The following is a 54,887-nucleotide window of genomic DNA, read 5'->3' as shown; positions in this document are numbered from 1 at the left end:
AGGCTGACCGGCTCATAGACCACGCGCTTCGCCTCTTCCGAGTAGCGCAGCTCGACATAGCCCGTCAGCGGGAAGTCCTTGCGCTGCGGATGCCCGACGAAACCATAGTCGGTCAGGATGCGGCGCAGGTCGGTGTTGCCCGAGAAGAGCACGCCGTACATGTCGTACACTTCGCGCTCGAGCCAGCCCGCGACCGGCCAGACGCCGGTGACGCTGGGGACCGGCTTTTCCTCGTCGGTGGTCACCTTCACCTTGATGCGGTGGTTCCGCGTCAGGCTGAGCAGGCAATAGACCACTTCGAACCGCTCCTCGCGGTCGAGATAGTCGACGCCGGCGATCTCCATGAGCTGCTGGTACTCGAGGCCCGGCGTATCGCGCAGGAGCTTGAGCCCCTCGACGACGCGGGCACGGTCGAGCACCAGGTTCACTTCGCCGACGCTGTCCTCGGAGAACAGCAGGATGTCGCCGAGCGCAGCCTTGGCCGCGTCGATCACACCCTCGTTCGACGCAAAGCGAGGAGCAGAGGTCTTCACCGCGCTCATCGTTCGATCGTCCCGACGCGGCGGATCTTACGCTGGAGCTGCATCACGCCGTAGAGCAGCGCCTCGGCGGTCGGCGGGCACCCGGGGACATAGATGTCCACCGGCACGATCCGGTCGCAGCCGCGCACGACGCTGTAGCTATAGTGGTAATAGCCGCCGCCATTGGCGCAGCTGCCCATCGAGATGACGTACTTCGGCTCCGACATCTGGTCATAGACCTTGCGGAGCGCCGGAGCCATCTTGTTGCACAGCGTACCGGCGACGATCATCACGTCCGACTGGCGCGGCGATGCGCGCGGCGCGGCGCCGAAGCGCTCCATGTCGTAACGCGGCATGTTGACGTGGATCATCTCGACCGCGCAGCACGCCAGGCCGAAGGTCATCCACCACAGCGAGCCGGTGCGGGCCCACTGGAACAGCTCCTCGGTCGAGGTGACCAGGAAACCCTTGTCGCCGATCTCGGCATTGATGTCGTTCAGGAAACCGACGTCGGGCAAGGTTCCCGGCGGCGGCGCACCGATCAGGCCGCTGCCCGGCAGGGGCGACGACTGGGTGAGTTCTACTCCCATTCGAGTGCTCCCTTCTTCCAGGCGTAAACAAGGCCGAGCAGGAGCTCGCCGATAAAGACCATCATCGAAATCCAGGCGGTCCAGCTGGCGGCGACGGTGCCCATTTTGAACACCGACACAGCCCATGGGTACAGGAACGCGGCTTCGAGATCGAAGATGATGAACAGGATCGCGACGAGGTAGAAACGCACGTCGAACTGGCTGCGCGAATCCTCGAACGCGGGGAAGCCGCACTCATATTCGCTGAGCTTGGCTTCCGTCGGCTTGTGCGAGCCCGTCAGCCGGCTGACCAGCATGGGCAGGAACACGAAGGCGCTGGAAAGCGCGAGAGCGACCCCGAGGAACAACAGGATCGGCAGATATTGTGACAGGTCGACCAATGGCCTTCTCTTCTCGCGACTGCGGAATCTGACGGGGGCTTTAGGACGATGAGCCGAGTGCGGCAAGGGTTCTAACCCCTGAGAATCACTCGCAATAAGTCCGCGCAGGGCCCAAACGGAAAAACCCGGCAACATGGCCGGGTAAATCCTTTGAAATGCATTGTTTTATAGGGGCAGCGCTCAGCGCAACGAGTTCGCTACCAGCTTGTGCAGCTTGGAGTGCAGCACGTCATTGGCCGCGAGATACTGGTTGCGCTCGCGCGCCAGGTCCTGGCCGCGGTAGTCGGTCACGAAGCCGCCCGCTTCCTTCACCAGCAGCATGCCGGCGGCGACGTCCCAGGGCTTCAGGTCCGATTCCCAGAAGCCGTCGAAGCGGCCCGCGGCGACCCAGGCCAGATCGAGCGCAGCCGCGCCCAGCCGGCGGATACCCGCCACTTCCGGCGCGACGGCACCGAAGATGCGGCTCCACTCGGCGAAATTGCCATGGCCGAGGAACGGGATGCCCGTCGCGATCAGCGCCTCGTCGAGGTGACGGCGCGCCGAGACGCGCAGGCGCTGGTCCTGCAGCCAGGCGCCGCGGCCCTTTTCCGACCAGAAGCTCTCGTCGGTGATCGGCTGGTAGATATAGGCGTGCGTCACCTCGGGCTTGCCCTGGGCGCCGCGCGGATCCTCGACGGCGATCGAGATGCAGAAATGCGGGATGCCGTGGAGGAAGTTGCTGGTACCGTCGAGCGGATCGATGATCCAGCGCGGCTTGTCCGGATCGCCGGCGATCTCGCCGCGCTCCTCGACCAGGAAGCCCCAGTCCGGACGCGCCTTCTGCAGTTCCTCGATCAGCGTGTCCTCGGCACGCTTGTCGGCGATGCTGACGAAGTCCGCCGGGCCCTTCCGGCTGACCTGGAGGTGCTGGACCTCGTTGAAGTCGCGACGCAGGCGCGGACCGGCCTTGCGGCAGGCGCGCTCCATGACGGTGATGAGGCCGGAATGCGAAACCAAGGCAATGCTCCACGCAAACACCTCTCCCGCCTTTGCGGGAGAGGGAGGGGCCCATCGCTTTAGCGATGGGAGGGTGAGGGCCTTCTTCTTCCGCGCGATCGGCGCTTGCTCAAGGGAAGAAGAAGGCCCTCACCCAACCCTCTCCCGCGAAAGCGGGAGAGGGCCAGGAAAGTTCAATCAGTCCGCGCGGCGAACGTAGGTCTGCTCGTACACGTCGACGACGATACGGGTACCCGAAGCGATGTGCGGCGGCACCAGGATGCGCACGCCATTGTCGAGCACGGCCGGCTTGTACGACGACGAGGCCGTCTGGCCCTTCACCACCGCATCGGCCTCGACGATCGTCGCTTCGATCGTGTCGGGCAGCTGCACGCTGATCGGCTCTTCGTCATAGAGCTCCATCACCACATCCATGCCGTCCTGCAGGAAGGCAGCCGCGTCGCCGAGCAGGTCGCGCGGCAGCGTGGTCTGGTCGTAGGTTTCCTTGTCCATGAAGGTGAGCACGTCACCCTCGGCGAACAGGAACTGGAAGTCCTTGGTGTCGAGGCGCACGCGCTCGACCGTCTCCGCCGAGCGGAAACGGACGTTGTTCTTGCGGCCGTCGCGCAGGTTCTTGAGCTCGACCTGCATGTACGCACCGCCCTTGCCGGGCTGCGTGTGCTGGATCTTCACGGCACGCCAGATGCCGTTTTCATATTCGATGATGTTGCCGGGACGGATGTCCACGCCGCTGATCTTCATGGTCGAGACCTATGGAACTGAGAAAGAGCTGAGCGGGCGCCTTTAGCCGCGCGCAGCGTCTTCGGCAAGTCATCTGCAGCGGTGAAAGCCGGGGTCTCGTGCCGCACGCTGTCCCTTTGCGGTGCGAGATCCCGGCTTCCTCGACAATGACGGATCACTGCGCGATGTTCCGCAGTAGCGGATAAGGGTTTATATTCTGCCCCTGCCACCAGCCCTCGCCCGGCTGCATGAGCTTGATCTCGAAATGCAGGTGCGGCGCGGCGCCCGACGCGCTGCCCGTATTGCCGACGGTGGCGATCTGCTCGCCCTGGCGCACCGCGGCCTTCTCGGCCACCAGCCAGGCGTCGAGATGCGCGTAATAATGGATCGTGGTCCCGTCGCGGGTACGAACATAGAGCGTATGCCCGCCGTTCACGCTCTCGAAGACCTTCTCGACCGTGCCCGATGCGGCGGCGAGAACCGGGGTACCACGAGGGGCCATGATGTCGATCGCATGATGCTCGCGCGTGCCATTGCCCCTGCTCTGCCCCCATGTGTCGCTGAGCTGGCGCGCGGCGACACCCTCCACCGGGATGATCAGCGCCGCCGGATCCTCGCCGCCCGCCGCCGGCACGGACTGTCCCGCGCCCAAAACCGGCCGGGCGAGCGGCGTGGCCGGCTGCACCGTGATCCGCACCAGCGACAGGAACCCCGCTGCCAGCAGTACCAGCAGCACGCCCAGTCCCCAGCCGATTCGCTTCGCCCAGACGAGCATCTGCCCTACTCCTGGAACACCGCCTTGGTGCCCGGCTTGACCATCAGCGCCAGCCGCGCCGCGTCCCAGTTGGTCAGGCGGATACAGCCATGGCTCTCGGTCCGCCCGATCGTCTGCGGCTCGGGCGTGCCATGGATGCCGTAATGCTCCTTGGAGAGATCGAGCCACACCACCCCCACCGGGCCGTTCGGCCCCGGCGGCAGCATCGCCGGGTCACTGCCCTTCTTCGCGTCCCAGAACAGCTTGGGGTTGTAGTGGAACTTCGGGTTGGTGTCCGCCCCGTTGATCTTCCAGGTGCCGATCGGCAGCGGATCGTGCTCGCTGCCCATCGTCGCGCTGAACTGGGCGACGAGCCGGTCCTGCTTGTCGAGCACCTTGAGCACCTTCTCGCTCTTGTCGACGACGATGTGATCCGCCTCGGGCACTTTGGCCTCGACGTTCAGGTCGTTCAGCGTCCGGCGCCATTCGGGCTTGATGTCGGCCGGATAGTCGCGCGAGGCGGGCAGCGCGTTGGGGAAGACGAACTCGGCGCCCGGCCGGATCGCCCCACCGCCCGGATTGAGCTCCACCAGCACCTCGGGCGTGGTGTGGAACATCTCGGCCAGCTTCTCGAGCGGCCTTGTATAGGCGAGCGAGGGCAGCTTCGCCTGCTTCTCCGGGTCCCTGGGGATCGGATTGACGTACGGCCCCTTCAGCGTGTCCGCGTCGAGGGTAAGCTTGCGCACCGGGCGCAGCGAGGCATAGGGCGCCAGCGCACGCAGCGTGGCGGGATCGAGCTTGCCACTGGCCGGCATCCCCCGCGAAGCCTGGAAGCCCTTGAGCGCCGCGGTCAGCGACTGCCCCTCGCGCCCGTCGAGAATGCCCGGCGAGAAGCCGAGATGATCGAGGATCACCTGGGCATGCAGGACAGAATAGTCGATCGGCGGCCTGCTGGAAGTTCCCGCCTGCCCGCTGGCTGCGGGACCGAGCGAGGCACAGGCGAGACAAGCCGCAAATCCAAGAATTTTCCGCACCGAATCAAGCTCCTGCAGATCATGTTCCGCAAGAACAACGGGTGGAACTCGGGGTTTGTTTCCGTTCGCCCACTCCCGTCATCCCGGCGAAAGCCGGGATCTCAGGCGAAGGCGCCATACGGCACGAGATCCCGACTTTCGTCGGGATGACGATTGGGAGTTAGTTCAGCAGCTCCGCGAACGCCTTCACCGCGGCTTCCTCGTCCCCGCCCCACACGGCATTGGACACGGCAAGGAAGTCCGCCCCTGCCTTGACCAGCGGCGCGGCATTGTCGGGCGTGATCCCGCCGATCGCGACGCAGGGCAGCTCGAACAGCGCCGACCACCAGCTGAGGATCACCGGTTCGGGGCGGTGGCGGGTTTCCTTGGTCGCCGTCGGATAGAAAGCGCCGAACGCGACATAATCGGCCCCCGCCTCACCCGCTTCCATCGCCAGATGGCGGCTGTCGTGGCAGGTCACGCCGATCTGAACCTGCGGACCCAGCTCCGAACGCGCCTCGCGCGGATCGCCGTCCTCCTGGCCCAGATGCACGCCATCGGCGCCCAGGCGCTTGGTGAGGCTGACATCGTCGTTGACGATGAAGGCCACGTCCGCATCGGCGCAGATCTTCTGCAGCGGCTCGGCCAGGCGCGCCGCCTCGTGCTGGTCCACGCCCTTCACGCGGAACTGGAAGGCAGCCACCGGCCCGGCGCCGAGCGCGCGCTTCAGTCTTTCGGGGAAAGCCCCGGTCACGTCGAGCGGCGAGATCAGGTAGAGCTGGCACCGCGGCCGGCGCATGTCGCGCACGAACTGGTCGGCGAAATTCGGGTCGAGCGGCGGCAGGCCGTCTTCATCAAGGTCGGTCATCCTGGCCGCCTTAGCCCAAGCCTCAGCCGCGCACCACTGCCAGCAGAAACCCGTCCCACCCCTTGCTGCCCACCGTCTGGATCGCCGTCGCGTCGAGGCGCGGCTCGGCGGCGACCGCGTCGAACAGCGCCTGGGTGCCGACCACGCTCGGATCGGTGCTGGCGCTGTCGAGGATTCTGCCCTCGCGGATCACATTGTCGACCACGATCAGACTGCCGGGCCGGGTCAGAATCAGCGCTGCCTGGAGATAGGCGACATTGCTCGGCTTGTCGGCATCGATGAACACCAGGTCGAACGGGCCTTCGTCCCCCGCGATCATCGCGCCCAGGCTGTCCACCGCCGGCCCGACGCGCACTTCGCAGCGATCGGCGAGACCGGCCCGGGCGAGGTTGGCCCGCGCCACCTCGGCATGATGTGGCTCGAGCTCGAGCGTCACCAATTGCCCGTCCGCCGGCAGCGCGCCGCCGAGCCAGATCGTCGAGTAGCCGCCGAGCGTGCCCACCTCGAGTATCCGCCGCGCCCCGATCATCCGCGCATAGAGCCGGAGCAGCTTTCCCTGCGCCGGCGAGACGTCGATCGGCGGCAACCCCTCCGCCTCGTTATGGTCGAGCGCCGCGGCGAGCGCATCATCCTCGGCGATCAGATGCGCGTCGACATAGGCATCGACGACTGCCCAGGCCGCGCTCAACCGCGGATCCCCACGCCCGCCACCGGCCGCGTCTCGACATGCGTCTCGAACCCCGCGATCAGCGGCCGTCCCTTGGCGATCGCCGCCTGCACCGCCGGCAGCTTGAGCGAGTCGGCATGATATTGCCGACTCTTCCAGATCTCGGTGATCCAGATGCCCTCGGCATCCTTCAGGTCCTCGCCGATCAGATAGGCGACGCAGCCCGGCATGTCGCCGGTGCCGCCGGAAAGCAGCGCGATCAGCTCGGCGCGCTTGCCCGGCTGGGCCTTGATCTTGCCGATCAGGCCATAGGGTTCGACTTCTTCCATCCACTCTCCCCGTGCCAGCGCAGGCCCGCCCAGCATCGCCAGAGCGAGCCCTGCCAGCACGGGTCGGCGATCGATCATTCCTCGTTCTTGTAGATGCGCACCAGCTTGTCGAGCATCGCCAGCGCCTCGTCGCGCGGGCGCTGGAAGGTGTTGCGGCCGATGATCGAGCCGTTGCCGCCGCCGTCACGGATGTCGCGCGCGTCCTGATAGACTGCGTCGGCGCCCTTGGCCGCGCCGCCGGAGAAGACGACGACGCGACGGCCGTTGAAGCAGCTCTTCACGACATGGCCGACCCGGGTCGACTGGGCCGACCAGTCGGTGCCCGCATAGGCCTTCTTGGCGTCTTCCTGCTCGATATGGTCGCTCGGCAGCTTCACCTTGATGATGTGCGCGCCGAGCAGCGCCGCCATGTGCGCGGCATAGGCGCCGACGTCGAGCGCCAGTTCGCCCGACTTGGGCAGCTTGCCGCCGCGCGGGTACGACCAGAGCACCGTGGCGATGCCGACCGACTTGGCCTCGGCCGACAGCTCCTTGATCTCCTCCATCATCTCGAACACGTCGTCCGAGCCCGGATAGATGGTGAAGCCGATCGCGGCGCAGCCCAGGCGCAGCGCATCGTCCACGCCCGCGGTCACTGCCTGGTTGGCGCTGGTCGCCCAGCTGTTCGAGCTGTTGCACTTCAGGATCGTCGGGATCTGGCCGGCAAAAGTGTCGGCACCCGCCTCGAGCATGCCGAGCGGCGCGGCATAGGCGCTCAGGCCCGCGTCGATCGCCAGCTGATAATGGTAGTGGGGATCATAGGCGTCCGGGTTCACCGCGAAGCTGCGCGCCGGGCCATGCTCGAAGCCCTGGTCGACCGGAAGGATGATCAGCTTGCCCGTGCCGCCCAGCTTGCCCTGCATCAGAATGCGGGCGAGGTTGGCCTTCACGCCGGGATTGTCGGACTCGTAGTTCGCGAGAATGGCTTTGACGGCCGGCGTGATCGACATCTTTGTCCCCTTGAATATGTATCGCTGGGGAGGCCCTATCGCCCGGATTTGCGGGCGAAAAGCCTGACAACGCTGCCACGGGAGTCGCTTTTCTTCGCGCGGCGACGAGCGGTTCCGATCCTGCGCTTGACGGCTGGTCCAAGCAGGGACAGCATCGCTGCCGCCAAGGGGGAAAGCCATGGGGATTTCTGCGCTTCATCGGCGGCTTGCGCTTGCCGCGCTGCCGCTTTCGCTGCTCGGGGCCGCGCCGGCGCCTGCGCCGATGCTCGCCCAGGTCAAGGTCGGCCAGCCCGCGCCGCCCTTCGTGTTGCGCCTGATCAAAGGCGGCAAGATCTCGCTCGACGAGCTGCGCGGCCAGGTCGTCGTCCTGAACTTCTGGGCGACCTGGTGCGTGCCGTGCCGCAGGGAGCTGCCAACGCTCGACGCCTATTATGTGGCGCGCAAGGATGCGGGACTGCGTGTGTTCGCCGTCACCACCGAGGATTCGCTCCAGCCCTTCCAGCTCAAGAGGCTGTTCGACGTGATGCACATCGATCCGGTCCGTTCGATCAAGGGGCCGTATGACGTGCTCGACGGCGGCGTGCCGACCAACATCGTGATCGATCGCAGTGGCGTGGTGCGCTACGCCAAGGCCGGCGCCTTCGACGACCGGAAGCTCGACGAGCTGCTCGTGCCGCTGCTCAACGAAAAGGCGAAATAGCCAAGGGCGGGGGCGCCGCGCGGCACCCCCGGAGACCGGATCAGCGTGCCAGCGCCGCGACGCCCGGCAGTTCCTTGCCTTCCATCCACTCCAGGAACGCGCCGCCTGCGGTCGATACGAAGGTGAAGTCGCCCGAGACGCCAGCCTGGTTGAGCGCCGCCACGGTGTCGCCACCACCGGCGACCGAGACGAGCTGGCCTTCCTTGGTCAGCGCCGCGGCGGTCTTCGCCAGCGACACGGTCGCGGTGTCGAACGGCGGGGTCTCGAACGCGCCGAGCGGACCGTTCCACACCAGGGTGCGACAGGTCTTGAGCACGTCGGCCAGCGCTTCCGTCGCCGCCGGGCCGACATCGAGGATCATCTCGTCCGCCGCGACTTCGTGGACGTTGACGGTGCGCAGGCTCGGCGGGTTGGGCGCGAATTCCTTCGAGACCACCACATCGTACGGCAAGTGCACGGTGCAGTTTGCCTTGTCGGCCGCGTCGAGGATCTCCTCGGCGGTGCCGGTCAGGTCATGCTCGCACAGGCTCTTGCCCACGTCCACGCCGCGCGCGGCGAGGAAGGTGTTGGCCATGCCGCCGCCGATGATCAGGTGGTCGACCTTCTCGACCAGGTGGCGCAGCACGTCGAGCTTGGACGAGACCTTCGCGCCGCCGACCACCGCGGCGACCGGATGCTCGGGATTGCCCAGCGCCTTGTCCAGCGCGTCGAGCTCGGCTTCCATCTGGCGGCCGGCGAATGCGGGCAGCTTGTGGGCCAGGCCCTCGGTCGAGGCATGCGCACGGTGCGCGGCCGAGAAGGCATCGTTGACGTAGAGATCACCCAGCGCGGCGAGCGCATCGATCGTCTCCGGCGCGTTCTTCTCCTCGCCGGCATCGAAACGGGTGTTCTCGAGCAGCGCGATGTCGCCATTGCCCATTGCCGCGATTGCTTCCGCCGCGCCGTCCGTGTCGACGAAGCGCACTTCCCGGCCCAATACATGGCTGAACGGCCGGGTGACGAGCGACAGGCTCATCTCGGGGTTGCGCTGTCCCTTGGGGCGGCCGAAATGCGCGAGGACCACGACCTTGGCGCCCTTGTCCGCCAGCTCGGCAACGGTCTGCACCGCGGCGCGCAGCCGGGTGTCGTCGGTCACCTGGCCATCGGCCATGGGCACGTTCAGGTCCTCACGGACCAGCACGCGCTTGCCGGCGATGTCGCCCATGTCGTCGAGCGTCTTGAAGTTGCGCGCCATTTCGTCCCTCACAAATCGAGCGCTCGCCCCTTCTCCGTCATCCCGGCGAAAGCCGGGATCTCAGGAGATGGAGCGAGCAGAGTGCCTCACGAGATCCCGACTTTCGTCGGGATGACGGCTCAGGCCGTCAGCTTCGCCATCGCGCCGGCGGTGTCCACCATGCGGTTCGAGAAGCCCCACTCATTGTCGTACCAGCTGACGACGCGCACCAGCTTGCCGTCGATCACTGCGGTCTCGAGGCTGTCGACGGTCGACGAGGCCGAGGTGTGGACGATGTCGATCGAGACCAGCGGCTCGTCCGAATACCAGAGGATGCCCTTGAGCGGACCATTCTCCGAAGCTGCCTTGAGCACGGCGTTCACTTCCTCGACGGTCGTGTCCCGCTTCGGCGTGAAGGTCAGGTCGACCAGCGAGCCATCCGGAACCGGAACGCGGATCGCCGAGCCGTCCAGCTTGCCCTTAAGCTCCGGCAGCACCTCGGCCACGGCGCGGGCGGCGCCGGTGGTGGTCGGGATGATCGACATCGCGGCGGCACGCGCGCGACGCAGGTCCGGGTGGATCTGGTCGAGGATCTTCTGGTCGTTGGTATAGGCGTGGACCGTGGTCATCAGTCCGCGCTCGATGCCGATCGCGTCGTTGAGGACCTTGGCGACCGGCGCCAGGCAGTTGGTGGTGCACGATGCGTTCGAGACGATCGTGTGGCCGGCCTCGAGCTTGTCGTGGTTCACGCCGAACACGACGGTCAGGTCGACATTCTTGCCCGGGGCCGAGATCAGCACCTTCTTGGCGCCGGCATCGATGTGCTTCTGGGCCGAAGCGCGGTCGGTGAAGAAGCCGGTGCACTCCAGCACCAGCTCCACGCCGTTCTCGGCGTGCGGCAGGTTGGCGGGATCGCGCTCCTTGGTCACCTTGATGCGCTTGCCGTCGATCACCAGGTCGTCGCCCTCGGCGGTGACGGTGCCCGGATACTTGCCGTGCACGCTGTCGCGCGAGAACAGCCAGGCGTTCGACTTGGCATCGGCGAGATCGTTGATCGTGACCAGCTCGAGCCCGCTATCCGGACGCTCCAGGATCGCACGCGCGACCAGTCGACCGATACGCCCGAACCCGTTGATCGCAACCTTCGTCATGCCTGTTCTCCGTTCAACTTCTCGATGATCTGCGGAACGATGGCTCCCGCAGTGAGCCCGAAATGCTCGTAGAGCTTCAGATAGGGACCCGAGGCGCCAAATCCATCGACGCCGAAGTTTAGCCCATCCAAGCCAGTGTATCGCTCCCAGCCCAGCGTGGTGCCGGCCTCGATCGAGACCTTGAGCGCATGTGCCGGCAGCAGGTCGCGCTTGTACTGCGCGTCCTGCGCGTCGAAGCGCTCCCAGCACGGCATCGAGACGACGTCGGCGCCGATGCCCTGGGCTTCCAGCTCGTCGCGCACCGCAACCGCGATCTCGACTTCCGAGCCGCTGGCGAGCAGCACCACCTGGCGCGGCGCCTCGGCCTCGCGAATGGCGTAAGCACCACGCGCCGAGCGGTTCGCGCCGGCCTCGAGGCGCAGCTGCGGCAGGTTCTGGCGGCTGAGCGCGAGCAGGCCCGGGCCGTCGGCACGCTGCAGCGCCAGTTCCCAGCACTCTGCGGTCTCGACCACGTCGCACGGGCGATAGACGTCCAGGTTCGGGATCAGGCGCAGGCTGGTCAAATGCTCCACCGGCTGGTGGGTCGGGCCGTCCTCGCCCAGACCGATCGAGTCGTGCGTCATCACATAGACCACGCGCGCCTGCTGCAGCGCCGACAGGCGGATCGCCGCGCGGGCATAGTCGGCAAAGACCAGGAAGGTGCCGCCATAGGGAATCACGCCGCCGTGCAGCGCCATGCCGTTCATCGCCGCCGACATGCCGAACTCGCGGATGCCGTAATAGACGTAGCGGCTGCCGTAATTCTCCGCCGAGAAGGCACCCAGGCCCTTGGTCAGCGTGTTGTTCGAGCCGGTCAGGTCGGCCGAGCCGCCGACGGTGTCGGGCAGCTGCGCGTTGATCGCCTCGAGCGCCATCTCGCTCGCCTTGCGGGTCGCGACCTTCTGCGGCGCATCGATCAGGCCCTGGATGTGATCCGAGAGCGAGAACCACGCCGGCAGCTCGCCGCGCATGCGGCGCTCGAACTCGGCGCGATCCTCATGCGCCTCCAGGCGCTTCTTCCATTCGGCGTGCGGCGCGGCGCCGCGCTTGCCGGCTTCCAGCCAGGTCTCGCGGATGTCGGCCGGAATCTCGAACGCGGGGTGGTTCCAGCCCAGCTCGGCGCGGGCGGCGGCGACTTCGTCGGCACCCAGCGGCGAACCATGGACCTTGGACGAGCCCTGCTTGTTCGGCGCACCCTTGCCGATCACCGTGCGGCACTTGACCAGCGACGGCAGGTCGCTCGCCAGCGCCGCGTCGATCGCACGGGCGATGTCGGCCTGGTCATGGCCGTCGCACTCGACGACCTGCCAGCCCGAGGCGCGGTAGCGCGCGGGGATGTCCTCGCTCGACGAGAGCGAGACCGCGCCGTCGATCGTGATCTTGTTGTCGTCCCACAGCACGATCAGCTTGCCGAGCTTCAGATGCCCGGCCAGGCCGACCGCCTCATGGTTGATGCCTTCCATCAGGCAGCCGTCGCCGGCGATCACCCAGGTGCGGTGATCGACCAGGTCGTCGCCATAGATGGCGTTCAGGTGCCGCTCGGCGGCGGCGAAGCCCACCGCCATCGCGAAGCCCTGGCCGAGCGGGCCGGTGGTGCACTCGACACCTTCCAGCTCGAAATTCTCGGGGTGGCCGGCGCAGGGGCTGCCGATCTGGCGGAAGTCCTGGATGTCCTTCAGGGTCGGGCGGGCATAGCCGGTCAGGTGCAGCAGCGAGTACTGCAGCATCGAGCCATGGCCGGCCGACAGGATGAAGCGATCGCGGTCCGCCCATTTCGGATCGGTCGGATCGAACTTCAGATAGTTCTGGAACAGCACGGTGGCGACGTCGGCCATGCCCATCGGCATGCCGGGGTGCCCCGAATTGGCCGCCTCCACGGCGTCCATCGACAATGCCCGGATGGCATTGGCGCAGTCGGTGAAGCTTGCGGTCACTTGAGAGTCCCCATGATGCTGGCGCGGACGCCTTTGGTGCCCTTGGACGGCTACGTCAACCGGCTCGCGCCCCGGACTCGAACCGGCGCTGCAATGATCCGTCTTGTCGAGCAGCCGTGAAACCGGTGCCATTCTGGGGTTGATAGCTTCGGTGGGGGTGCGTAACGCTTGCGGCATGGCAAGTACGCCCGCCGATCGTATCGAACAGGCCCTCGTCCGCATCGAGAAAGCCGCAGCTGCGCGGGCCTATGCCTGTGAGCGCATCACCCAGCGCCATGCCAAGCTGCGTGCGCGGATCGAGGACGCGGTGTCGTCGCTCGACGCGCTGATCGCACGCGAAGCCACCCCGGGTGAGGAAGACTGATGGCCGATATCGATATCAGCGTCGCGGGCCGCAGCTATTCGGTCGCCGCAAGGGAAGGAGACGAGGCGCATATCCGCCATCTCGAATCCATCCTCCAGCGCCACGCCGACACCGCCCTGCGCGCCTCGGGCGGCCTCAATGCCGAGCGCACGCTTGTCTATCTGTCGCTGATCCTGGCGGACCTGCTCGACGAAACCGAGCGCAACCCGCCCGAGGGCGTGTCGCCGGTGCTGCTCGAGCGGATCGCCGACCGGCTGGAGGCAGTGGCGGCCGCGCTCGAAGAGGATGCGGCTGAGGCCTGACGCTATCCGATAGGTCATTACCCCGTCCAATACCGTCATCCCGAACCCAATCCGTCATCCCGGCGAAAGCCGGGATCTCATGCGGCTCCATCCCCGCCCCCGTTCCCGCGCCTTCGCCTGAGACCCCGGCTTTCGCCGGGGTGACGAGTTGGAAGGCGGAATAACGGATGGGGTTCGGGATGATGGAGTGGTTGCGAACCCCTGCCCCGTCCCCTATATCCATAGGCGGCGGGCACTGCCCGGTACGAGCCTTGCAATTATCCCTGAGGCTATTCATCTTCCATGGGGGCTGTCCCTGTGCGGATCCTGGTCCGCGGCATATGGTCCCCACCTGACGTAACGGGCGTCGGAGGATATTCTGGCAAACGGCCATGGCGGTCCCGCCACCGCTCCCCTACACTGTCGGCATGATCGACAAGCTAGCCCTTAGGGCGCAGCTCCGCGCGGAGCGTGACGCCTTCGCCATCGCAGCGAGCGAGGCGATCCTCGCGCCCGAGCATTTCATCGAGCATCTCAAGCCGGGCATGACCGTCGCCACCTATGTCGCGATCGGCAGCGAGGCGGACCCCACCCAGCTCGCCGCGGCGGCCGCCCAGGCCGGCTGCACGCTCGCCTTGCCCTTCGTCGTCGGCCGCGCCGAGCCGTTGCGCTTCCTCGCCTGGCAGATCGGCGAACCGCTGGTCGAAGGGCCGTTCGGCCTGCGCCAGCCGCATGTGGACAGCCCCGAAATCGCGCCCGACGTGATCCTGACCCCGCTGGTCGGGTTCGACGCGCGCCTCAACCGCCTGGGCCAGGGAGCCGCCCATTACGACCGTGCCTTCGCCCGCTATCCCGATGCCTGGCGCGTCGGGGTCGCCTGGGCGATGCAGCAGGTGCCGGCGATCCCGTCGGATATCTGGGACGTGCCGCTCCACGCAGTGATCACCGAGGAGGGCATGACGTGGCACGCGGGGGCGTAGCGCCGAGCTGGCGCAAGCCGGCGGGCGCGCTCGGCATCGTCGCCTGGATCTTCGTCTGGATCATCCTGGTCACCAGCTTCTCGCACTGGATTGGCCAGCTGCACGTGCTCGCCCAGCTGCCGATCTATGTGGTGACCGGCATCGTCTGGATCCTGCCTCTGGGCGGCGCGCTGCGCTGGATGGAAACCGGCCGCTGGCGCCGCCCGTCCGGCGCTCAATAGGTCATCCCGTAATAGCCGTAGAGGCGCTCGCCATAGGCGCGGTCATAGGTCGGCAGGTCGTCGCCCTCCTCGTCATAGCTGGGCGCGCCTTCGATCTGCTCCTTGGTCAGGTCGACGACATAGCCGCCCTTGCCCGTGTCGTAGCTGAGTTTCTGCCAGGGCAGCGGATAGTGCCGGTTGCCCAGGCCGAACAGGCCGCCGAACGACAGCACCGCATATTCGGCCTGGCCCGATATCTTGTCGACCATGAAGCGGTGGATCGTGCCCAGCCGCTCGCCTTCGCGATTGTAGACCGCCGTGCCTTCGACGCGGTCGGAGGCAATCATGTCGTGCGTTTCGCGTGTTTCGAGTTCCATCGCCATTGCTCCTCGATGCCCCGAAGCACCAACGGGCCGGAGCCGCGCGATGTCCGCCCATTTGCGGCGAAGCGTGGCCGGACGAGGCGAGGCGCGACGGCGCGCTTGCAATGTAGGATTTCGCCTGCTGGGCTCACGCAGCCGGGCGCAGAGCCCGCCGCTCTTTGACCCTGTAGGAAAGATAGGATCCCATCCGCGCAAGGATGTTGCCCAAGCCGCCATATCTACCCGTCGCGGGAATTGCGACGTGCACGACCTTCGCGATCTTTGGCGAGTCGATCGGGATGACGATGCAGGGAATGGCCACGCTATGCGTGGCGCGAGTGACGGGGCTCGAACCCGCGACCTCCGGCGTGACAGGCCGGCGCTCTAACCAACTGAGCTACACCCGCATTACGCGTTTCGAGAAGCGACCAGCCCCGGAGTCCATCCTCCGGTTGGGCCGCCCATGGGGCGCCTTCCCGTGCGATGATCTGGGGAATGGCGCGAGTGACGGGGCTCGAACCCGCGACCTCCGGCGTGACAGGCCGGCGCTCTAACCAACTGAGCTACACCCGCTCTCTCGAAGCGAGGAGGCGGGCACTAGACGCGAGTTTTGGGGGTGTCAACCGGATTGGTCGCGACTTTTTCGCCGGAGCGGTCGATTATCCACAGGATCGTTCACCAAGGTCCCGTGTTCGAACAGGAAACCGGCAATGTCCGGCTTGCCCGCGGCGTTGACCACGGTCTGGATGATGATCAGCAGCGGCACTGCCAGCAGCGCGCCCGTCGTGCCCCAAACCCAGCCCCAGAAGCTCAGCGAGATCAGGATCATGATCGGGCTGATGGTCAGGCGATGCCCGACGATCAGCGGCGTCACCACGTTCGCCTCCACCAGGTGGCAGGCGATCATCACGATCGGCGGCACGAAGGCCCAGCCCAGGTCCGGGAAGGTCATCAGCCCGCCCATGGCGAGCAGCAGCGCGGCGAAGACCGGCCCGAAATAGGGAATGTAGTTGAGCAGGGTGACGATGCCGCCCCACATCAACGGGGTCGGCATGCCGATCGCCCAGAGCACCCCGGCGACGATCAGCCCAAGGGTCAGGTTGATCAGCGTGATCGTGCCCAGATAGGCCGAGGTATCGTCCACCACGTCCTGGATCACCCGCGCGGTCGCCATCGCCCCGCCGAAGCTCGACCGCGAAGTGATCGCGTTGCGGCGCAGGCGGGTCCAGCCCGAGAGGAAGAAGTAGATCACCAGGATGGCGAAGAACATCTCGAGCAGCGCCGACGGCGCAGAGGTGGCGAACAGGTCGATCAGCGAGCGCGGCGGCGTGGCAGCCATCACCTCGGGCTGCTTCATCGGCGCCGAGGCGAAGTTCATCACCGTCTTGTTCACGAAGCTGTCGAGGTTCGAATAGAACTCGATCAGCGGCTTCAGATTCTCCTGGATCTGCGGGATCTTGGCGGGAAGGTCGCGGATCCACTGCCAGGCCGGGACGACGATCGAGGCGAGTGCGACATTCGCTGCGATCAGGAACAGCAGCACGCAGATGAACGCCGCGATCGGTGCCGGCAGCCGGTGGCGCTCCAGCCATTCGAGCAGCGGCACCAGGGCAATGGCGATCACCAGCGCGGTGGTGAGCGGCAGGAAGAACACCGCGCCCGCCTGCAGCGCGAAGGGCAGCGCCAGCAGCAGCCCGATGCCGGCGATCAGCGTCGTCGCCGCCATCAGCCGGTCGCGCTTCTGGCCGTCGCCCAGGCTCTCCTGCGTCGACTGGCCGAGCAAAGGCGCCCGCGCCGGTTCCGAAGGCACGCCGTCGTCCATGGGTTCGCCGCCGATGCTGTCGGGTCGATCGTTCACTTTTGCCCTTCCCTTTCACGTTCGACCCTAGCGCGGATTGCAACGGATGTAATCCCGGCTAGCTTGGGGATTATGGGCGAGAACATCCTGGTCCTCGATGAGGGCACCACCTCCACCCGCGCGATGCTGTTCGCGCCCTCGGGCGAGTGCCTGGCCAGCCACAGCGCCGAGCTGACCCAACACTATCCTGGCCCCGGCCTGGTCGAGCATGACGCGAACGAGATCTGGCGCCGCACGCTCGAATGCGCCCATGCCATGGTCCGCGAGGCCGGCGGGCCCGAGCAGATCGCCGCGATCGGCATCACCAACCAGCGCGAGACGATCGTCTTCTGGGACAAGACCACCGGCGAGCCCCTCGCCCCCGCCATCGTCTGGCAGGACCGGCGCAGCGCGGCACTGTGCCGCGCGTGGCGCGATGCCGGCGAGGAGCCGGGGGTGCAGGCACGCACCGGCCTGCTGCTCGATCCCTATTTCTCGGGCACCAAGATCGCCTGGGCGATGCGCAACTGGCCGCAGCTCAAGGGCGTGGGCGACCGGCTGGCGATCGGCACGATCGAGAGCTGGCTGGTCTGGAAGCTCACCGGCGGCCTCCACGTCACTGACGCAACCAACGCCTCGCGCACCCTGCTGATGGGGCTGGGCTCGGGCGGCTGGAGCGACGGCCTGCTAGAGATGTTCTCCGCCCCGCGCGAGGCGCTGCCCGAGATCGTCGACTGCGCCGGGAAGTTCGGCACCACTCGGTTGTTCGGCGGCGAGATCCCGATCTGCGGCCTGGCCGGCGATCAGCAGGCGGCGACGATCGGCCAGGCCTGTCTCGAGAAGGGCGACACCAAGGCGACCTATGGCACCGGTGCCTTCGTCCTCACCAACGCCGGCAGCGCCCCGCCCAGTTCGAAGAACCGCCTGCTCGCCACCGTGCTCTGGCAATTGGGCGGTCGGCGCACCTATGCGATCGAGGGATCGGTGTTCGTCGCCGGCAGCCTGGTCCAGTGGCTGCGCGATTCGGTGAAGCTGATCGAGACCGCGCAGGAGACCGAGGGCCTGGCCCGCTCGGTGAAGGACAATGGCGGTGTCTATCTCGTTCCCGCCTTGTCCGGCCTGGGCGCGCCCTGGTGGGAGCCCGAGGCGCGGGCGTCGATCTCTGGCCTCAGCTTCGCCGCCACCCGCGCGCACATCGTCCGCGCCGCGCTGGAGGCGATGGCCCACCAGAGCCACGACCTGAAGGCCGCCTTCGCCGCCGACGGCGCCGACTGGTCGCGGCTGCGCATCGATGGCGGCATGGTCACCAACGACTGGATCGCCCAGGACCTCGCTGACATCCTCGCCATCCCGGTCGACCGTCCCGACTTCGCCGAGACCACGGCGCTCGGCGCCGCGATGCTGGCCGGCATCGGCTGCGGCATGTTCCGCGATCTGGAGGAAGCATCCAGAATGCGTGGCGCGGGACTGACGTTCGAGCCGAAGCTGGAGGAGGATCAGCGGAAGGCCCGGCTCGCAGGGTGGAAATCCGCCGTGCTGGGCGTCCTGCCTGGCTAGTCCGAATCACGCAGCATCGTCGGAAAATCACGGCGCACATGCAGTACGCGCCAGACATCGAGCTGGTCCGGAAGCTCGAGATAGAAAACCAGATAGGGAAAATGCGCGAGCCCGGCGCTTCGCAGGCCGGGAATATCGAGCATCACGCCAAAGCTGGGTGATCCGATACCCGGATGCTTCGAAATGCCCTGGTAACAGCGCTCGAGTTCCGCAACGAACCGCCGTGCGAGCGATGCGCCACCTTCGTCGCGATAATGGAATACGGCAGCCCTGACGTCGCGTTCGGCGCGCGGAAGAATGACCAGCCGCCTGGCTGTCACGCCTGGCTTTGCCCGCCAGCGAGGCCACGCAGCTCCTCGAAATAAGCGTCGTCGATTACCCTGCCAGGCCCCGATTGCGCCCCTTCGAGCAGCATTCGGCGTAGCTGTTCGCGATCCCGCTCACGCCGGATCAGTTCGCGCACATATTCGCTGCTCGTCCCATAGCTGCGATCGGCGACTTGCTCATCGACGAACGCCTTCAGGGAATCCGGCAGGGAGATGTTCATGGTAGCCATGGGCGCAAGATGCGCCCCATGGCAAAAATTGGCAAGCCTTGCCAATCAGGCCGCCACCTCCCCCACGAACAATCCCCGCAGGTCCTTCTTCAGGATCTTGCCATTCGCGTTCCTCGGCAGCGTGTCCGCCACGAAGCGCACCTGCACCGGCACCTTGAACCCCGCCAGCCGCTCGCGGACGAAGTCCTGCAGATCCGCCTCGGTCGCGACCGTGCCCGGCGCGAGATGGACCACCGCCACCGGCTCCTCGCCCAGCGTCTTGTGCGGCACGCCGATCAGCGCGGCGTCCATCACGCCCGGGAAGGCGTAGAGCACGTCTTCCACTTCGCTCGAATAGATGTTCTCGCCGCCGCGGATGATGATGTCCTTGGCCCGGTCGACGATGTAGAGGAACCCCTCCTCGTCGAGCTTCGCTAGGTCGCCGGTCCGCACCCAGCCATCGACGAACGTCTCCGCCGTGGCCTCGGGCTTGTTCCAATAGCCCTTCACGATCATCGGCCCCCGCGCCCAGAGCTCGCCGACCTCGCCGACCGGAAGCTCGCGGTCACCCTCCACGGTCATGATCTTCAGGTCCGCCGTCGCCACCGGCTGGCCGGCGCTGGTCGGACGGGTCAGATAGTCCTCGCCGCTATGCTGCGTCACCGTCGCCATCGTCTCGGTCATGCCCCAGCCATTGCCGGGCAGCGCGCCGAATTCCTCATAGATGCGCTTGACCAGCTCGGGCGCCGAAGGCGCGCCGCCATAGGAGATCACTTCCAGGCTGGAGAGGTCGTGATTGGCGCGCTCGGGATGCTCGAGCAGCTGCCAGGCGATCGTCGGCACGCCGCCGGTGAGGTTCACCTTCTCGCGCTCGATCACTTCCATCGCCTTCACCGGATCCCAGCGGCGCATGAACACGATCGTCTGCCCGCTCGCGATCCCGGCCATCAGCGCCGCGCTGCATGCGGTGACGTGGAATAGCGGGATGACCAGCAGGCCGACCTTGTGCGGGAGCGCCGCCGGCGGGATCTCGCCCCGGCGCAGCATCGCCCGCCCGGCACTGTATCCGCTCGACAGGATGTTGGTGCAGATGTTGCGGTGCGTGCCGAGCGCGCCCTTGGGGTTGCCCGTCGTGCCGCTGGTGTAGAAGATCGTCGCGTCGTCCTCGGGCCCCACTGCTACCTGCGGGAAGGGAATGTCCGGCAGGCTCGCCCAGTCGCTCCGCGTGCCGATCAGCACCTCGAGCCGGCTGACGTTTCCGCCCAGTTCCTCGTCGCAGCGGCTCACCACCACGCGCTCCAGATCGGGCAGCGCGTCATAGCATTGCTTCAGCCGGGCATGGCGCTCGGCGTCGACGAACAGCACCTTCGAGCCCGAGTCCTTCAGCCCATATTCGAGCTCGCCGCCCGTCCACCAGGCGTTGAGCGGCACGATGATCGCGCCCAGGCTGGTTGCGGCGAAGAAGATCGTCGGCCATTCGGGCAGGTTGCGCATCGCCAGCGCGACCCGGTCGCCCTTCACCACGCCCATCTCGCTCAGCTTCTGCGCAAGATGGCACACCGCCCGGTAGTTCGCGTCATAGGTGACGCGCTCGTCCTCATAGATGGTGAAGACGCGCTCGCCATAGAGCCGGGCCAGCTGCGCGAGCACCCCCAACGTCGGCGGGGCGTTCTTCCACACTCGGGTCGGCACCCCGCGAATCTCGATCTCCTCCATCTCGAAACGCGATCCTGGCGCAGTGAGCGCGCCCCTCACCTGCTCCAGCGACATGGCGGGCCATTTGGGGTCGAGCGGCACGATGGGTTCGGGGGCCAAGGCGATTCTCTCCAGCTTGTGCGGTTTATGTTTCTAGAATGTTGGGTTTGGCATCGGATGCCGTACCGTAAACAAGGTTAGTGTTGATTCATCGCGCGCTCAAGGCAATAGGGGAAGCGCGTCCCGTAGAAGATGCGAGTCACCGGTTTCGAATGAGAGGTATGCCAACCGCATGAAGATTGCCAAGCCCGAAAGTCAGGGTTTCGATGCGGCGCGGCTGGCCCGGATCGATCCGTATCTGAAGACCCGCTACCTCGACTCGGGCAAGCTGCCCCATGCCCAGCTGCTGATCGCCCGGGGCGGCGAGATCGTGCATTTCTCGCACCAGGGCGCCGCCCGCGAAGGCGGCGCGCCGGTCGACGAGACCACCATCTTCCGCATCGCCTCGATGACCAAGCCGGTCACCAGCCTCGCCTTCATGATGCTGCTCGAAGAGGGCAAGGTCGCGCTCGACACCCCGGTCCACCACGTCCTGCCCGAGCTGAAGGGCCTCGGCGTGTTCAAGGCCGGCGGCGTCGGCGTGCCGTTCCAGACCATTCCCACCGACGAGCCGATGCGGATGGTGGACCTGCTCCGCCACACCTCGGGCCTCACCTACAGCTTCCAGAACCGCACCAATGTCGACGCCGCCTATCGCGAGGGCAGGATCGAGAACTGGCACGGCAACCTGACCCTCGACGAGTTCGTCACCGCGCTGGGCAAGATCCCGCTCGAATTCTCCCCGGGCACCGAGTGGAACTACTCCGTCTCCACCGACGTGCTCGGCGCCGTGGTCGAGCGTGTCTCGGGCCAGGGGCTCGCCCAGTTCTTCGAGCAGCGCATCTTCGCCCCGCTCGGCATGCACGACACCGGCTTCGTCGTGCCGGCGGACAAGACCGATCGCCTCGCCGATTGCTGGTCGCTGGTCCAGGGCAAGGGCCGGGTGATGTACGATCGCGGGGCCGAGAGCGCCTGGTCGCGCGAACCGCGCCTCGTCTCGGGCGGCGGCGGCCTCGTCTCCACCGCGCTCGACTATCACCGCTTCTGCACCTTCTTCCTGAACAAGGGAGAGCTCGAGGGTACCCGGCTGGTCAGCCGCAAGACGGTCGACCTGATGACGGCCAACCACCTGCCCGGCGGCTCGGACCTGCACGCCATGTCCCAGTCGCTGTTCAGCGAGACCACCAATGCCGGCACCGGCTTCGGCCTGGGCTTCGCGATCACCATGGATCCCGCCCGGTCGATGATGCCCGGCTCGCCTGGTGAATATTACTGGGGCGGCATGTTCTCGACCGCCTTCTTCATCGATCCCGTCGAGCGCATCTCGATGGTCTTCATGACGCAATTCTCGCCGTCCATGCTCTACCCGATCCGGCGCGAGCTGAAGACGCTGATCTATTCCGCTTTGAACGACTGATTTTCTCGCCGGCGTTCGCCGGAAAGACAAATTAATGGAGACGAAAATGACCTCCCCCATCACCACCACCCGCCAGGGCGACGTCCTGGTCATCACCTCGGACAATCCGCCGGTGAACGCGCTCGGCGCGGCGGTCCGCCAGGGCATCCAGGCCGGCATCCAGGAAGCCAAGGGAGACGACAGCATCAAGGCGGTCGTCATCACCTGCGCGGGCAAGACCTTCTTCGCCGGCGCCGACATCACCGAGTTCGGCAAGCCGATGCAGGAGCCCTCGCTCCCCGTGCTGGTCGATGAGATCGAGGCGCTCGACAAGCCGGTGATCGCCGCCGTCCACGGCACCGCGCTCGGCGGCGGCTGCGAAGTCGCCCTCGCCTCGCATTATCGCATCGCCGTCCCCTCGGCGAAGTTCGGCCTGCCCGAGGTCAAGCTCGGCATCCTGCCCGGCGCCGGCGGCACCCAGCGCATGCCGCGCGTCGCGGGCGTCGAAGTCGCGCTCGAAATGGCGACCAAGGGCGATCCGATCTCGGCCGATCAGGCCAAGGCCGCCGGCCTGGTCGATCGCCTCGCGACCGAGGGCAATCTCGTCGCCGATGCCGTCGCCTTCGCGCAGGAAGTGATCGGCAAGCCGGTTTCACGCTCCTCCGAGCGTCCGGTCACCGTCGACCCTGCGGTGTTCGAATCCTTCCGCGCCAAGAACGCCAAACGCTTCCGCGGCATGGACGCGCCGAACACGATCCTCGACCTGATCGAGCAGACCGCCGGCAAGCCCTATGCCGAGGGCGTCCAGGCCGAGCGCATGGGCTTCATGAAGCTGATCATGGGCACCCAGTCCGCCGCGCTTCGCCACATCTTCTTCGCCGAGCGCAAGGCCGCGAAGATCGACGGCATCGCCGAGGACATCGCGCTGCGTGACATCAAGCGCGTCGGCGTGATCGGCGCCGGCACGATGGGCGGCGGTATCTCGATGAACTTCCTGTCGGCCGGCGTGCCGGTGACCATCGTCGAGATGGCGCAGGAAGCGCTCGATCGCGGCACCGGCGTCATCCGCAAGAATTACGAGGCGACAGCAGCCAAGGGCCGCATGACCGCCGAACAGGTCGAAGGCGCGATGGGCCTGCTCACCCCGACGCTCGATTTCGGCGCGCTCGCCGAGTGCGACCTGATCATCGAGGCCGTCTATGAGAACATGGACGTCAAGAAGGAGATCTTCGGCAAGCTCGATAAAGTAGCCAAGCCGGGCGCCATCCTCGCCTCGAACACCAGCTACCTGAACATCGACGAGATCGCCGCGGCCACCTCGCGTCCGCAGGACGTGCTCGGCCTGCACTTCTTCTCGCCGGCCAACGTGATGAAGCTGCTCGAGATCGTCCGCGGCGCCAAGACCGCCGACGATGTGCTCGCAACCGCCATGGCCGTGTCGAAGAAGATCAAGAAGGTCGCCGTCATCGCCGGCGTCTGCTACGGTTTCATCGGCAATCGCATGCTGATGCCGCGCCAGGTCGAGGCCAACAAGATGCTGCTCGAAGGCGCCACGCCCGAGCAGATCGACAAGGTCCACGTCGCTTTCGGCATGCCGATGGGCCCGTTCCAGATGGCCGATCTCGCCGGTGTCGACATCGGCTGGCACCGCGACCCGAACCGGATCGAGAATATCCGCGACGCGCTCGCCGCCGAGGGCCGCTGGGGCCAGAAGAAGAGCGCCGGCTTCTACGATTATGACGAGAAACGCACCCCCTCGAACAGCCCGCGCGTCGCCGAGCTGATCGCCGAGTGGCGCGAGAAGCTGGGCGTGCCGCAGCACGAGATCACCGAGGAAGAGATCGTCGTCCGCACGCTCTACACGATGGTCAACGAAGGCGCGCTGATCCTCGCCGAGAAGATGGCCCAGCGCGCGTCGGACATCGATGTCGTCTGGGTGTACGGCTATGGCTGGCCCCCGTACCGCGGCGGCCCGATGTTCTGGGCCGACACCGAAGGTCTCAAGAAGATCGTCGAGGGCCTCGAGAAGTACGGCTTCGAAGTCGCTCCCCTGCTCCGCGAGAAGGCGGAAAAGGGCGAGAAGTTCAACAAGTAACCCAATCTCCCTCTCCCGCTTGCGGGAGAGGGCCGGGGTGAGGGTGCGAGAGAGCGGCAAGCGAACCGCCTGAGGCACCCATTCACCCTCACCCAACCCTCTCCCGCAAGCGGGAGAGGGCTTGAAGGAAAAGAAAATGGCAGAGGATCTGGAAACCTTCCGCGCCGAAACCCGCGCCTGGCTGGAGGAAAACTGCCCGGCCGAGATGCGCACCCCGCCCAAATCGGAAAAGGAAACCACCTGGGGCGGCCGCAACCCGGAATATGCGCATCCGGACCAGAAGGTCTGGCTCGATCGCATGGCCGCGCGCGGCTGGACCGTGCCCGATTGGCCCAGCGCCTATGGCGGCGGCGGCCTTTCCCCCGCGGAGACCAAGATTCTCCGCGAGGAGCTGAAGCGCATCAAGGCGCGCAACCCGCTCAACAGCTTCGGCATCTCGATGCTCGGCCCGGCGCTGCTCAAATACGGCACCGAGGAACAGAAGCTCGAGCATCTCCCGAAGATTGCACGCGGCGAAATCCGCTGGTGCCAGGGCTATTCGGAGCCCAATGCCGGCTCGGATCTGGCGGGACTGCAAACTTCCGCGGATGATGCGGGCGATCACTTCGTCGTCAACGGCCAGAAAGTGTGGACCAGCTATGCCGACAAGGCCGACTGGATCTTCTGCCTCGTCCGTACCGACAAGACCGTCAAGCAGGCCGGCATCAGCTTCCTGCTGTTCGACATGGCCTCGCCCGGCGTCTCGACCAAGCCGATCCTGCTGATCTCGGGCAACTCGCCCTTCTGCGAGACCTTCTTCGACAATGTGAAGGTACCCAAGGCCAACCTGCTCGGCACGCTCAACAAGGGCTGGGATGTCGCCAAGTACCTGCTCGGCCATGAGCGCGAGATGATCTCGGGCTTCGGCCTCGGCGGTGCGGGCAAGGACCCATTGGTCGAGGCTGCCCGTACCGGCATGGATCCGATCCTGCGCGCCCAGATCGCGCTGTTCCAGGTCCGCTCCAAGGCGTTCGCCGCGATGTCCGAGAAGTTCATCGACGAATTGAAGGCCGGCCAGGCGCACCCCGCCCAGCCCTCGATGATGAAATATTACGGCACCGAGCTGAACAAGACCCGCCACGAGCTCCAGATGGCCGCCGGCGGCAGCGACGCGCTCGAATGGGACAGCGAAGCCTCGCACCAGGGCGCTGCCGCCCGGTCGTGGCTCCGCACCAAGGCCAACTCGATCGAGGGCGGCACCAGCGAGATCCAGCTCAACATCATCGCCAAGCGGATCCTGGATCTGCCGAGCTGACCAAATTCCCTCTCCCTTTGGGAGAGGGAGGGAGCCGACGAAGTCGGCGGAAGGGTGAGGGTCGAAACAGGTCGAAACGCCTGTGGAGGCCGCCCTCACCCAACCCTCTCCCAAAGGGAGAGGGCTTAAGGAAGAGAAGAAATGCCCCTCTATCTCAACGACGACCAGACCATGCTCCGCGACACCGCGAAGGACTTCGTCGCCACGGAAGCCCCCGTCGCGCACATGCGCGCGCTCCGCGACGCCAACGACGCCACCGGCTTCTCTCGCCCGCTGTGGAAGCAGTTCGCCGAAATGGGCTTCACCGGCATCCTGATCCCGGAAGCGGACGGCGGCCTCGGCCTCGGCCATGTCGAGGCGGGCGTGGTGCTCGAGGAGATCGGCCGCAACCTCTCGCCCTCCCCCTTCCTCGCCACCGCCGTCGCTGCGGTCGAGGCGCTCAAAGGCACCAGCCATGCCGCCCGCTGGTATCCCGGCATCCTCGCCGGCGAGACCGTCGCGGCGCTCGCGATCGACGAGACGTCGAAGTTCACAGGCCAGGTTTCGCTCGCCGCCGAGCGCGCGGGCAACGGCTTCCGCCTGTCGGGCGCCAAGCGTTTCGTCGCCCACGCCCATGTCGCCGACCTGATGATCGTCGCCGCGCGAACTTCCGCGGCAGGAGCGTCCAGTTCGGGACTGACCCTCTTCGTCGTCGATCCGAAAACCCCCGGAATCGAAGTTGTTACCGAGCGTCTGACCGATTCCACACTGGCTTCACATGTTACCTTTGCCGACGTCGGGGTCGATTCCGATACGGTCCTCGGCGAGGTCGATCAGGGGGACGGCCCCCTTGCCCGCCTGCTCGCCGCGGGCCGCACCGGCGCCTCGGCCGAGCTGGTCGGCGTCGGCGGCGGCGCGATGGACATGACCGTCAATTACCTCAAGGATCGCAAGCAGTTCGGTGTCGCGATCGGCAGTTTCCAGGCCCTCCAGCACCGCGCCGCGCACCTCTATAGCGAGATGGAAGTCGCCCGCGCCGCCGTCCTCAAGGCGCAGCAGTTGCTCGACGCCGGCCAGGACGCGGCGGAAGCCGTGGCGGTCGCCAAGGCGATGACCGGCCTTGCCACCACGCTGGCCGTGCAGGAGGGTGTCCAGATGCACGGGGGCATCGGCATGACCGACGAGTTCGACATCGGCTTCTTCATGAAGCGCGCGCGCGTGCTGGCGGAGATGTTCGGCGACACCAATTTCCACGCCAACGCCCTGGCGGAGGCATCCGGCTACTGATGGACACCACCCCGCCCGAACGCGCCACCGAACCCCACGCCCTGGTCGATCAGCTCACCCAGCTCCTCGACGTCGAGCGCATCGATACCGACCTGTACCGCGGCCCCCGCCAGCCCGGTGGCGTCGGCCGCGTGTTCGGGGGCCAGGTCGTGGCGCAGGCGCTCCAGGCCGCCCAACGCTCGGTCGAGGACGACAAGACCGCCCATTCGCTCCACGCCTATTTCATGCGCCCCGGCGACGAGAACCACCCGATCATCTACCGGGTGGTCCGCGATTTCGACGGGCGCAGCTTCGCCAATCGCCGGGTCATCGCGATGCAGGGCGGCCAGCCGATCCTCAACATGACCGCGAGCTTCCAGGCCCCGGCCGAGGGCCTGCACCACCAGTTCGACATGCCCGACGTGCCCGATCCGGACAGCCTGGTCTCCGAGCGCGACCTGCGCGAGGCGATCCGCGACGAGGTGCCCGAGAAGTTCCGTCGCTTCTTCCTGCGCGCCCGCCCGATCGAGATCCGCCCGGTCAACCCGCGCAACTGGTTCAAGCCCGTCGCGCAGGAGCCGGTCCAGCACAGCTGGTTCCGCGTCGTCGCGCCCTTGCCCGACGATCCCGCGCTCCACCGCGCGATGCTCACCTATGCCACCGACATGACCCTGCTCGGCACCTGCATGCTGCCGCACGGGGTCAGCTGGATGACCGGCGGGGTGCAGACCGCCAGCCTCGACCATGCCGTGTGGCTGCACGAGCCGTTCCGCTTCGACGAGTGGCTGCTCTACACCACCGACAGCCCCTGGGCCGGCCATTCGCGCGGCTTCAACCGCGGCCGCATCTATGCGCGCGACGGCCGCCTGGTCGCCAGCGTCGCCCAGGAGGGGCTGGTCCGCGTCAAGGACTAGCGCTTGCGGATCACATAGCTGGCGGGGAGATACAGGAACACGTTGGTCTCCTCCGCCCGCGCCCATTCGACCGGCCGGTCGAGCCCGCTCACGTCCACGCCGCTGCCCCCGGCGAACTTGCCCGCGGCCATTGCCGCGTCGGCCGCGATCAGCTCGATGATCTGGCCGCGATACTGGTCGGGATTTACCACGCTCAGGGTGAGTCCCTCGTGATTTCGCACCACCGAGCGCCCAGCCGTGGGCACCGCCTTGATGAAGGCATCCATCCGATCCCGCGCCAGCTTGAGGGTCATCCCCGGGGCCAGCTTGAGCTTCACCAGGAAATAGGTCTGGTCGGTATCCGGCCGCCCGTCGCCATTGAACGGCAGCGCCTCGTAATTGGCCAGCGTCAGGGGCTCGAGGACATAATCTCCCGTCGCCAGCTCGAACCCGCCTTTGGCGGCTGCCGCGATCATGTTGCGGATCGTCGCTTTCAGGTCGTTTCGGCGGGTGGTCATGTCGCGCGTGTCACCGGAGACGCGCACGGTGATCACCGCATAATCGGCCATGCGTTTCAGCGCGACCACCGGACGCGAGGTCGCGACGATGCCGCCATAATAGCCCGCATCCCCGCCGCGCCGCTGTGTGCTCACCAGCACTTCCTGCGCCAGCGCCGGCACCGCGGTGCCGAGCAGCGCACCGGCGACGATCAGGGCCTTCAGCACGATCTTCATCCCGTTTCCCCCGATCAGTTGCGCGGCCGGACCGTCGAGGCCGACGGCAGGAACAGCTGCACCTCGGTCAGCCCCGCGCGTTTCCATTGCACCGGCCGGTCGAGCCCGGTGACCTCGACGCCATAGCCGGTGCCGAAGCGCGCGCTGGTCGCCGCCGTATCCTTGGCAACCAGGTCGATGATCGCCCCGCGATATTGCTCGGGGTTCACCACGCTGAGCGACAGCTCGCTATAGGGCTTCATCTCGGCACGCCCGACCGCGGGCACCGACTTGATGAACTTGTCGATCTTCGCCAGCGCCGCCTTGGCATCGATCCCGGGCGCCAACGGCACCTTGACCAGGAACTTCACCAGTTCGCCGTTGAAGTCGTCATCATCGTCGTCGAACAGGAGCTCCTTGTAGTTGCCCGCGGTCAGCGGCTCGACCAGCAGCTCTCCGGTCGCCAGCAGCGTGCCCGCGCCGGCGGACAGATCGATCGCCTTGCGGGTCATCGCCAGCACCTCGGCGCGGGCGTCGTCCTCATCGGTCGTGTCGCTGACGATCACCACCTGCTGCACGGCGAAGTCCGCGGTGCGGCGCAGCGTCTGTACCGCCGCCGGCGTGGTCACCAGCTCGAGGACCTTCTTGTCGTCGTCATCGGATGCCAGTTTTCGGAAAGCCGTGACGACGATCTCCTCGCCCCCGTCCTGGGCCAGTGCCGGTGTCGCCACGGCGACCAGCACCCCTGCCAGGACCAAGCCACGCCAAATGCCCCGCATGCAGTTCCCCCTCTCCTGCCTTGCACCGAAGCTGACCCGCATGGCGAACCAAGTCAATCGGCCGATCGGTCCGTTCCCGGAACGCCGCCGGATGCACGGGCGTTGGGAAATCAGGCATTGTGGCGGAGAGTTTCCGAATGTTGTTCATCATGCTGCTGGCGATGCCGGCGCCGCAGGAACAGACACCACAGAACCTCTCGGTCGTCACCGCCGACACCGTCGATCCGGTGGAGATCGCGACGAAGCTGGACGTCACCTCCTTCGCCAACTCGCTGGGCCCGCGGCGCAAGGAGGGCCTGCATACCTTTGCCGACTATGGCTTCACCCAGGTCGCGCGCGACGGCAATGCGGCGGTGTTCGAGCTAGCGGACAAGAGCTGGACCTTCCGTGTCACCCTGCTCGATCGCAGCGACAAGACGATGAAGCTCTGCATCCTCGATCGCGCGCTGAACGGCGGGAGCTATTTCAGCGTCAAGCCGATTGAAGTCGCGCCCGGCAAGGACGGCCTGCTCCGCGCCACCGGCAATCCGGTCGCCGATCCCAATTGCGCCTGAGCCGCGAGTGGCTAGACCGTCCGCATGGAAAATTCAGCGCGCCGCTTCGCCTATGTCACGCTCGACGTGTTCACCGAGACCCGCTTCGGCGGCAACCCGCTGGCGGTGTTCACCGCTGCGGAGGGGATGAGCGACGCCGAGATGCAGGCGCTTGCCGCCGAGATGAACTATAGCGAGACCACCTTCGTCCTGCCGCCCAGCGATCCGGCCAACACCGCCCGTGTCCGCATCTTCCACCGCACCGCCGAGATGCCCTTTGCCGGCCATCCCAATGTCGGCACCGGCTTCGTCCTTGCCGGCCTGCGTCCGGAAGCCGGCGACACGCTGCGCTTCGAGGAGATCGCCGGGCTGGTCGAGATCCGCATCGAGCGCGACGAGACCGGCCAGGTGCTCGGCGCCGAGATCGACGCGCCCCAGCCGCTCCAACTGCTCGGCACGCTGCCGGTCCCCGGAATTACCGCCTGCCTCAGCCTCGATCCGGCGGACATCGTCACCACCACGCATGTTCCCACCCGCGCCAGCCTCGGCGTGGATTTCGTATTCGTCGAAGTGACGGAAGAAGCGCTCGGCTTCGCGCGGCCCGATATCGCCGCCTATCAGCGCCTCGCGGAGGCGGAGAACGACACGGCCACCCGCCTCTCGATCTTCTTCTATGCCCGCGAGGACAGTCGCATCCGCGCCCGCATGTTCTCGCCGCTCACCGGCACCTGGGAAGACCCCGCCACCGGCAGCGCCAACGCCACGCTCGGCGCGCTGCTTCTTTCACTGGGCAAGGGCGACCGTTTCGATGTCCGCCAGGGCGTGGAAATGGGCCGCCCAAGCACACTCACCGTCCGCGCCCGCCAAGCACCGGACGGCATCCGCGCGAGCGTCGCCGGCCGCTGCGTGCCGGTGTTCCGGGGCGAGGTGGAACTCTAGAAGGCAGGCTTGCCGAATTCCTGGCGGGTCACCGGATGGCTGGACGAAAGTCCGCCATCCACCACCCAGGCCTGGCCGTTGACGTAGCTCGCCGCATCGCTGGCGAGGAACAGCGCCACCCGCGCAATCTCTTCGGGCTGGCCGGCCCGACGCAACGGGTTGAGGCGGCCGAGCTTGTCCTCCTTCCCGGTCTCGCGGGCATAGGTGAAGGCGCGCTCGGTCATCCCCGTCTCGATCAGGCCCGGGCAGATCGCGTTCACCCGCACATTCGATCCGGCGAACTGCTGCGCCGCCGTCTGGACCAGGTTGATGACCCCTGCCTTGCTCGCCGAATAGGCCGGACCGCCTGCGCCCGAGCGCAGCCCCGCCACGCTGGCGGTGCAAATGATCGCACCCCCGCCACGCTCGACGATCTTCGGCCCCGCATGCTTGATCGCCAGCGCCGGGCCGATCAGGTTCACCCGCAGCACTTCGGTCCATAGTTCCACCGGCGTGTCGAAGATGCCCGTGGCACCGCCCGAGATGCCGGCATTGGCGTAGAAGATGTCGAGCCCGCCGAAGCGCTCGACCGCCGTGGCGACCAGCCGCTCGACATCGCCTTCGTCGCCCGCGTCCATCCGCACCGCGAGCATGTTCTCCCTGCCGGCGACGGTCTCTTCCACCGTTTCGCTCAGGTCCGCGGCGATCACCATTGCGCCCGCCTCGGCAAACGCCCGCGCCGTCGCCCGCCCGATCCCGGAGCCCGCACCCGTGACGATTGCTGTCTTGCCCGCGAACTGCATATTCCCTCCTCGTTATCCCGGCGAAAGCCGGGATCTCGTGCCGCATGCGCGGCGCCATCGCCTGGGACCCCTGCATTTCGCCGAGGTGACAGCCAGACCTAGATCGTCACCCCACCGTCGATCACCATCGCCTGTCCGGTCATGAAGGCGCTCGCTCGGCTGGCGAGATACACCACGGCACCGGCAATCTCCTCCGGCTCGCCGATCCGCCGCAGCGGGGTGGTCGCGTTGGTCGCCTTGGCGCGCTCGGGATCCTCCCACAGCGCCCGGGCGAAATCGGTCCTGATCAGCCCGGGCGCGATGCAGTTGACCCGCACATTGTCCGGCCCGAACTCCACCGCATAGTTGCGCGCCAGCTGCAGGTCCGCCGCCTTGGAGACATTGTACGCCCCGATCACCGGCGATCCGCGCAGCCCGCCGATCGACGAGATGATCACGATCGAACCCTCGCGCCGTTCGCGCATTTCGGGCGCCACCATCTGGATCAGCCAGTGGTTGGAGAGGATATTGTTGTCGAGGATCTTGCGGAACTGGTCGTCCGCGATCCCCTCGAGCGGCCCGTAATAGGGGTTCGAGGCCGCATTACAGACCAGCACGTCCACCCGCCCGAACACCCGCCGCGTCTCTTCGACCAGGTGCCGGAGCGCTTCCTTGTCCGAGATGCTCGCCGCCACCGCGAGCGCGGTGCCCTCGCCATGCCTGGCGTTGATCTCGGCGGCGACTTCTTCACAGGCATCCTGCTTGCGACTGGAGATCACCACCCTGGCGCCCGCATCCGCCAGCGCCTCGGCCGAAGCCTTGCCGATCCCCCGCGAGGAACCGGTGACGATCGCCACCGTGCCGGTCAGGTCGAATAGTCCGCTCATTCACCACCCTCTCAATAACCGTCATCCCGACGAAAGTCGGGATCTCGTGCGGCTCTTTTCCTGCGCCCTCTCCTGAGATCCCGGCTTTCGCCGGGATGACGGCCTTACCTAGGCCCCCGCCTCCCGCGCGAAATGCCATGCCTGCGCCACCAGCCCCGGCAGCCGCTCCACCGTCGCCGCGGCATTGGCGGACGATGCATTGCCGTCGAGCATCCGCTTCTTGATCCCCTGCACGATCCCCGCCAGCCGGAAGAGATTGTACGCGAAGTACCAGTTCAGATCGGGCACCCCGTCCCGCCCGGTCGCCGCGCAATAGCGCGCCACGACGTCCTCGATCGTCGGGATACCGGTCTCCGGCCCGGTCAGCCCCTTCACGCCCGATCGCCCCTCGGGCTCGGTCGCCCAGCTCATCAGGAAATAGGAGAAGTCCGCCAGCGGATCGCCGAGCGTCGACAGTTCCCAGTCGAGCACCGCCAGGATACGCGGCTCGGCGGGGGCGAAGATCATGTTGTCGATGCGGAAGTCGCCGTGCACGATGCTGGTCCGCATCTGCTCGGGCACCGTCCGCGGCAGCCACTCGATCAGCCGCTCCATCTCGGGCAGCGCATCGGTCTCGCTCATCCGGTACTGCTTGGTCCAGCGCTCGACCTGGCGGGCGAAGTAATTGCCCGGCTTGCCATAGCTGCCCAGCCCGACTGCCGCGTAATCCACCGCATGTAGCGCCGCGAGCGTGTCGACGATCGCATTGTAGTGCGCCGTCCGCTCCGCCGGGGTGAGATCGGGCAGCGATCCGTCCCAGAGCGTACGCCCCTTCACCATCTCCATGATGTAGAAGGGCGAGCCCAGCACCTCCGCATCCTCGCAAAGCCCATAAGGCCGGGCGACCGGGAAGCCCGTCGGGTGCAATGCCGCGATCAACGCATATTCGCGCTCCACCGCATGTGCCGAAGGCAGGATCGGCCCGAACGGCTTGCGCCGCAGCACATAGGAGCCGCTCCCCGCATCGATCCGATAGGTCGGGTTGCTCTGCCCGCCCGGGAACTTGGCCACCGTAATCGGGCCGGCAAAGCCCGCCACATTCACCGCCAGCCAGTCCGCCAGCTTCGCTTCGTCCAGGTCGCTCATGCGAATTCGATCACAGAGCGCACGCTGTCGCCCTTGCGCAGCTTGTCGAGTGCATCGTTCACCTCCTCCAGCCTGATCCGCTCGGCGACCATCGTGTCGAGGTCGAGCAGCCCGTCGAGATACATCTGCACCAGCCGCGGCATGTCGATCGGGAAGCGCGTGCTGCCCAGCAGCGAGCCCTGGATCTTCTTGCCGGTCAGGAAGGTCGGCCCGGGCAGGCTGACATTGCCGCCCGGCGCAATCATTCCCAGGATCGTCGCGGTGCCGCCGCGGCGCAGGACGTTCCAGGCCAGCTCGGCGGTGTTCGGCCGGCCGACCGCCTCGATCGCATAATGGACGCCGCCTCCGGTGAGCTTGAGCACGTCCTTGGCCAGCCCCTCCGCCATCGCATCCAGCGCATGGGTGGCGCCGAGCTTTAGCGCCAGTTCGCGCTTCTCGGGCACCGGATCGATCGCCAGGATCGTTCCCGCCCCGGCGATCTTGGCCGCATTGATCGCGGCCAGCCCGATCCCGCCCGCACCGATCACCGCGACGCTCTCGCCCGGCCGCACCCGGCTGTCGTTGAAGATCGCCCCGGCGCCGGTGATCACCGCGCAGCCGAGCAAGGCCGCCCGGTCCAGCGGCATCTCCTTCGAGATCGCCACACAGGCATTCTCGTGGACCAGCATCTGCTCGGCAAAGGCAGAGAGGTTGAGGAACGGCGCCAGTGCGGTGCCATCCTCCAGCGAAAGCCGCGGCTCGGCACCCGCAGGGCGCCGCGTCGAGGGATCGATGCAGAGCGACGGCCGCCCGGTAACGCACATCTCGCAGCTGCCGCAGAAGACCGTGAAGAAGGTGATGACATGATCGCCCACCTTCAGATGCGCGACATCGGATCCCACCGCCTCGATCACCCCGGCCGCCTCGTGCCCCGGCACCGTCGGCACCGGATGCGGGAAGGCGCCATCGACGAAATGCAGGTCGGACCGGCAAACCCCCACCGCCGCGGTGCGGATCAGCACCTCGCGCGGGCCGGGCTTCGATACGCGAACCTCGGTGATCTCGAGCGGCTTGCCCGCTTCGTAGAGAACGGCTGCTTTCATTCTACTCCCCTAAACCGTCATCCCCGCGAAAGCCGGGATCTCGTGCGGCTCTTTTCCCGCGCCTTCGCCTGAGACCCCGGCTTTCGCCGGGGTGACGATTTTGTTAGCGGCTCACTCCAATATCCCCGCTCGAAGCCCGGTCCGCCTTGAAGTCGGCGTATTTCCCGAACTCGTTCCGCGCGATCGCCCGGGCATGGACCTCGTCCGGACCGTCGGCGAGCCGCAGCGTGCGGATCCCGGCCCAGTCGTGGGCGAGGTGGAAATCCCCCGACACGCCCGCGCCACCATGTGCCTGGATCGCATCGTCGATGATCTGCAGTGCCATCTGCGGCGCCTGCACCTTGATCATCGCGATCTCGAGCTGGGCGGCCTTGTTGCCCGCCTTGTCCATCATGTCCGCCGCCTTGAGGCAGAGCAGCCGCGTCATCTCGATGTCGATGCGCGCGCGGGCAATGCGCTGCTCCCACACCGAATGGTCCGACAGCCGCTTGCCGAACGCCACGCGGCTGACGAGCCGCTTGGACATCGCCTCGATCGCTTCCTCGGCCACCCCGATCGTCCGCATGCAGTGATGGATGCGCCCCGGCCCGAGCCGGCCCTGTGCGATCTCGAAGCCGCGGCCCTCGCCGAGCAGCATGTTGTCGACTGGCACGCGAACATTCTCGAGAACCACTTCGCCGTGGCCATGCGGCGCGTGATCATACCCGAAAACCGAAAGCATCCGTTCGATCTTCACGCCGGGCGCGTCCATCGGCACCAGGATCATGCTCTGCTGGGCATGCTTGGCGGCGCCCGTATCGGTCTTGCCCATCACGATCGAGACGGCGCAGCGCGGATCGCCCACGCCCGACGACCACCACTTCCGCCCGTTGATGACGTAATGATCACCGTCGCGCACCATGCTGGTCTGGATATTGGTCGCATCGGACGACGCCACCGCCGGCTCGGTCATCAGGAAGGCCGATCGGATCTCGCCCTGCATCAGCGGCTTGAGCCACTGGTCCTTCTGCGCCCGCGTGCCATAGCGGTGGAGCACTTCCATGTTGCCGGTATCCGGCGCCGAGCAGTTGAAGCACTCCGACGCCCAGCCGAGCCGCCCCATCTCCTCGGCGCACAGCGCATATTCCAGGTTGGTCAGCTGCGTGCCCTGGAATTCGAAGCTGTCGTCGACATGGGCCTGGCCGGAGTGCGGCGGCATGAAGAAGTTCCACAGGCCGGCCGCCTTGGCCTCGGCCTTCACCTCCTCGATCACCGGCAGCACCTTCCAGCGATCGCCCTCTTTCTGCTGGGCGTGATAGTCGCCGTCGCGGGGCCGGATTCGCGTGTCGATGAATGCCTTCACCCGGTCGCGAAAATAGGTCTCGCGCTCGCTCAGCGTGAAATCCATGGCAGATCCTCTCCGTGTCTCTTCACGGATCGGCGTAGAACATACCGGATATTCGGTAAAGTCGGGCCGGCGCGAAAATCGGCACAACCTCGATTCAAAAAAGCGCTTTGGCTAGCCGTCAAATCCGCTAGACTGGTTGCAATGAATGCACCGGGGAAACTAGAAACCGCAAGCGCGACGAAACGCTTCCAGGCCAAGCGGGACGCAATCCTCGCCGCGGCTGCGGACGCGATCAACGAGCAGAGCGCCAAGGGGATGACCTTTGCCGACGTGGCCCGCCGCGTCGGCCTCAACACCACGTCGGTCACCTATTATTTCAAGCGCAAGGAAGACCTTGCCGCCGCCGCCTTCGAGCAGACGCTCGACCGGCTGGAGGCAATGCTCGACGATGCCGCCAGGGAGCCGACGCCCGAGGCTCGTGTAGCCCGCTATCTCAACGTCAACATGGAGCGGCTGGCCCGCATCCGCCGCGGCGAGGAGCGCGACTTCGCGATCCTCTCGGACCTGCGCGCCATGGAAGACCCGATCAAGCGCGAGCTGCTCGATCGCTGGCGCGGCGTGTTCCGCAAGACGCGCACGCTCTGGGGCCCGGCCGCCAGCCGCGCCGAGACCGATCTCCACGGCGCGCGTGCCCATGTCCTTCTCGAGAACACCTTCTGGCTCACCGCCTGGCTGCCCCGCTACGAAGTCGACGAATATCCCCGCGTCGAGGCCCGGCTGATGGACGTGTTCCGCACCGGCATCGCCGCGCCGGGCGAGGCCTGGACCCCGCACATGCTCGATCTGGAGCATGACGAGCCCGAGCCCGGTCGCGAGGCCTTCCTGCTCGCGGCCACCCGCCTGATCAACGAGCTCGGCTATCGCGGCGCCTCGGTCCAGAAGATCGCGTCGGAGCTGAACGTCACCAAGGGCAGCTTCTACCACCATCTCGATGCCAAGGACGATCTGGTGATCGCCTGCTACAAGCGCAGCTTCGACATCATCGCCGATGCCCAGCGCCTGGCTGAGGCGGCCGGCGGCACCCATTGGGAGCAGCTCGAAAGCACGATCGCCACGTTGCTCGACTATCAGTTTAGCGAGCGCGGCCCGCTGCTGCGCACCACCGCGCTGTCCGGCCTGCCGCCGCAGGTCCGCTCGACGATGATCGACCGCTCGAACCGCATCGCCCGGCGCTTCGCCGGCCTGCTGTCCGACGGCATCGCCCAGGGCTCGATCCGCGCGATCGACCCGCTGGTCGCCTCGCAGACGCTGATGGCGCTGCAGAACGCCGCCTTCGACATGCGCAAATGGGCGAGCACCATGGCCCGCGACAAGGCAGTGGCCTATTATGCCTCGACCATCGCGTTCGGCCTGTTCGACGATCGCGTGCTGGCGGGCTAGAGGGCCTCGGCCAGTTCCCCCGCCGCCTGCAGCCGCTCGACATCCTGCCGCGGCGGCGCGCCGAACAGCCGGCGATATTCGCGGCTGAACTGCGACGGGCTCTCATAGCCCACCGCGAACCCCGCCGACCCCGCGCTGGCGCCCTCGGCCATCATCAGCCGCCGCGCCTCCTGCAGGCGGAGCTGCTTCTGATATTCGAGCGGCGTCATCCGCGTCACCGCCTTGAAATGCGCATGCAGCGATGAGGGACTCATCCCCGCCGCGTCGGCAATGTCCTCGATCCGCAGCTGCCGGTCGAACCCGCTTCGGATACGCGCGATCGCCCGGCTGATCTGGCCGAGATGGCTGTCCCCCTTCGCCATGCGCCGCAGCGTCGCGCCGTGCGGCCCGGTGAGCAATCGATACAGGATCTCCCGCTCGACCAGCGGCGCCAGCGCAGCGCTGCTCTCGGGCCGGTCGAGCAGCTTGACCAGGCGGCAGGCCGCATCGATCAGGTCGGCATCGCCAGGGTAGGCCGCCAGTGCCGGCAGGTCGTGCTGCGGCCCGGCCTCGCCTTCCGCGATCATCAGGTCGGCCAACGCCGGCAGGTCCAGATCGATCTTGCAGCACAGATAGGGCGCGTCCGGGCTCGCCTCGAGCATGAGGCCGACCAGCGGCAAGTCGACCGACACCAGCAGATAGCGCGACGCGTCGTACACCACGTCATGATCGCCAAGCGATACGCGCTTCGACCCCTGGGCGATCAGGCAAAGCGATGCCTCATAGACCGAAGGGATCGGCAGGCTCGGCTGGTCCGCGCGGATCAGCGACAGCCGGCGGACCACGGTACCTGAAATCCCGGTTTCCGGCGTATGCCGTTCGATCAGCGTGGCAAGGGTTGCAATATCGTGCATGCTGCCTGCTTCCATCACACCGGAGAAGGGCGCAAGCTCCTTCATCCACATTTGGAGGATCGTGCAATCCCTTCGGGCGATCGCTCTACCGCCCGAACCCTTCCCTGCCCCAAATCCTGCCTCGTCATTCCAGACGAGAAGGAACGAACCATGACGGGACTTAGCGACAAGGTCATCCTCATCACCGGAGCCTCCAGCGGCATCGGCGAAGCCACGGTCCGCGAGCTGGCGGCGAGCGGTGCGAAGCTGTTCATCGGCGCCCGCCGCGGCGACCGGCTACAGGCGCTGGCGAACGAACTCGGCGCCAATATCTGCTGGCGCGAACTCGACGTCACGGACGCGGCCGACTTCACTGCCTTTGCCGACGCCGCCGAGGCGAAGTTCGGGCGGGTCGACGTGCTGATCAACAATGCCGGCGTGATGCCGCTCTCGCCGCTCGCTGCGCTCAAGACCGACGAGTGGAAGCGGATGATCGACGTCAACATCCACGGCGTGCTCAACGGCATCGCCGCGGTGCTGCCGCGCTTCGTGGCGCAGCACAACGGCCATGTGGTGAACGTCGCCTCGGTCGGTGCCCACCTCGTCCTGCCGACCGCGGCTGTCTATTGCGGCACCAAATATGCGGTCTGGGCGATCACCGAGGGCCTGCGCCAGGAGCATGACGACATCCGCACGACGATCATCTCGCCGGGCGTCACCGCCACCGAGCTCGGCGACGACATCACCGATCCGCAGGTTGCCGCGGCGCTCAAGGACTGGCGCCAGAAGTCGCTGACCCCTGACGCGATCGCCCGCGCGATCCGCTATGCCCTGGAGCAGCCAGATGGCGTGGACGTCAACGAAGTCATCGTCCGCCCCACCGCCGCCAACATGTAGAACCGGCCCGGGACCTTCTGGCGTCGTCCGAAGGTCCCGCTTTCGCGCCATTGATCTCCCGAAACAATTCGGCTAGTGGCGCCGCCGAAACCCCAAGCTCAGGAAAGGAGTGAGCCCATGCAGACCATTACCGCTCTCATCGCCACTTCCATTTTCCGAGTTCGGGAACACTGCACATGGGCATGCCCCTTGCAGGCGACTGTGATCGCCTGACCCTTTTCCGTGGCCCCAGCGCCACGGCTTCGCTCAATAGTTACATCCGCCGCCTGCCGTCTTTCCTCGTCTCCGGGGAGGTCCAGCCATGACCACGGCAAGCATCCACATCGTCGCCTCGCCCGAAAGCTGGATCGAGCAGGCTGCGATCGACCAGCTCCACCAGACCGCCGCCCTGCCCGGCATCGACGCGGTCGTCGGGCTGCCCGATCTCCATGCCGGGCGCGGTATCGCCGTCGGCGCGGCCTTCTGGTCGCGCGGGCTCGTCTATCCGCATCTGGTCGGCAGCGACATCGGCTGCGGCATGGGGCTGTGGCGGACGGCCATGAAGCTGCGCAAGTTCCGCCCCGACACTGCTGTCCGCAAGCTGCACGGGCTGGAGGAAGCGTGGGAGGGTGACGCATCCGCGCGCCTGGCGGAAGCGGGCCTCCCGCCCCTCCCCGTCGAAACGCTCGGCACGATCGGCGGCGGGAATCACTTCGCGGAGCTGCTGCGCTTCGAGGACGTGTTCGACGCGGACCTGTTCGCCGAATTGAACCTCGACGCGCAGATGGTCCAGCTGATGGTGCACAGCGGTTCGCGCGGTCTCGGCCAGGCGATCCTCGACCGGCACCGCACCCGCCACAGTGTCGGCGCCCTCTCCGCCGACACGCCCGATTGCGCGGCCTATCTGGCCGAGCATGACGATGCGGTCCGCTGGGCGGAGCTCAACCGCGCGGTGATCGCCGATCGGTTCCTCGATCGCCTCGGCACCGAGGGAGAGCGCCTGCTCGACATCTGCCACAACGGCGTCACTCCGCATCGGGGCGGCTGGCTGCACCGCAAGGGCGCGGCACCGGCGGACAAAGGACTGGTCGTCATCCCGGGCTCACGCGGCGACATGACCTATCTGGTCCGCCCCCGCTCGGGCGATCGGGCCGATGCCGCGCTCCACTCGCTGGCGCACGGCGCGGGTCGCAAATGGAGCCGCAGCGAGGCCCGCGACAAGCTCGCCCGCCGCTTCCGCATCGCCGATCTCGAACGCACCGCGCTCGGCAGCCGGGTGATCTGCGAGGATCGCGAGCTGATCTTCGAGGAGGCGCCCCAGGCGTACAAGGACATCCACCAGGTCGTGCACGATCTCGAACGGCACGGACTGGTCGATCTGATCGCCACGCTCCGCCCGCTCGTCACCTACAAGACGAGGCGCGCATGACCGAGCTAGTCCTCCACGTCTCCTCGGGCCAGGGCCCCAGGGAATGCGAATGGGTCGTCGAGCAGCTTGTCCACGCCTGGGCCCGCGAAGCCCAGGCGGCGGGCCTGGTCTGCGAGCCGGTCGAGCCTGTCACCGGACCTGCTGCATCGGTGCTGTTGCGGGTCTCCGGCGAGGGCGCACCCGCCTTTGCCGATGCCCGCACCGGCACGATACGCTGGATCGGCACCAGCCCGTTCCGGCCGCGCCACAAGCGCCGCAACTGGTTCGTCGGCGTCTCGCGCGCACCGACCATCGAGGAGGTTCCGGAACTCCGCGACATGGACATCACCTATCAGGCGATGCGCGCCTCCGGTCCGGGCGGCCAGCACGTCAACAGGACCGACAGCGCCGTCCGCGCCACCCACCTGCCGACCGGCCTTACCAGCTTCTCGCAGGACCAGCGGTCGCAACATGCCAACCGCGGCATCGCTCGCCTCAAGCTGGCGCTGCTGTTCGAGGCGCAGCGCGATCGCGGCGCAGCCTCCGGCAAGCGAGGCCTTTGGGACCAGAACCGCGCACTCGAACGCGGCAATGCGGTGCGCACCTATCGGGGAGAGAAATTCAGCCCGGTCTAGGCCGGCTTGCGCACCACCTTCTTCGGCTTGGGTCGCCTGAACCAGAAGGTCCACACCGCCAGGCTGCCGAGCAGCATCATCGTCAGCCCCGAAGCGGTGAGCAGCAGTCGGTAGAGCAGCCCGCCAACCTTGGCCGCGTGCACCGGATAGGCGCCGTTGAACACCTGTGCGCCCCTGGGCAGCGCCAGTGCGTCGATCGATCCCAGCACATGCCCGTCGGCGGCGTCGAACCAGATGTTCGAGCGGCCATTGGGCAGCCATTCCCCGGTGCGCTTCATCCGCACCAGGATCGGGTCGCCGGCCTTGCGCGGCAGCGAGAGGATGCGGATCTGCGCGTCGGGGAAGCGGGCATGCGCGGCCAGCACGATCGCGCGCCAGTCCGGATGCGCGGCCAGCGGCCCACTCTTCATCCTGGGCGGCTTCATCGCCGCGGCATCGGCCGAAGGCGAGGAGAAGGGCATGGTGATGATCGCCGCGAACGGCTTGAAGATCATCATCGTCCCCGTCACCGCCGAGAGCAGCAGCAGCGGCGCCATCACGATGCCCAGGTCGCGGTGCTGCATGACGATCATCGGCCGACTCAGCCGCTTGGGCCACAGCCGGAACTTAAAGGTCCTGCGCGTCCGCCACCACAGGATCGAACCGGTGATCACGAACAGGATCGCCGCCAGCCCGGCGATGCCGATCACCGTCTCGCCGGTATCGCCGGTGAACAGGTGATGGTGCAGGTCGAAGATCCAGATTTCCGGCCGGCTCCACTGGCTGTCCCAGCCCGTCACCACATTGCCCGCCTGGTCGGCATAGGCGCCCGCGCCCTTGGCCATGCGGATCTGGTGCAGCCCGAACCGGTCGCCGGCATAGGTGATGCCCTGCGCCTTGGGCTCAGCCATCAGCCTGGCGGTCGCCTCGGCGATCTGGTTCGTGTCCGCCACCCGCACATCGGCGGCATGGGGCAGCGTCAGCGACAGCCAGGTCTCCTCATGGACCAGGATCGCGCCGGTCAGCCCCATGATCGCCAGCACCAGCCCGAGCACGCCGCCGGTCCAGCGGTGCACCAGGTCCAGCCATCCCATCACGCCGCGTTGCATCAGAAACGATAATCCCAGCTCAGCGTGAAGGTGCGCCCGCGCCCGGCATAGAAGGTGGTGGGGTCATTCGGCAGGCGGGTATCCGAGCTATAGTCGATGTACATCTTGTTGAAGACGTTGGCGACGCTCAGGCTCAGCCCGCCCAGCTCCGTCTGGTAGCGGACATAGGCGTCGGTCAGCACATAGCCGCCGAAATCGTTCTTGTAGAGCTTCTGCGGATGCAGCGGGTTGGCATCGTCGATCGTCCGCGCCTTGCCGTCGAAGCGGCGCGACAGATAGAATTGCGTCTGCACGCGCGCGCTGAACGGTCCCCTGGCATAGTCCACCGCCAGGTTGACCCGGTCCGGCGAGATGTTGGTGCCGTCGAGATCGGTGTCGACCTTGCCGTCCGGCACAGTGTCCGCGTCATAGCGGCCATGGAGCGTGGCATAGCCCACGGTCGCCTTCAGCCCCGGCACCGGCAGCTTGACGCCCAGATTGACCTCGAGCCCCTGGATCTCCACCCGCTGGCGCTGCACGTCGAAGATGCCGGCGGCACGCGCGATCAGCAGCTGGCCCTTGTCACTCGACGACCAGAAATAGGTGACCGATCCGTCGAGCGGCCCGCGCTTCACCTCGACGCCAATCTCGCGGTTGTTCGAGACGATCGGCGAGATGTCGAGATAGTTGTCCAGGTCGACGCCCGTGACCTTGATCGCGCGGGTGATGCGGCCGATGTCGGGCACGGTGAAGCCTTCGGCATAGCTCGCATAGGCGCGGATGCCGGCCACCGGCTCCACGATCACGCCGCCGTTGAACAGCAGGTCCTCGAACTTCGGCTTGCCGCCGGCCACGGCGACGCCGCCATAGGTCGACGGGCCGCAGGTCGGCCCGGGCGTTTGCCCTGCCGCGCAGGCGACATAGGTGGTCGAGGCGAGTGTGCGGTAGTCGTCGATCTTGATCGCGACATTCTCGTAGCGCGCGCCACCGGCGAGACGCAGCTTGCCACCAAACAGCTTGAGATTGGCCTGCGCGAACGGCGCCAGGCTGCGGAAGTCACTCGGCGGCACCCACGCACGCCCCGTGGCGATCAGCCGCTGCTCGGTCTTGTCGACCAGCGCGTCGAAGCCCAGCGTCGCAGTCAGCGCCTCGAAGCCCGGCACCGCGCGCTCGTAGCTCAGCTTGGCGCCCAGCTTGCGCGAACGGTTCTCCGACTGGTCGAACAGCTTCGAGGTCGGATCGATCGCCGGATCCTGGAAGGTCGGGATCGGCGCGATCTCGCCGCCGAACGTGTCGTGCGTGCGGTTGAAGAAGAACTGGGCGATGAAGTTGCCGCCGCCGAGCGCGGTGTCGCTATAGGTCAGCGCCACGCTCTCGGTGCGGCTCGCCGCCGACTTGCCCGGCGCATCGCCGCGCACCGCGCTGGTCGGCAAGCCGGTGTCGCGATTGCCCGGCACCGCAATGTAATCGCCATCGCCCTTCAGCTCGAAGCGGCTGGCGATCAGGTCGATCCGCCCGGTCTCGCCCACCTGATAGCCGAGGCGCGAGAACAGCGAGACCGTCCTGGAATCCTGCGTTTCACCCTGGGTGAGATTGAGGCCCACCCGGCGCCCGTCGCCATCATGAAAGACGCCGCGCTTCTCGAACGCCGCGCCGAAGGTCGCATCGAAGCGACCCGACTTCCACTGGACCAGGCCGGCAGCCTTGCCGCCCAGCCCGTCCTTGCTGAAATCATTGTCCGCCGTGCCCTGGAGCAGCACGCGCCCGCTGATCCCCTCAGTCTTCGGCGCACCCACCGTCACCTGATTGACGATGCCGCCGGTGCCGCCGATCCCCTGCAGCGCGTTCGAGCCATAGATCAGTTCGACCCGGTCGATGAAGAACCCGTCGATCGTGAAGCCGTCGCGGCTGCCGTCGCGCATCGGGGTGGACTGCGGGATGCCGTTGATCGCGTAGAGCGGCGAGCGCCCGCGCAGGCTTTCGCCCGCGCCCGACAGCTTCTGCCGCGTCGGCGAGAAGGACGGCGTGAGGTTCGCCACCGCGTCGGTCACCGAGCCCGAGATCGCGATCTGCTGGTCGAGCCGCTGCTTGTCGATCACGTCGATGGTCAGCGGCAGCGCATTGGGCGGCAGCACCGTGCGCGCCGCGGTGACGACGATCGCCTCGTCGCCTTCGCCATCCTTTTGCGGCTCGGCCTGCTGGGCATGCGCGACCTGCGGCATGGCGACAGTGAGCGCCAGCAGCGGCAGGGAAAGCAGCGAAAGTCGCGCACGCACGGACATGATGTTGGGAACCCCCGAATTGGCGCCGCTCTCAGGCGGAACGGCTTGATCGGGGGTGCGGCTAGCAGCGCGGGGCTACTAATGCAAGTTAGTCGCAATAGCTCGGTAATTTGGTCCGGAACGGTCTCGATACTCGTTCGATCGCGCCGATTGAAACTTCACGGACATGCAACTGCCAATATGCTCGGCTCCACGCCCGGGGGAGCATGTCATGAAGCTGACGATCACCAACATCACCTGCGACAATCCCTGCTCGGGGATCCAGGACGATGATCTGTTCCTGCTCATCCAGGCCGATGGCGGCGTGCCCATGCGCTATCCGGTCGCGGGCACCGTCAGCATGGGCGCTGGCGACGAGATGACCCTGCCCGACGGCGGCTATGTCATCGACTATAGCTATGGCGTGGTCGTCACCGCTTGGGACCGCGATTCCTTCCTCTTCAAGAGCCTGGATTCGCCGGATTATCTCTTCAACATCAGCATTGGCGCGGGATCCACCGTCGGCGACCACACCCCCTTCACCAAGTATAATCACAACGGCGCCGAATACACCTTCACCACCTCCATCTCCCAGTAATCGCTTCGGCGCAGCCAAGGGTGGTCCCATGACCGATACCCAGCTTCAGAAGGATCTCGCCGCGGCAGCGGAGCATTTCGGGTTCGAAAAGCCAACGCTCGAACGGCGCGACGGCCCCTTGTCGAACAAGTCGGGAAAACGGCTCCCGCAGGGGCTCCGCGATGCCGCCGAGAAGGCGCTGGCCGCCTATCGCGCCTCGCCCGACCATGCCGAGCTGATGGCGGCGCTCCCGCAGCTGAGCCTCGCCGATCTGCACATCCGCTTCCAGAACGCGCTGGAGGGGCCGCATTTCGCATCGCTGCTCCAGGCGATGCGCCAGCCGGAAGTGCTGGAAATCGACACCGAGGATTTCTTGCCCCAGTCGATCTCGCTCGGGCTGATGGCCCAGGCGGTGCTGATCCTCGGGCTCAGCGGCAGCATCGGCTACGTGATCGACACCGATCTCAAGTCCGGTCTCTATGTCGGCGGCGCCTTCGACGCGGGGATCGACGCCGGTGTCGAGGGCGATGTCTGTGTCGGCTTCTGGAAGGAGAAGGTCGGCGATCTGGATGGCATCTATGTCGGCGAGGAAGTCGATATCGATGACGGCACCGGGGTCACCGAAGCCGCATTCCTCCACGACGACGAACTCGCTCTGGTCTTTGTCGGCGTGGATCTGGGCATCGACGACGGGATGGAGAATACCGACTTCTATTTCTTCGAGATGGAGATGGGCCGCGCCCCGATCTACCAGCCGGGCGACGCGACCTACCTCGCCCAGCTCATCACGATGACCTGCATCAACTCGAAGGACAATTACGACACGATCTATTTCGAGTTCTACGCGGACGGCGACGACAGCACGCTCTACCGCTACCCTGCCTGGGACGGCTATCAGATGTGCGAGGCGCAGGAGGACACGACCTTCAGCACCTGGACGGTCGGCCTGATCGCGAAGTTCAACACCTCGCTCACCCTCCGCCTGCATGTCGGCGACCACACGATGGACGATGTGACGGTTTACCCCAGCAGCTTTGGCGGGCTGCACGGCTCGATCACGCAGAACTGGGACGACAAGGTCGATGCGTTCGACGAGATCCAGTACTCGCTAGACATCCAGCTGATCCGCAACTGACGCCATGGGCGGGGGCGCCGGCGCTTCCCGGCGCCCGGCGGAGCAGCACGGCTCGCTCAGTCCTCGCCCGCTGCCCTGGTCGCTCGTCGCGCGGTGAGCGGCACCAGCAGCAGCATACCGGCGAGCATCCAGAAGGCCGTGCGCAGCCCCACGGCCTGGGCAACGACACCGATCCCGGCCGGGCCCGCCAGGATACCCGCATAGCCCAGCGTCGTGATCGCGCCGATCGCCAGCGCCGGCGGCATGTGCGTCTGCGCCCCGGCAAGGCGGAACAGCACCGGCACGATGTTCGATGCTCCTAGGCCGATCAGCAGGAAGCCGGCGAGCGCGATCGGCGCGACGGGCACGCTCAGCAGCACCACGAAGCCCACCACCGCGACGATGCCGCCGCCCACCAGGGTCCGATGGTCGCCCAGCCACGCCGTCAGCCGGTCGCCGAGCAGCCGCCCGACCGTCATGGCGATCGCAAACAGGATATAGCCGATCCCGCCCTGCGACGCGCCGACCATGCCCGTCTGTGTGATCAGCAGCGCGCTCCAGTCGAGCACCGCGCCTTCGGCCAGGAAAGTGATCATGGCGAGCAGCGCCAGCAGCAGCACGATGCCGTGCGGCCGCACGAACAGCGGCGCGTCCTCGGCCTTAACCGACGGCAACAGACGCGGCGCGGCAATCAACATTGCCACCAGCATCATCGCCGCGCAGATCAGGCTGCCCGTGAGCGCGCTGATCTTGAGCGACAGGAAGATCGTCATCAGCCCGGCTCCGGCAAAACCGCCGATGCTGAACTGGGCATGGAAGCCGGACAGGACCGGCTTATCCGCCGCACGGTCCACTTCGACCGCGTGCACGTTCATCGCCACGTCGAGCGAGCCGAGCGCCGCGCCGAACAGCAGCAACGCCAGGCCTAGGGTCAGCGGCGTCGCCGCGATGGTCAGCAGCGGCAGGACCACGGCCAGGGCGATGCCGCTCGTCACGATCACTGGCTTGCCGCCGTAGCGCGCGGTCAGCGGGCTGGTCGCCACCATTGCCAGGATCGAGCCGATGCCGATGCAGAGTAGCAACAGGCCCAGCATCGCGGAATCGATCTGCAGCCGCTCCTTGGCAAAGGGCACCAGCGGCGCCCAACAGGCGATCCCGAAGCCGGCGACGAGGAACGAGAGACGGGTGGCCAGCCTCGTGGCCGAACGGTTGGCGGAAATCATGCGATGCTCCGGGCGGTTCAGGCGGGTTCGGCGATCAGGATGGCGCCGCATCCCGCGGCATCGAGCGCAGCGCGCCGCGCCTCGTCCGCACTGGCCTCGATGACCAGCAGGTCGATCTGGCCGAGCCCCGCGACCCGGTGCGGCGCCTCCCGGCCGAGCTTGTCGTTGGTGACCAGCACCACCGTCCGCCGCGCGCTGGCGATCGCCGCGCGCTTGAAGGTCGCATCGTCGAGCCGTGCGCCCCCCACCCCGTCGTCGGAGACTGAGCAGGCGCCGAGGAACGCCCGGTCGAACCGCATCTGCACCAGCGCCTGCACGGCGACCGCATCGACGCAGCCGCCGATGATCGGGTCCGCCTCGCCGCCCAGCAGGATCAGCCGCAGGTCCTGCCGGCGAAGTACTGCCGCAGCGATGTAGACCGAATTGGTCGCGACGGTCAGGTCCGCATCCTCAGGCAGGAAGTCGACCAGCGCGAGGTTGGTGCTGCCGGCATCGAGGAACAGGAATTCGCCCGGCCGGATCGTCGTCGCCGCCGCACGGGCGAGAGCCCGCTTGGGCCCCTGGTCGCCCTCGATCCGCGCCGCCATCGGCACCGAGAGCGGCGAGATCGGCAGCGCCCCGCCATAGACGCGGCGGCAGCGCCCCTCGGCGGCGAGCGCGCGCAGGTCGCGGCGGATCGCATCCTCCGAGACATCGAATTCGGCGGCCAGCGCACCGGCCGAAACCGGCTGGCCGTCAGCGAGGCGCCCGGCGATCACTTCTCGACGGGCATTGGGAAGATCAACAGTCATGAATCGGCATTATCGTGCATGATTGCGCGAGTCAAATCGCACGATATTGCACGATTGACGCCGATCAGGATTACCGCGCCCGCGGTGTCTCGAACCGCAGTCCACCCCGGGCTTCGACCTTGATCGGCCCGCGCGGCTTGGCCGGCAGCACCGCCTTCACGCGCCCGAACACGCGCCGCGCCTCACTCGGCCGGCGCAGCTGCACGCACAGATTGGTCTCGCCTTCCCGGCCCCAGCGCTGCACCTCCACCCCGCGCACGCCGCGATCGCGCTTGAGCAGCGTCTGCACCCGGTCAAAGGCCGCGCGGTCGATCCCCATCGCATAGCTGGCGAACTCGACGCGAACCCCGCACCCGGGCGCAGCCAGGGCCGCATCCTGCGCTAAGGCAGAAGCCGGCGCGGCCAGCGCGAGAAAACCAAAGGCAGGCAGCAGGAACGAACGCATGGGCATCTCCAAATCGATGCCGCCTTCTCGGCCCGCCGCCCTGAACGCCGTCTGAAAATGAAACGGACCCGCGGATTTCTCCGCGGGCCCGTCCCACACCCCTTCCCCAGGGATTCAGAAACGCGAGCGTAGCGTGATGCCATAGGTCCTTGGTTCGGCGAGAAAGGCCGAGAAGATCTGCGAACCGCCCGGATAGCCCGGCGTCGGCGTGGTGCTCACCGCCTGGAACGGCGAGTTGAAGCCGACCTGCATGTAATTGGCCTTGGTGGCGTTCTGCACCCAGAACTCCAGCGCCCATTTCTGCTCGTCGCCGCTGATGCCGATACGGCCGTTCACCACCACGAAGCTGTCCTGCGCCTTTTGCGGGAACAGGTCCGAGCCGGTGTTGTAGTCGTCGGCCACGCGGGCATCGACATAGAACAGGCCGCGCAGCGACCCGCCGAGCGACGGCGTCCAGGCAGCCGAACCGGTCACCACCCATTCCGGCGCGTTGGAGAGCAGCTTGCCCGGCAGCACCCGCAGCGCAGGATCGAGCGGCGCACCCGTCTTCGAACCCACCAGGTTGTTGGCATATTTGGTCTTGGCGTAGGTCGCGCCGAAGTTGAAGTTCAGGTCGCGCACCGGCGACAGGCCCATTTCGACTTCGAAGCCGGTCGACACCACGCCCGGCTTGGTCTGGCCCGACGGGCAGACGCCGGTGGTCGCGCTCAGGTCGCGATCGCCGCCGTTCAGGCTCGTCTTGCAGCCATTGATGTTCTGGACGAGGTAGACCGTGCCGTTGAAGGTGTTCAGCTGGAAGTTGCTGAATTCCTGACGGAAGCCGGCGACGTTCAGGTTGAAGCCCTTCCCCGAGTACTTCATGCCCGCCTCATAGGCGTTCACCGTCTCCTCGTCGAACTGGAGCACATCGGCATAATAGCCGGCATTGGCCAGGCTGATCGGGAAGATCGGCAGCGGCTGGGCCGCGTTCGGGTTCTTGAAGGCCGAGCGATCGAGGTTGAAGCCGCCCGCCTTGTAGCCGCGCGAATAGCTCGCATAGACCATCACGTCGTCGCTCGGCTTGTACGACAGGATCGCCGTGCCGGTGAACTTGTTCTCCTTGCGGGTGTCGTTGAGCGTCAGCGCGTTGAGCGCCGAGGACGATCCGCCCTGGCAGCTCAGCGTGATGATGCCGCCGGCCAGCGGGGCCAGTGCCGCCACACCCATATAGGGCAGCAGGTTGGCCTGCTGCACCGGGCACACCGTGTTGGTGTTGTTGAAGTTGGCGTTCAGCTTCTTGGTCTCGTTGGTGTAGCGCAGGCCCACCGTGAGATCCAAGCCCTTGGCCACGTGGAAGATATTGTGGGTGAAGAACGCGAAGTTCGAGCTGGTCTGGTCGAAGTTCGACGTGTCGTCGCCGACATTGCGTACCGTGTCGAGCCGCTGCAGGCCCTGCACCATCGCCGATCCCGCCGCGCCCAGCGGCCCGAGCGTGTTGCTCAGCACCGCAACGCCGGTCGGCGTCAGGCAGCCGACATTGTTCGGATTGTAGAAGGCGCTGAACGAGCCATAGACCACACGGCACGCGGCGAAGCGGCCATAGTCGTTGCCGAACTTGAGCTCGCTCTTGGTGTCGAGGTCCTCGTGCGCGTAATAGCCGCCGACCAGCCAGTCGAGCTTGCCGTCCAGAGCTTCACCATGGAAGCGCAGTTCCTGGGTGAAGGTCTTGAAGTGGCGACCGCTCTTGGGGCCGAAATAGAGGATGTCGGCCAGGCCATAATCCGCATCGGCCGCCTGGGTGTTGTCATAGTCGCGATAGGCGGTGATCGAGGTCAGCTCGACGCTGCCCAGGTTCCAGTTCACTTCGCCCGAGAAGCCCCAGTCCTTGGTCTTGCCGGTGTAGGAGCGGTTGGCGCTGGTCGCGATGCGGCGCGAATAGGCGTTGTTATAGGCCGGGAAATACTGACCGAAGGTGGTGCCGGTGATCCCGGTCAGCACCGTCGCCACCGGCGTGCCCGGCGCGATCAGCCCGACATTGGTCGGCGACACGTCGGCCGTCGCATAGACGGCGGCGCAGCAATCTTCCTTGCGGTAACTGTAGTCGCCGATCAGCCGGACCGAGATGTCCGCGCTCGGTTGGAACAGCAGCTGGCCGCGGACGAGATAGCGATCACGATTGTTGATGTCGCGGCCGGTATTGACGTCGTTGTAGAAGCCGTTGCGCTTCGAATAGAGCCCGTCGAGGCGGAACGCGACCTGCTCGGAAAGCGGTCCGGTCACCGCGCCCTGCAGGCGCCAGGCGTCGTAATTGCCATAGGTCGCCTCGGCCATGCCGCCAAAGGTGAACTGCGGCCCCTTGGTGGTGACGCTGAGCATGCCGGCCGAGGCGTTGCGCCCGCCCAGCGTGCCCTGCGGGCCGCGCAGCACTTCGATGCGCTCGATCTCGCCGAGATCGTTGAGGCCAAGGCCGGTGCGCGAGCGATAGACGCCGTCGATGAAGGTCGCGACCGAGCTTTCGAGGCCCGGATTGTCGCCCACCGTGCCGACGCCGCGGATACGGGCCGAGGTGTTGGCATCGCTGCCGGTAGAGGATACCAGCAGCGACGGCGCGACCTGGTTGAGCGCGCGGATGTCGTTGGCGCCGGTGCGCTCGAGCTGGGTGGCAGTCACCGCCGAGACGGCGAGCGGGACATCGGCCAGCACCTGGGCACGGCCCTGGGCGGTGACGACGATCTCGTTGGGGTCGCTGGCACCCTGATCCTGGGCAGTTGCGTCGGCCGGCGGTGTCTGGGTGTCCTGGGCAAAGGCAGGAGCCGCAAGCGCGATCGAAAGCGCAGGAACAGCAACGCACGACAAAAGGCGTAACCGCATCATCATCATCTCTCCCACCACGGGCCAGAGCACTTTGTCGGCTCCATACCCTATCCTCGAATACTGACAGTTCCCCGAGGGACGTCAAGCAGAACAAAGGTTGCAAAAGGGGACTGAACTAGCAGTGTTGCGCAAATGTCATATTACTGGCGCGTATCCGTGCCCCTCTATCGAATCGATCTCCGAAAAATTCCATCGTCCGGGTAAATTTCTTCGCCTGGGCGGAAGTATCGGGGCGCGATGGCCCCATTTCCGTCATCCCGGCGAAAGCCGGGATCTCAGGCGAAGGCGCGAAATAACAACCTACGCGGAAGGAACCGCACGAGATCCCGGCTTTCGCCGGGATGACGATTGGGGCGCCCCTCCCGCCAGACTTCAATACCCGTTCAACTTCGCGAACCGGTCGCGATGCCACGAAGCATTGCCCCATTGCGTTTCCAGCACCCGCGCCCGCTTCAGATAGAAGCCCGCGTCATGCTCGTCTGTCATGCCGATGCCGCCGTGCAACTGGACCATCTCGCGGCTCACCAGGTGCAGCGTCTCGTTCGCCACCGCCTTGGCCAGGCTGACTTCCTGCGCGACATTGGCCCGCCCGCTGTCGATCGCCTCGAGCGCGCCCTCCACCGCCGATCGGCACAGCTCGAGCTCGGTGAACATCTTCGCCATGCGGTGCTGCAATGCCTGGAAGCTCGCCAGCACCTGGCCGAACTGGACGCGGGTCTTCAGATAGTCGTTGGTCTGGGCGAAGGCGCTCTCGGCCATCCCCAGCATCTCCGCCGAAGCCGCCGCCGCCGCACGGTCCGCGACATGGGCGATCAGTTCGACGCCGCCGCCCAGCGCCTCGGCCGGCGCATTGTCGAAAGTCACCTGCGCATGGCTGCGCGCGTCGGTCAGGTGACGCGGCGAACGCGTGACGCCCGCATCGCCCGAGACCAGATAGAGCCCGTCGGTCGCGGCCACCACGAACAGCTGCGCGCTGTCGCCTTCGGGCACGAACGCCTTCACGCCGCTGAGCCTGCCGCCCTCGACGCTGGTCGCGATTTTCGCAGGGTCGAAGCGCGGCCCCTCGTCGATCGCCAGCGTGGCGACCACTTCGCCCGCCGCGATCTTTGGCAGCCACGCCGCCTTCTGCGCATCGGAACCGCCCATCAGGATGGCGCTGGTCGCCGCAGCGGTGCTGGCCAGCGGGGTTGCGACCAGATTGCGGCCGAGCTGCTCGAGCACCAGCCCCAGCGAGACATAGCCCATGCCGGCCCCGCCCTGCGCCTCGGGCACCAGCACGCCGGTCCAGCCCATCTCGGCCTGCGCGGCCCAGGTCGCGGCGTCATAGCCCGCTGTCGGCGCCGCATCGCGCATCTTGCGAAAGGCGCTGACCGGCGCCTCGTTGTCCGCCCACTCCCGCGCCATGTCGCGCAGCATCGTCTGTTCTTCGGTCAGGATTGCCATTTCTTCTTCCTCTTCTCCCTCTCCCGCTTGCGGGAGAGAGTGTTGGGTCGGCCATGCCCCCGGCATGGTCTGAACAGCGCGGGGCGCTGTTCACCCTACACTGGGTGAGGGTGCGAGAGAGCGGCAAACACACCGTCCGAGGCACACTACTCACCCTCACCCAACCCTCTCCCGCAAGCGGGAGAGGGCTTTGAGTCATTGATGATCCAGCATCCCCAGGATGCGCTTGGCGATCACGTTGTTCTGGATCTCGGTCGAGCCGCCATAGATCGACACCGCCTTGCCGAAGAGCCAGGTCCGCACGTCCTTCAGCGCGTCCTCCTCGAACCCCTCGCCTTCCCAGCCCAGCCCCGCGAGGCCGCGGATCTCGATCAGCAGCTCGGAACGCTCCTGCATGATCCGCGCGCCGACATTCTTCATGATCGAGGTGGCGGCGCTCGGCCCCTGGTTCGACTTGGCCTCGAGCGCGGTGCGGCGCAGCGTCAGCATGAAGCTGCGCAGGTCCATCTCGTGCCGGGAGATCCGCGAACGCAGGTCCGCATCGGCGATGCGCCCCTCGGCATCGGTGCCGACATATTTCTTGGCGATCTGCCCCAGCGACGCGCCGGAGAACATCCGCCCCGCCGTCGATCCACCGCCCGACAGGCTGGAGCGCTCGTGCTGGAGCAGCCGCTTGCCGATCGTCCAGCCCTCGCCTTCCTGCCCCACCCGGTTGCCCTTGGGCACTTTCACATCGGTGAAGAACGTCTCGCAAAAGGGCGAGCTGCCCGAGATCAGCTGGATCGGACGCACTTCCACGCCCGGCGCGTCCATGTCGCACAGCACGAAGGTGATGCCTTCATGCTTCTTCGTCTTGTCCGTGCGGACCAGCATGAAGCATTTGTCCGCCCATTGCCCGCCGCTGGTCCAGGTCTTCTGGCCGTTGACGACATAATGGTCGCCATGATCCTCGGCGAAGGTCTGCAGGCTCGCGAGGTCCGAACCCGCACCCGGCTCCGAATAGCCCTGGCACCAGCGCACAATGCCCTTGGCGATCGCCGGGATATGCTCGCGCTTCTGCTCCTCGGTGCCATATTCCAGCAGCGTCGGGCCGAACATCATCACGCCCATGCCGCCGATCGGGTTCCAGGCGCCTGCGCGCTGCATTTCCTCCTGCAGCACCCGCGTCTCGGCCCGGCTCAGCCCGCCGCCGCCATATTCCTTCGGCCAGGTCGGCACACCCCAGCCCTTCTCGCCCATCGCCTTCTGCCAGGCATCCTCCTCGGGCGAGTTAGTATGCGGCCCCTCCACCGCGGACATCGCATTGTCCTTGCCCTTCAGGCTCGGCGGGAAATTCGCCGCGATCCATTCGCGGGCTTCGGCGCGGAACGCCTCCAGCGGATTCGCCGGCGCGTCGATATCGGGGGCCGTGGCCATAGTCTCTCCCGGGATTGTCTTCCTGCTTGTTTCGAATTTGCGGTATGGCTGACCCGACGTCAAGTCACCTCGCGCAATCCGCTCCGCCGCCCCGCCCAACAACCGTCATCCCGGCGAAAGCCGGGATCTCGCGCGGCTCTTTTCCCGCCATCGCCTGAGATCCCGGCTTTCGCCGGGATGACGAGTAGCAGCCACCCTGCTAAACCGCCTCCCCAAGAGGGGATACCAATGAAATTCGAACATCGCGCGGTGCCGATCGTATTGATCGCCGTGCTCATCGACGTGATCGGGTTCGGCATCGTCATGCCGGTGCTGCCGGCGCTGGTCACCGAGCTCGGCCATGTCGGGCTCGACGAAGCCACCCGGATCGCCGGCTGGATGCTCGCCGCCTTCGCCATCGCCGGCTTCTTCGCCGGCCCGGTGCTCGGCAATCTCGGCGATCGCTATGGCCGCCGCCCGGTCCTCATCCTCTCGATGGTCGCCTTCGCCATCGACTATGCGCTGATGGCCTGGGCGCCCAGCCTGTTGTGGCTGTTCGTCGGCCGCGTCATCGCCGGCATCGCGGGCGCCACCTTCGGCCCCGCCAGCGCCGTGATCGCCGACGTGACTCCGCCCGAAAAGCG

55 protein-coding genes and 2 tRNA genes (2 of these 57 only partly in view) are annotated in these 54,887 nt (G+C 66.7%); 20 read left to right on the top strand and 37 right to left on the bottom strand.

Annotated features, from left to right (window positions below):
• The 11 genes from GGR46_RS06480 to GGR46_RS06430 all read right to left on the bottom strand — a co-directional run.
• Positions 1-533 carry the 5' portion of an NADH-quinone oxidoreductase subunit C gene (locus tag GGR46_RS06480; RefSeq protein WP_183996827.1) on the bottom strand. Its footprint begins 385 nt before the window's first position, so only the first 533 of its 918 coding nucleotides appear in the window; its start codon is at positions 531-533; its stop codon lies off the left edge, out of view.
• 5 nt (positions 534-538) lie between these two features.
• A complete protein-coding gene (locus tag GGR46_RS06475) occupies positions 539-1,111 on the bottom strand; it encodes a NuoB/complex I 20 kDa subunit family protein (protein ID WP_183995643.1) in 573 nt (190 codons plus the stop codon).
• Positions 1,102-1,491 (bottom strand): NADH-quinone oxidoreductase subunit A, encoded by a 390-nt coding sequence (gene ndhC, locus GGR46_RS06470; protein WP_183995641.1) that lies wholly within the window; start codon positions 1,489-1,491, stop codon positions 1,102-1,104. The genes GGR46_RS06475 and ndhC overlap by 10 nt, the downstream gene beginning before the upstream one ends.
• A 180-nt stretch (positions 1,492-1,671) precedes the next feature.
• Positions 1,672-2,487: an inositol monophosphatase family protein gene (locus GGR46_RS06465; RefSeq protein WP_183995639.1), complete on the bottom strand. Its 816-nt coding sequence runs from the start codon at positions 2,485-2,487 to the stop codon at positions 1,672-1,674.
• A 177-nt stretch (positions 2,488-2,664) separates the two neighbouring features.
• Complete coding sequence (efp, locus tag GGR46_RS06460; protein ID WP_183995637.1) at positions 2,665-3,228, bottom strand: elongation factor P; 564 nt, start codon at positions 3,226-3,228, stop codon at positions 2,665-2,667.
• Between the two features lie 154 nt (positions 3,229-3,382).
• On the bottom strand, positions 3,383-3,982 hold the full coding sequence (locus GGR46_RS06455) for a M23 family metallopeptidase (RefSeq protein ID WP_183995635.1): 600 nt from the start codon (positions 3,980-3,982) through the stop codon (positions 3,383-3,385).
• 5 nt (positions 3,983-3,987) lie between these two features.
• On the bottom strand, positions 3,988-4,995 hold the full coding sequence (locus GGR46_RS06450; protein WP_183995633.1) for a L,D-transpeptidase family protein: 1,008 nt from the start codon (positions 4,993-4,995) through the stop codon (positions 3,988-3,990).
• Between the two features lie 160 nt (positions 4,996-5,155).
• On the bottom strand, positions 5,156-5,842 hold the full coding sequence (thiE, locus tag GGR46_RS06445; protein ID WP_183995631.1) for a thiamine phosphate synthase: 687 nt from the start codon (positions 5,840-5,842) through the stop codon (positions 5,156-5,158).
• Between the two features lie 22 nt (positions 5,843-5,864).
• Positions 5,865-6,530, bottom strand: a complete 666-nt coding sequence (locus tag GGR46_RS06440) for an O-methyltransferase (protein ID WP_183995629.1) — start codon at positions 6,528-6,530, stop codon at positions 5,865-5,867.
• Positions 6,527-6,916, bottom strand: coding sequence for a putative quinol monooxygenase (locus tag GGR46_RS06435; protein WP_183995627.1), 390 nt, complete (start codon positions 6,914-6,916; stop codon positions 6,527-6,529). Before GGR46_RS06435 ends, GGR46_RS06440 begins: the two co-directional genes overlap by 4 nt.
• Positions 6,913-7,827, bottom strand: coding sequence for a class I fructose-bisphosphate aldolase (locus tag GGR46_RS06430; protein ID WP_183995625.1), 915 nt, complete (start codon positions 7,825-7,827; stop codon positions 6,913-6,915). The genes GGR46_RS06435 and GGR46_RS06430 overlap by 4 nt, the downstream gene beginning before the upstream one ends.
• 178 nt (positions 7,828-8,005) lie before the next feature.
• On the opposite strand from GGR46_RS06430, the gene GGR46_RS06425 reads away from it, so the two are divergent.
• Positions 8,006-8,527: a TlpA family protein disulfide reductase gene (locus GGR46_RS06425; protein WP_183995623.1), complete on the top strand. Its 522-nt coding sequence runs from the start codon at positions 8,006-8,008 to the stop codon at positions 8,525-8,527.
• A gap of 40 nt (positions 8,528-8,567) precedes the next feature.
• Here GGR46_RS06425 and GGR46_RS06420 read toward each other — a convergent pair whose 3' ends face one another.
• From GGR46_RS06420 to tkt, 3 genes are all read right to left on the bottom strand, one after another.
• Positions 8,568-9,761, bottom strand: coding sequence for a phosphoglycerate kinase (locus GGR46_RS06420; protein ID WP_183995621.1), 1,194 nt, complete (start codon positions 9,759-9,761; stop codon positions 8,568-8,570).
• A 119-nt stretch (positions 9,762-9,880) separates the two neighbouring features.
• Positions 9,881-10,891 carry a type I glyceraldehyde-3-phosphate dehydrogenase gene (gene gap, locus GGR46_RS06415; protein ID WP_183995619.1) on the bottom strand — a complete coding sequence of 337 codons (1,011 nt, stop codon included), beginning with the start codon at positions 10,889-10,891 and terminating at the stop codon, positions 9,881-9,883.
• A complete protein-coding gene (gene tkt, locus GGR46_RS06410; protein WP_343058047.1) occupies positions 10,888-12,864 on the bottom strand; it encodes a transketolase in 1,977 nt (658 codons plus the stop codon). The genes gap and tkt overlap by 4 nt, the downstream gene beginning before the upstream one ends.
• Positions 12,865-13,039: 175 nt before the next feature.
• Here tkt and GGR46_RS06405 point away from each other — a divergent pair, with 175 nt between their 5' ends.
• The 4 genes from GGR46_RS06405 (at position 13,040) to GGR46_RS06390 (ending at position 14,710) form a co-directional block, all read left to right on the top strand.
• Positions 13,040-13,228 (top strand): hypothetical protein, encoded by a 189-nt coding sequence (locus GGR46_RS06405; protein WP_183995615.1) that lies wholly within the window; start codon positions 13,040-13,042, stop codon positions 13,226-13,228.
• Positions 13,228-13,530 (top strand): cell division protein ZapA, encoded by a 303-nt coding sequence (locus GGR46_RS06400; RefSeq protein WP_183995613.1) that lies wholly within the window; start codon positions 13,228-13,230, stop codon positions 13,528-13,530. The genes GGR46_RS06405 and GGR46_RS06400 overlap by 1 nt, the downstream gene beginning before the upstream one ends.
• Positions 13,531-13,937: 407 nt before the next feature.
• Complete coding sequence (locus GGR46_RS06395) at positions 13,938-14,489, top strand: 5-formyltetrahydrofolate cyclo-ligase (protein WP_183995611.1); 552 nt, start codon at positions 13,938-13,940, stop codon at positions 14,487-14,489.
• On the top strand, positions 14,471-14,710 hold the full coding sequence (locus GGR46_RS06390) for a DUF2842 domain-containing protein (protein ID WP_183995609.1): 240 nt from the start codon (positions 14,471-14,473) through the stop codon (positions 14,708-14,710). Before GGR46_RS06395 ends, GGR46_RS06390 begins: the two co-directional genes overlap by 19 nt.
• Here GGR46_RS06390 and GGR46_RS06385 read toward each other — a convergent pair.
• The 4 genes from GGR46_RS06385 to GGR46_RS06370 all read right to left on the bottom strand — a co-directional run bounded on the left by GGR46_RS06385 (position 14,704) and on the right by GGR46_RS06370 (position 16,909).
• Complete coding sequence (locus tag GGR46_RS06385; protein ID WP_183995607.1) at positions 14,704-15,072, bottom strand: PRC-barrel domain-containing protein; 369 nt, start codon at positions 15,070-15,072, stop codon at positions 14,704-14,706. The two genes, GGR46_RS06390 and GGR46_RS06385, sit on opposite strands and share 7 nt — an antisense overlap.
• A gap of 309 nt (positions 15,073-15,381) precedes the next feature.
• Positions 15,382-15,458 (bottom strand) — tRNA-Asp (locus GGR46_RS06380).
• 89 nt (positions 15,459-15,547) lie between these two features.
• A tRNA-Asp gene (locus tag GGR46_RS06375) sits at positions 15,548-15,624 on the bottom strand.
• A gap of 46 nt (positions 15,625-15,670) precedes the next feature.
• Positions 15,671-16,909: an AI-2E family transporter gene (locus tag GGR46_RS06370; protein WP_425506530.1), complete on the bottom strand. Its 1,239-nt coding sequence runs from the start codon at positions 16,907-16,909 to the stop codon at positions 15,671-15,673.
• Positions 16,910-16,981: 72 nt separating this feature from the next.
• On the opposite strand from GGR46_RS06370, the gene GGR46_RS06365 reads away from it, so the two are divergent.
• Positions 16,982-18,445, top strand: coding sequence for a glycerol kinase (locus GGR46_RS06365; protein WP_183995605.1), 1,464 nt, complete (start codon positions 16,982-16,984; stop codon positions 18,443-18,445).
• On the opposite strand, the gene GGR46_RS06360 is transcribed toward GGR46_RS06365, so the two are convergent.
• From GGR46_RS06360 to GGR46_RS06350, 3 genes are read right to left on the bottom strand one after another with little or no spacing between them, the layout of a single operon-like run.
• Complete coding sequence (locus GGR46_RS06360) at positions 18,442-18,765, bottom strand: type II toxin-antitoxin system RelE/ParE family toxin (RefSeq protein WP_221262570.1); 324 nt, start codon at positions 18,763-18,765, stop codon at positions 18,442-18,444. The two genes, GGR46_RS06365 and GGR46_RS06360, sit on opposite strands and share 4 nt — an antisense overlap.
• Positions 18,762-19,001, bottom strand: a complete 240-nt coding sequence (locus tag GGR46_RS06355) for a type II toxin-antitoxin system ParD family antitoxin (RefSeq protein WP_183995602.1) — start codon at positions 18,999-19,001, stop codon at positions 18,762-18,764. Before GGR46_RS06355 ends, GGR46_RS06360 begins: the two co-directional genes overlap by 4 nt.
• 45 nt (positions 19,002-19,046) lie before the next feature.
• Entirely contained in the window at positions 19,047-20,750 is a 1,704-nt protein-coding gene (locus tag GGR46_RS06350; protein ID WP_183996821.1) for a class I adenylate-forming enzyme family protein, read from the bottom strand.
• 217 nt (positions 20,751-20,967) lie between these two features.
• On the opposite strand from GGR46_RS06350, the gene GGR46_RS06345 reads away from it, so the two are divergent.
• From GGR46_RS06345 to GGR46_RS06325, 5 genes are all read left to right on the top strand, one after another.
• Positions 20,968-22,191 (top strand): serine hydrolase domain-containing protein, encoded by a 1,224-nt coding sequence (locus GGR46_RS06345; RefSeq protein ID WP_183995600.1) that lies wholly within the window; start codon positions 20,968-20,970, stop codon positions 22,189-22,191.
• 46 nt (positions 22,192-22,237) lie between these two features.
• Positions 22,238-24,265, top strand: a complete 2,028-nt coding sequence (locus GGR46_RS06340) for a 3-hydroxyacyl-CoA dehydrogenase NAD-binding domain-containing protein (RefSeq protein ID WP_183995598.1) — start codon at positions 22,238-22,240, stop codon at positions 24,263-24,265.
• Between the two features lie 136 nt (positions 24,266-24,401).
• On the top strand, positions 24,402-25,559 hold the full coding sequence (locus GGR46_RS06335) for an acyl-CoA dehydrogenase family protein (protein WP_183995596.1): 1,158 nt from the start codon (positions 24,402-24,404) through the stop codon (positions 25,557-25,559).
• Between the two features lie 141 nt (positions 25,560-25,700).
• Positions 25,701-26,825, top strand: coding sequence for an acyl-CoA dehydrogenase family protein (locus GGR46_RS06330; protein ID WP_183995594.1), 1,125 nt, complete (start codon positions 25,701-25,703; stop codon positions 26,823-26,825).
• Complete coding sequence (locus tag GGR46_RS06325; RefSeq protein WP_183995592.1) at positions 26,825-27,718, top strand: acyl-CoA thioesterase; 894 nt, start codon at positions 26,825-26,827, stop codon at positions 27,716-27,718. Before GGR46_RS06330 ends, GGR46_RS06325 begins: the two co-directional genes overlap by 1 nt.
• Here GGR46_RS06325 and GGR46_RS06320 read toward each other — a convergent pair.
• Together GGR46_RS06320 and GGR46_RS06315 are read right to left on the bottom strand one after the other, a co-directional pair.
• Positions 27,715-28,431 (bottom strand): TonB-dependent receptor, encoded by a 717-nt coding sequence (locus GGR46_RS06320; protein WP_183995590.1) that lies wholly within the window; start codon positions 28,429-28,431, stop codon positions 27,715-27,717. The genes GGR46_RS06325 and GGR46_RS06320 overlap by 4 nt on opposite strands.
• Before the next feature lie 14 nt (positions 28,432-28,445).
• Positions 28,446-29,189 carry a TonB-dependent receptor gene (locus GGR46_RS06315; protein WP_183995588.1) on the bottom strand — a complete coding sequence of 248 codons (744 nt, stop codon included), beginning with the start codon at positions 29,187-29,189 and terminating at the stop codon, positions 28,446-28,448.
• 137 nt (positions 29,190-29,326) lie between these two features.
• Between GGR46_RS06315 and GGR46_RS06310 the strand changes: the two genes are divergently transcribed.
• A complete protein-coding gene (locus GGR46_RS06310; RefSeq protein ID WP_183995586.1) occupies positions 29,327-29,743 on the top strand; it encodes a hypothetical protein in 417 nt (138 codons plus the stop codon).
• Positions 29,744-29,767: 24 nt separating this feature from the next.
• Complete coding sequence (locus tag GGR46_RS06305) at positions 29,768-30,661, top strand: PhzF family phenazine biosynthesis protein (protein ID WP_183995584.1); 894 nt, start codon at positions 29,768-29,770, stop codon at positions 30,659-30,661.
• Here GGR46_RS06305 and GGR46_RS06300 read toward each other — a convergent pair.
• The 5 genes from GGR46_RS06300 to GGR46_RS06280 all read right to left on the bottom strand — a co-directional run bounded on the left by GGR46_RS06300 (position 30,658) and on the right by GGR46_RS06280 (position 35,903).
• The gene (locus GGR46_RS06300) at positions 30,658-31,443 is read right to left on the bottom strand and encodes an SDR family NAD(P)-dependent oxidoreductase (RefSeq protein WP_183995582.1); all 786 of its coding nucleotides are present in this window, start codon (positions 31,441-31,443) and stop codon (positions 30,658-30,660) included. The two genes, GGR46_RS06305 and GGR46_RS06300, sit on opposite strands and share 4 nt — an antisense overlap.
• Positions 31,444-31,541: 98 nt before the next feature.
• On the bottom strand, positions 31,542-32,309 hold the full coding sequence (locus tag GGR46_RS06295; RefSeq protein ID WP_183995580.1) for an SDR family oxidoreductase: 768 nt from the start codon (positions 32,307-32,309) through the stop codon (positions 31,542-31,544).
• 108 nt (positions 32,310-32,417) lie between these two features.
• The gene (locus GGR46_RS06290) at positions 32,418-33,434 is read right to left on the bottom strand and encodes a phosphotransferase family protein (RefSeq protein ID WP_183995578.1); all 1,017 of its coding nucleotides are present in this window, start codon (positions 33,432-33,434) and stop codon (positions 32,418-32,420) included.
• On the bottom strand, positions 33,431-34,516 hold the full coding sequence (locus tag GGR46_RS06285) for a Zn-dependent alcohol dehydrogenase (RefSeq protein WP_183995576.1): 1,086 nt from the start codon (positions 34,514-34,516) through the stop codon (positions 33,431-33,433). The genes GGR46_RS06290 and GGR46_RS06285 overlap by 4 nt, the downstream gene beginning before the upstream one ends.
• A 103-nt stretch (positions 34,517-34,619) precedes the next feature.
• On the bottom strand, positions 34,620-35,903 hold the full coding sequence (locus GGR46_RS06280; RefSeq protein WP_183995574.1) for an acyl-CoA dehydrogenase family protein: 1,284 nt from the start codon (positions 35,901-35,903) through the stop codon (positions 34,620-34,622).
• Positions 35,904-36,044: 141 nt separating this feature from the next.
• Between GGR46_RS06280 and GGR46_RS06275 the strand changes: the two genes are divergently transcribed.
• Positions 36,045-37,283, top strand: a complete 1,239-nt coding sequence (locus GGR46_RS06275) for a TetR/AcrR family transcriptional regulator (RefSeq protein ID WP_183995572.1) — start codon at positions 36,045-36,047, stop codon at positions 37,281-37,283.
• On the opposite strand, the gene GGR46_RS06270 is transcribed toward GGR46_RS06275, so the two are convergent.
• Positions 37,280-38,176, bottom strand: coding sequence for an AraC family transcriptional regulator (locus GGR46_RS06270; RefSeq protein WP_183995570.1), 897 nt, complete (start codon positions 38,174-38,176; stop codon positions 37,280-37,282). The two genes, GGR46_RS06275 and GGR46_RS06270, sit on opposite strands and share 4 nt — an antisense overlap.
• Before the next feature lie 150 nt (positions 38,177-38,326).
• On the opposite strand from GGR46_RS06270, the gene GGR46_RS06265 reads away from it, so the two are divergent.
• From GGR46_RS06265 to prfH, 3 genes are all read left to right on the top strand, one after another.
• Positions 38,327-39,052: an SDR family oxidoreductase gene (locus GGR46_RS06265; protein WP_183995568.1), complete on the top strand. Its 726-nt coding sequence runs from the start codon at positions 38,327-38,329 to the stop codon at positions 39,050-39,052.
• Positions 39,053-39,353: 301 nt separating this feature from the next.
• Entirely contained in the window at positions 39,354-40,460 is a 1,107-nt protein-coding gene (locus tag GGR46_RS06260; RefSeq protein WP_183995566.1) for an RNA ligase RtcB family protein, read from the top strand.
• A complete protein-coding gene (gene prfH / locus GGR46_RS06255; RefSeq protein WP_183995564.1) occupies positions 40,457-41,074 on the top strand; it encodes a peptide chain release factor H in 618 nt (205 codons plus the stop codon). The genes GGR46_RS06260 and prfH overlap by 4 nt, the downstream gene beginning before the upstream one ends.
• On the opposite strand, the gene GGR46_RS06250 is transcribed toward prfH, so the two are convergent.
• The gene (locus tag GGR46_RS06250) at positions 41,071-42,147 is read right to left on the bottom strand and encodes a PepSY-associated TM helix domain-containing protein (RefSeq protein ID WP_183996819.1); all 1,077 of its coding nucleotides are present in this window, start codon (positions 42,145-42,147) and stop codon (positions 41,071-41,073) included. The genes prfH and GGR46_RS06250 overlap by 4 nt on opposite strands.
• A 14-nt stretch (positions 42,148-42,161) precedes the next feature.
• Complete coding sequence (locus GGR46_RS06245) at positions 42,162-44,423, bottom strand: TonB-dependent receptor (RefSeq protein ID WP_183995562.1); 2,262 nt, start codon at positions 44,421-44,423, stop codon at positions 42,162-42,164.
• A gap of 211 nt (positions 44,424-44,634) precedes the next feature.
• Between GGR46_RS06245 and GGR46_RS06240 the strand changes: the two genes are divergently transcribed.
• Both GGR46_RS06240 and GGR46_RS06235 read left to right on the top strand, forming a co-directional pair.
• Positions 44,635-45,000 (top strand): hypothetical protein, encoded by a 366-nt coding sequence (locus GGR46_RS06240; protein WP_183995560.1) that lies wholly within the window; start codon positions 44,635-44,637, stop codon positions 44,998-45,000.
• A gap of 28 nt (positions 45,001-45,028) precedes the next feature.
• Positions 45,029-46,114, top strand: a complete 1,086-nt coding sequence (locus GGR46_RS06235; protein WP_183995558.1) for a hypothetical protein — start codon at positions 45,029-45,031, stop codon at positions 46,112-46,114.
• 56 nt (positions 46,115-46,170) lie between these two features.
• Here GGR46_RS06235 and GGR46_RS06230 read toward each other — a convergent pair whose 3' ends face one another.
• The 6 genes from GGR46_RS06230 to GGR46_RS06205 form a co-directional block, all read right to left on the bottom strand.
• Positions 46,171-47,316 carry an MFS transporter gene (locus GGR46_RS06230; RefSeq protein ID WP_183995556.1) on the bottom strand — a complete coding sequence of 382 codons (1,146 nt, stop codon included), beginning with the start codon at positions 47,314-47,316 and terminating at the stop codon, positions 46,171-46,173.
• Between the two features lie 17 nt (positions 47,317-47,333).
• On the bottom strand, positions 47,334-48,107 hold the full coding sequence (locus GGR46_RS06225; RefSeq protein ID WP_183995554.1) for a DeoR/GlpR family DNA-binding transcription regulator: 774 nt from the start codon (positions 48,105-48,107) through the stop codon (positions 47,334-47,336).
• A gap of 70 nt (positions 48,108-48,177) precedes the next feature.
• Positions 48,178-48,552: a hypothetical protein gene (locus GGR46_RS06220; protein ID WP_183995552.1), complete on the bottom strand. Its 375-nt coding sequence runs from the start codon at positions 48,550-48,552 to the stop codon at positions 48,178-48,180.
• Between the two features lie 114 nt (positions 48,553-48,666).
• Complete coding sequence (locus GGR46_RS06215; protein ID WP_343058043.1) at positions 48,667-51,405, bottom strand: TonB-dependent receptor; 2,739 nt, start codon at positions 51,403-51,405, stop codon at positions 48,667-48,669.
• 372 nt (positions 51,406-51,777) lie between these two features.
• A complete protein-coding gene (locus GGR46_RS06210) occupies positions 51,778-52,848 on the bottom strand; it encodes an acyl-CoA dehydrogenase family protein (protein ID WP_183995550.1) in 1,071 nt (356 codons plus the stop codon).
• A gap of 195 nt (positions 52,849-53,043) precedes the next feature.
• Positions 53,044-54,264 (bottom strand): acyl-CoA dehydrogenase family protein, encoded by a 1,221-nt coding sequence (locus GGR46_RS06205; protein WP_183995548.1) that lies wholly within the window; start codon positions 54,262-54,264, stop codon positions 53,044-53,046.
• 228 nt (positions 54,265-54,492) lie between these two features.
• Here GGR46_RS06205 and GGR46_RS06200 point away from each other — a divergent pair, with 228 nt between their 5' ends.
• Positions 54,493-54,887 carry the 5' portion of a TCR/Tet family MFS transporter gene (locus GGR46_RS06200; RefSeq protein ID WP_183995546.1) on the top strand. 832 nt of this gene lie beyond the right edge of the window, so the window shows 395 of its 1,227 coding nt (coding positions 1-395); the start codon lies at positions 54,493-54,495; its stop codon lies off the right edge, out of view.

The organism is Sphingomonas kyeonggiensis (genome assembly GCF_014196745.1).
Classification (GTDB): domain Bacteria; phylum Pseudomonadota; class Alphaproteobacteria; order Sphingomonadales; family Sphingomonadaceae; genus Sphingomonas; species Sphingomonas kyeonggiensis.
This window is presented reverse-complemented; position numbering and strand designations above follow the sequence as displayed.

What these genes read in the sequence shown, in the direction of transcription:
- GGR46_RS06475 (WP_183995643.1), bottom strand. Translation starts at nt 1,111, where the DNA reads ATGGGAGTAGAACTCACCCAGTCGTCGCCCCTGCCGGGCAGCGGCCTG.
- efp (WP_183995637.1), bottom strand. Translation starts at nt 3,228, where the DNA reads ATGAAGATCAGCGGCGTGGACATCCGTCCCGGCAACATCATCGAATAT.
- GGR46_RS06455 (WP_183995635.1), bottom strand. Translation starts at nt 3,982, where the DNA reads ATGCTCGTCTGGGCGAAGCGAATCGGCTGGGGACTGGGCGTGCTGCTG.
- thiE (WP_183995631.1), bottom strand. Translation starts at nt 5,842, where the DNA reads ATGACCGACCTTGATGAAGACGGCCTGCCGCCGCTCGACCCGAATTTC.
- GGR46_RS06435 (WP_183995627.1), bottom strand. Translation starts at nt 6,916, where the DNA reads ATGATCGATCGCCGACCCGTGCTGGCAGGGCTCGCTCTGGCGATGCTG.
- GGR46_RS06430 (WP_183995625.1), bottom strand. Translation starts at nt 7,827, where the DNA reads ATGTCGATCACGCCGGCCGTCAAAGCCATTCTCGCGAACTACGAGTCC.
- GGR46_RS06425 (WP_183995623.1), top strand. Translation starts at nt 8,006, where the DNA reads ATGGGGATTTCTGCGCTTCATCGGCGGCTTGCGCTTGCCGCGCTGCCG.
- GGR46_RS06420 (WP_183995621.1), bottom strand. Translation starts at nt 9,761, where the DNA reads ATGGCGCGCAACTTCAAGACGCTCGACGACATGGGCGACATCGCCGGC.
- gap (WP_183995619.1), bottom strand. Translation starts at nt 10,891, where the DNA reads ATGACGAAGGTTGCGATCAACGGGTTCGGGCGTATCGGTCGACTGGTC.
- GGR46_RS06405 (WP_183995615.1), top strand. Translation starts at nt 13,040, where the DNA reads ATGGCAAGTACGCCCGCCGATCGTATCGAACAGGCCCTCGTCCGCATC.
- GGR46_RS06400 (WP_183995613.1), top strand. Translation starts at nt 13,228, where the DNA reads ATGGCCGATATCGATATCAGCGTCGCGGGCCGCAGCTATTCGGTCGCC.
- GGR46_RS06395 (WP_183995611.1), top strand. Translation starts at nt 13,938, where the DNA reads ATGATCGACAAGCTAGCCCTTAGGGCGCAGCTCCGCGCGGAGCGTGAC.
- GGR46_RS06385 (WP_183995607.1), bottom strand. Translation starts at nt 15,072, where the DNA reads ATGGCGATGGAACTCGAAACACGCGAAACGCACGACATGATTGCCTCC.
- GGR46_RS06365 (WP_183995605.1), top strand. Translation starts at nt 16,982, where the DNA reads ATGGGCGAGAACATCCTGGTCCTCGATGAGGGCACCACCTCCACCCGC.
- GGR46_RS06355 (WP_183995602.1), bottom strand. Translation starts at nt 19,001, where the DNA reads ATGGCTACCATGAACATCTCCCTGCCGGATTCCCTGAAGGCGTTCGTC.
- GGR46_RS06350 (WP_183996821.1), bottom strand. Translation starts at nt 20,750, where the DNA reads ATGTCGCTGGAGCAGGTGAGGGGCGCGCTCACTGCGCCAGGATCGCGT.
- GGR46_RS06345 (WP_183995600.1), top strand. Translation starts at nt 20,968, where the DNA reads ATGAAGATTGCCAAGCCCGAAAGTCAGGGTTTCGATGCGGCGCGGCTG.
- GGR46_RS06340 (WP_183995598.1), top strand. Translation starts at nt 22,238, where the DNA reads ATGACCTCCCCCATCACCACCACCCGCCAGGGCGACGTCCTGGTCATC.
- GGR46_RS06335 (WP_183995596.1), top strand. Translation starts at nt 24,402, where the DNA reads ATGGCAGAGGATCTGGAAACCTTCCGCGCCGAAACCCGCGCCTGGCTG.
- GGR46_RS06330 (WP_183995594.1), top strand. Translation starts at nt 25,701, where the DNA reads ATGCCCCTCTATCTCAACGACGACCAGACCATGCTCCGCGACACCGCG.
- GGR46_RS06325 (WP_183995592.1), top strand. Translation starts at nt 26,825, where the DNA reads ATGGACACCACCCCGCCCGAACGCGCCACCGAACCCCACGCCCTGGTC.
- GGR46_RS06320 (WP_183995590.1), bottom strand. Translation starts at nt 28,431, where the DNA reads ATGAAGATCGTGCTGAAGGCCCTGATCGTCGCCGGTGCGCTGCTCGGC.
- GGR46_RS06315 (WP_183995588.1), bottom strand. Translation starts at nt 29,189, where the DNA reads ATGCGGGGCATTTGGCGTGGCTTGGTCCTGGCAGGGGTGCTGGTCGCC.
- GGR46_RS06310 (WP_183995586.1), top strand. Translation starts at nt 29,327, where the DNA reads ATGTTGTTCATCATGCTGCTGGCGATGCCGGCGCCGCAGGAACAGACA.
- GGR46_RS06305 (WP_183995584.1), top strand. Translation starts at nt 29,768, where the DNA reads ATGGAAAATTCAGCGCGCCGCTTCGCCTATGTCACGCTCGACGTGTTC.
- GGR46_RS06300 (WP_183995582.1), bottom strand. Translation starts at nt 31,443, where the DNA reads ATGCAGTTCGCGGGCAAGACAGCAATCGTCACGGGTGCGGGCTCCGGG.
- GGR46_RS06295 (WP_183995580.1), bottom strand. Translation starts at nt 32,309, where the DNA reads ATGAGCGGACTATTCGACCTGACCGGCACGGTGGCGATCGTCACCGGT.
- GGR46_RS06290 (WP_183995578.1), bottom strand. Translation starts at nt 33,434, where the DNA reads ATGAGCGACCTGGACGAAGCGAAGCTGGCGGACTGGCTGGCGGTGAAT.
- GGR46_RS06285 (WP_183995576.1), bottom strand. Translation starts at nt 34,516, where the DNA reads ATGAAAGCAGCCGTTCTCTACGAAGCGGGCAAGCCGCTCGAGATCACC.
- GGR46_RS06280 (WP_183995574.1), bottom strand. Translation starts at nt 35,903, where the DNA reads ATGGATTTCACGCTGAGCGAGCGCGAGACCTATTTTCGCGACCGGGTG.
- GGR46_RS06275 (WP_183995572.1), top strand. Translation starts at nt 36,045, where the DNA reads ATGAATGCACCGGGGAAACTAGAAACCGCAAGCGCGACGAAACGCTTC.
- GGR46_RS06270 (WP_183995570.1), bottom strand. Translation starts at nt 38,176, where the DNA reads ATGCACGATATTGCAACCCTTGCCACGCTGATCGAACGGCATACGCCG.
- GGR46_RS06265 (WP_183995568.1), top strand. Translation starts at nt 38,327, where the DNA reads ATGACGGGACTTAGCGACAAGGTCATCCTCATCACCGGAGCCTCCAGC.
- GGR46_RS06260 (WP_183995566.1), top strand. Translation starts at nt 39,354, where the DNA reads ATGACCACGGCAAGCATCCACATCGTCGCCTCGCCCGAAAGCTGGATC.
- prfH (WP_183995564.1), top strand. Translation starts at nt 40,457, where the DNA reads ATGACCGAGCTAGTCCTCCACGTCTCCTCGGGCCAGGGCCCCAGGGAA.
- GGR46_RS06250 (WP_183996819.1), bottom strand. Translation starts at nt 42,147, where the DNA reads ATGGGATGGCTGGACCTGGTGCACCGCTGGACCGGCGGCGTGCTCGGG.
- GGR46_RS06245 (WP_183995562.1), bottom strand. Translation starts at nt 44,423, where the DNA reads ATGTCCGTGCGTGCGCGACTTTCGCTGCTTTCCCTGCCGCTGCTGGCG.
- GGR46_RS06240 (WP_183995560.1), top strand. Translation starts at nt 44,635, where the DNA reads ATGAAGCTGACGATCACCAACATCACCTGCGACAATCCCTGCTCGGGG.
- GGR46_RS06235 (WP_183995558.1), top strand. Translation starts at nt 45,029, where the DNA reads ATGACCGATACCCAGCTTCAGAAGGATCTCGCCGCGGCAGCGGAGCAT.
- GGR46_RS06230 (WP_183995556.1), bottom strand. Translation starts at nt 47,316, where the DNA reads ATGATTTCCGCCAACCGTTCGGCCACGAGGCTGGCCACCCGTCTCTCG.
- GGR46_RS06225 (WP_183995554.1), bottom strand. Translation starts at nt 48,107, where the DNA reads ATGACTGTTGATCTTCCCAATGCCCGTCGAGAAGTGATCGCCGGGCGC.
- GGR46_RS06220 (WP_183995552.1), bottom strand. Translation starts at nt 48,552, where the DNA reads ATGCGTTCGTTCCTGCTGCCTGCCTTTGGTTTTCTCGCGCTGGCCGCG.
- GGR46_RS06215 (WP_343058043.1), bottom strand. Translation starts at nt 51,405, where the DNA reads ATGATGCGGTTACGCCTTTTGTCGTGCGTTGCTGTTCCTGCGCTTTCG.
- GGR46_RS06210 (WP_183995550.1), bottom strand. Translation starts at nt 52,848, where the DNA reads ATGGCAATCCTGACCGAAGAACAGACGATGCTGCGCGACATGGCGCGG.
- GGR46_RS06205 (WP_183995548.1), bottom strand. Translation starts at nt 54,264, where the DNA reads ATGGCCACGGCCCCCGATATCGACGCGCCGGCGAATCCGCTGGAGGCG.